This window comes from Roseomonas sp. WA12 (genome assembly GCF_054165765.1).
In genome coordinates this window covers 1930784-1985359 of sequence record NZ_CM135108.1, presented here as the reverse complement: position 1 = coordinate 1985359, position 54576 = coordinate 1930784, and the positions used below count along the sequence as shown (strand labels likewise).

The following is a 54576-nucleotide window of genomic DNA, read 5'->3' as shown; positions in this document are numbered from 1 at the left end:
CGGCCGCGCTGTTGCTGGATGCCGTGCGGCTGCGTCAGCTCGTGCTGAACCTGCTCTCCAATGCTGTGAAGTTCACGCCGCCTGGCGGGCAGGTGACGCTCCGAACACTGCTTCAGCCGGACGAGGCGGGGCAGCGACTGCGGCTCGAGGTGCTCGACACCGGGCCAGGCGTGCCGGCCGATCAGCGCGGCAACGTATTCCACGACTTCGTGCGGCTGGAACGGTCGGGCGGGGATACACCGCCGGCGGACGGCTTCGGGCTCGGGCTCGCGATTTCGACCGGTATTGTCGAGGCGATGGGCGGGCGGATCGGTGTGGACGACAATCCCCAGGCCATTGCTGCAGGGCGCACCGGGGCGCGCTTCTGGGTGGAGCTGCCCGTCGAGGCGGCGGAGCTGCCGGCCCTCCCGGCTCCTGCGTCGGCCGTCGTGCCGGGGCGCGAGGTACGGCTGAAGGTGCTGGTGGTAGACGACGTGCCGACGAACCGGCTGGTCGCCCGCGCCCTGCTGGAGCGTGCCGGGCACCGGGCCGAGCTGGTTGCGGGCGGAGCCGAGGCGTTGGGAGCGGTTTCCACCGCCGCGCGCGCCGGGGAGCCCTTCGATCTCGTGCTCATGGACTTGGCCATGCCGGGGATGGACGGGCTCGAGGCCACGCGGCGGCTGCGGGCGCTGCCGGAGGGCGAAGGGCGGAATGTCGCCGTGGTGGCGCTGACCGCTGGCGTGTTCGACAGTGACAACGCCGCCTGCCGCGAGGCGGGAATGACGGGCTATCTGCCCAAGCCGGTGACCCGCGAGGCTCTGCTGACCGAACTGGCCCGGGTCGTGCCCTACAAAACGGCCGCGCCGGCGGCGGGCTAGGGCTAGAAGCCCTCGGCCGCCACCTCCTCCGCACGGCGCCATAGGCGGAGGAAGTTGCCGGCCCAGAGGGCGGCCAGCGCCTCGCGGTCATAGCCGCGCCGGTGCAGGGCCTCGGTAAGGCCGCCGGTCTCGCCGGCATGCATCCAGCCCGTCACGCCGCCGCCGCCGTCGAAGTCCGAGGACAGGCCGACATGGGCGAGGCCGATGCGGCGGACGGCGTGGTCCACATGGTCGGCGATGTCCTCCACGCTGGCGGCGGTTCGGCCGTCCGGGCCGGGGTCCCGCAGGAAGGCGGGGACGGCGGTGATCTGGATCAGGCCGTCGGAATCGCGCAGGGCGTCCAGCTGCTCGTCGTCCAGATTGCGGGGGTGCTGGCGGAGCGCGGCGCAGCAGGCATGGGTGGCGACGATGGGGGCGCGGGAGCACTCGACCGCCTGCATCATCGAGGCCTTGGAGGCGTGGGAGACGTCCACCAGCATGCCCAGGCGGTTCATCTCCTCGATCGCCTGGCGGCCGAGGGCGGAGAGGCCGCCGTGGAGGGTGGCGGGTTCCGGGCGGTCCCGGCGGGGGCGGGCGGCGTCCGCGAGGTCGTTATGCCCATCATGGGTGAGGGTGAGATAGATAGCGCCCAACCCGCGCCAGAGGGCGAGGCGGGAGAGGTCGTGGCCCATGGCGTTGCCGTTCTCGACCGCCATCAGCACCGCGGTGGCGCGGGCGGCATGGGCGGCCTCGAGTTCGGCGACGCGGGTGACGAGGCGGCGGCCCTCGCCATGGGTGGTGTCGCGGATGTGGCGGAGCATGGCTTCGGCGCGGGCGCCGGCCTCGGCATGGTCCTCCGGCGTGCGCGGGCCCTGGGGGGTGTAGGCGATGAAGACCACCGCCTTCAGTCCGCCGGCCTTCATGCGGGCGAAGTCGACGTTGCGCGCGGTGGTGCCGCGCGGATCGATCATGTCAGGCCAGGGGATGTCGACATGGGTATCGAGGGTGAGGGTCTCGGCGTGGATCTCGGCGTGCATGGGTCTGGTTTTCAGTTCGTGCGGGCGTCGGCAATGCGGGCGATGAGTTGGGGCAGGGCTTCCGGGTGCAGCCAGCGGAAGACGGCGACGAGCCGGGTGGCGGGCTCGATCCAGATCGTGTTGCCGCCGGCGCCGACGGCGAAGAGGCTGGCGCGGTCCGCCTTGGGGTAGCGGCCGGAGCGGTTGAGCCACCAGAGCAGGCCGTAGTCGGGGTGCAGTGCGACTGGCTCGCCCGAGGCGGCGACCCAGCCCTCGGGAAGGATGCGGCGGCCATTCCAGACGCCGTCGTTCAGCATGAGGAGGCCGAGGCGGGCTTGGTCCTCGGCGTGGGTGACGATGCCGCCACCCCAGTGGCCGCCGCCGGGGACGGAGGTGACGGGTTCGCCAGCCACGTCCACGGTGGAGGTGCGGTAGCCCTCCCAACGCCAGTCCTGCGATGCACCGATCGGATCCATGACGCGAGCGCGCCAGACCTCGGGCAGGGCCTGCCCGAAGGTGCGGAGCAGGGCGAGGGAGAGGACGTTCACGCGGACGTCGTTGTATTCCCAGTGCTGCCCGGGGGCGGCCAGCGGGCGCGCCCAGCCCTTGGGCTTGCCGGTGCCCTCGCTGGCGAGGTCGCGGCCGCGGTCGATCCTGTCAGCTTTGCCGAAAAGGGTGCCCTCCCACTCGCTGGTCTGCTGCAGGAGCATGCGCCAGGTGATGGCCGAATTGCGCGGGCCGTCGAAGGCGGGGTCGTCCACGGTGGCGGCGACCGGGGCGTCGAGATTGGAGATCAGGCCATCGCCATGGGCGATGCCGGCGAGGAGCGAGAGGCAGGACTTGGCGACCGAGAAGGTCATGTCGGCCTGGCGGGTATTGCCCCAGCGGGCGGCGACCACGCCGTCCCGCAGGATCAGGCCGTTGGGGGCGCCGCGGCTGGCCACGGGGCCGAGCACCTCGTTGTCCGGGGCGGGCTCGAAATGGCCGCCTTCCAGATGGGCGAGGAGGTCTCGCGGAAAGGGTGTTTCGCGGGATTGCGCGAAGTCCACGGCCTCGGCGAGGCGGGCCGGGTCGAAGCCCAGCGCCTCGGGCGCTGCTTCGGGGAAGGGGGTCGGGGCGGGGGCGGGGAAGCTCATCGCGGCGCAAGGTGGACCGGCGCGGGCCGAAGGGCAAAGGAGGGCTTCCAGCGGCCGTGAAGAGGGGGTGGAATTCGAGGCCGCGCCTTGGTGTCGAGAGGCTGAATCACCATATCACGACCATGACACAGACCCCCCAAAACCCGGGCTCAGGCACCCAGGTCGCGCTTCTCGGCGGCGGCTGCTTCTGGTGCCTCGATGCCGTCTACCGCAACCTCCAGGGCGTGACCGAGGTGGTGTCCGGCTATGCCGGCGGCCATGTCGCCAACCCCTCCTACGAGCAGGTCTGCGGCAAGGCGACCGGCCATGCCGAGGTGGTGCGCGTGGCCTTCGATCCGTCCGTCGTGTCCTATGAGGACCTGCTGCGGATCTTCTTCACCATCCACGACCCGACCACCAAGGATCGCCAGGGCGCAGATGTCGGCCCGCAGTATCGCAGTGTGATCTACTTCGACGGGCCCGAGCAGGAGGCGACCGCAAAGGCCGTTATCGCCGAGGTGGAGCGCGAGGGACTGTATCCCGCGCCCGTTGTGACGGAGCTGGCGCCGGCGCCGCGGTTCTGGGCTGGCGAGGCCGAGCACCAGGACTACTTCGCGCGCAATCCCTGGTCTGGCTACTGCCGCGCCGTGGTAGCGCCGAAGGTGGCCAAGTTCCGTAAGGGCTTCGCCCATCGCCTGAAGGAGCGCGCGGCATGAGCGACCCCAAGACTGCGGAGGGCCCGACCGTGGAGCGCAGCGATGAGCAGTGGCGGGAGAGCCTTTCGCCCGACGCCTATCGCGTGCTGCGCCATCACGGCACGGAGCGGGCGGGGACCAGCCCGCTCAACGTCGAGAAGCGGGATGGGGTGTTCCATTGCGCCGGCTGCCAGTCGCCGCTGTTCACCAGCGACACGAAGTATGAGAGCGGCTCGGGCTGGCCTTCCTTCTGGAAGCCGATCGAGGGCGCGGTGCGGACGGTGACGGACCGCAGCCACGGCATGACCCGCACGGAGGTGACCTGCGCGACCTGCGGCGGGCATCTCGGCCATGTCTTCCCGGACGGGCCGCGGCCGACGGGGCTGCGCTACTGCATGAACGGCGTGGCGATGGACTTCCACCCGACGAACGAGGACGGCAACGCCCTCGAATAGGGTCGCGGAAGGGGCTCGGGGCAGGCGGCGGCGTTTCGTTGGCGCCGCTGCCGCGTGAGAGAGGGGTGGCGCGGCGGCGCGCAACGCCTTAACCCGCCTATCCCATGACTCGACGGTCCCCCTGGAGCCTGCCATGCGCCGTCTCGCCTTCGCGCTGACCCTTCTCGCGGCGGGCCTCCTGCCCGGAGGCGCGGGCGCGGATGTCGTCTTCGTCATCAACTCGATGGATCCAGGGATCCAGGTGGTGGATGCGGCGACGAGGGCCGAGCTGCGCCAGATTCCTGTGCTGCGCGAGCCGCATCACCTTGCCCTGTCCCCGGCGCGGGACGTGCTGCTGGTGGGGGATTCCGGCGGCAACGAGATCCTGTTCCTCGACCCCGCGACGGGCGAGGTGAAGAAGCGCGAGCGGATCGCGAATCCCTACAATCTGGAATTCAGCCCGGACGGGAAGCTGCTGGTCGTGACCGGACTGCGGCGGGACCAGGTGGACATCTACGACTGGGATGCGCCGACGATGGGGCTCACCCTCGTCGGGCGGGTGAAGCCGGGCGACATGCCCAGCCACATCGCCTACCGGCCGGACAGCAAGTTCGCCTATGTCACCGTGCAGGGCAGCCGGGCTCTGGCGGCGATCGACCTCGAGACGAAGCAGATCGCCTGGAGCCTGCAGGTCGGGCGGGAGCCGGCCGGGATCATCTGGCACAACGGCAAGCTGCTGGTGGGCATCATGGGCTCTGACCATGTGGCGGTGGTGGACCCCGAGGCGCGGAAGGTCGAGCGCATCATCCGGGTGGGGCGCGGGGCGCATGCGCTGTTTCCCTCGCCGGGCGGTGGGCCGATCTACGTCACCAGCCGGGTGGACAGCCGGATCACGGCGCTGGACCCGGTGACGCTCGACATCATGCGGACCTATGAGGTGCCGGGCGGGCCGGACTGTGTCTCCTTCGACGCGCATGGGCGGCTGTGGACGACGCTGCGCTGGACGCGGCAGCTCGGGCTGCTGGACCCGGAGACGGGCGAGGTGGTGACCTCGCCGGTGGGGCGGTCTCCCCATGGCATCTTCTTCCGCAACCGCGATCTGGTGCAGGCCCGCAACGAGGCGCCGGCCGCGCCAGCGGGGCGCTGAGCCGTGGCGCGGGGGATGCCGCGCCGGGCGGTTCTCGGCGGGCTGGGAGCGGTGCTCGCGGCACCTGCGGTGACGCCTGGGGTCGTGACCCCGGCCCGGGCGCAGGGATGCCGGGGGATGCTGTATCTCACCATCGATACGGGCTGGTCGCGGGAGGCGGAGGAGATTGCCGCCGTCCTGCGGCGCCGGCAGGTTCGTGCGACGCTGTTCGTGGCGGATGAGCCGAGCTTCCGGGGTGACCGCACGTTGTCCACCGGCTGGGCGGAGTTCTGGCGGGCACGGGCGGCGGAGGGGCACGCCTTTGCCAGCCATACCTGGCGGCACTGGTACTTCACGGGCGATGCAGGGGCAGGGCGGGTGCGCTACGCGTCTCGCCGGTCCGGCGAGGGGTCGGAGCTGCTGGACACGGCCGGGCTCTGTGCCGAGTTGGAGCGGCCGATCCAGGCGCTGCGGGCGATGGTGCCTGAGGCGCGGGTTCTACCATTGTGGCGGGCGCCGGGTGGGCGGACGACGCCCGGTGCGTTGGCCATGGCGCGGCAGTGCGGGCTGACGCATCAGGGCTGGACGGCGAACGGCTTTCTCGGGGACGAGCTGGATTCCGTAGCGCATCCGAACCGGTCGCTGCTGGCCCGCAACCTGGCCAATATCCGCGACGGCGAGGTGCTGGTGATGCACTGGGGCGTGCGCAGCCGGCGCGAGCCCTTCGCGGGCATTCTGGAGCCGCTGATCGCCGGGCTGCAGGAGCGCGGCTACTGCTTCGACATCCTGCCCGAGGGGGGAAGGACCTGATGTTCGACAGCCTGTTCCGTCTCTACGACTCCTTCACCGGCTGGCTGTTCCAGGTGGCGGTGCAGCCGCTGCTCTATGCGGCCGGGATGATGGAGTGGGCGGACGACGCCTTCTCCTGGATGGACTTCTTCGTCTTCGGCGTGGTGCAGGTGCTGGTGGTCTATGCGGTGTGCCGGCCGCTCGAGGCGTGGAGGCCGGTGGAGCGCTGGGACGACCGGCGGGTGGTGCGGACCGATGTCGCCTACACCTTGCTCGCGCGGCTCGGGCTTCTGCCGCTGCTGGCCTTCGCCATCCTGTCCGGGGTGCAGGCGCAGATCGCGGGCTGGATCGCCGATATGGGCTGGGTGGCGCCGACGCTGGAGACGCTGTTTCCTGCGCTGGAGACGAGGCCGCTGCTGGCCTTCGCGCTCTATGTCCTCATCCTCGACTTCGGCGAGTACTGGCGGCACCGGCTGCAGCACACCATTCCCTGGTGGTGGGCGCTGCATTCCATCCACCACGCCCAGGAGAAGATGACGTTCTGGACGGATGACCGGAACCACGTGATCGACGACATGATCGCGGCCCTGTGGTTCGGCGGGCTCGCGCTTCTGATCGGCGTGCCGCCCGGGCAGTTCCCGCTGATCGTGCTGATCCTGCGCGTGGCGGAGAGCTTTTCCCACGCCAATGTCCGGCTCTCCTTCGGCAGGGTTGGGGAGCGGCTGCTGGTTTCGCCCCGCTTCCACCGGCTGCATCACGGCGTGCTCTCGGCGGGGGAGGAGGGGCGGAACTTCGCGGTGCTCTTCCCGATCTGGGACATGGTGTTCCGCACCGGCGACTTCCGGCGGGACGTGTTCCCGCGCACGGGGGACCCGGAGGCCTCGGCGGCGCTGGTGCAGGGCGGCTGGTGGCGGCAGCAGGTGGAGGGGACGCGGCGGCTGTTCGCCGCGCTGCGCGGCCGGCCCGCCCGATAGGGCCAGGCCCCGCCGCGAGGGGATCGGCGGCGGGTACTGACCGTGGAGGGGACAGCGAGCGGGGGAGGCGCGCCGTCCTGGTGCCGTCCGGCCGCGGCGGGGGATGCCGGTGCCGCAGGGGCCTTCCACAGGGCGGAGTCTAGGTCCGTGCCGGGTGCCGCGGCCATGAGGCGGTGCCTATGGCTGCGATCGGCGGCGCGGCGGGAGGCGAACAGGTCGTGACCGCGGCGGCGCCTAGCCGGCGAGGCGCGCGGCCTCGGGCGCGAGGCGGCGCAGCTCGGGCAGGACCCGTTCGCCGAAGCGTTCCAGCGCGGCGAGGACGCGCGGGGCGGGTAGGCCGGTGAAGCCCATATAGAGGCTCCAATGGCTGGGTGAGAGGGTGTGGAAGTCCTCCGCCAGGCGATCGGCCACCAGCTCGGCAGGGCCGATCGGGGCGTTCTCCAGCAGCCAGTCGAGGCTCGGCTCTCCCTCGAAGGGGATGGAACGCATGAAGGCGCCGTCGCGCGCCGGTTCCTCCTCGCGAAGCGACAGGGTGGTGCGAATGAAGCGGAGCATGCCCTCGGCGGCCTGGCGGCGCTCGGCCTCGTCCTCGGTGACGAAGACGTAGCGCTGGACGGCCAGCCGCAGCGCGGAGTCGGGCAGGCCGCCGGCCCGCAGCGCCGCGAGCAGCTTGTCCCGCATCGGGCGCGCGGCGGCGGCGCGGCGGTGGCCCTGGCTGATGAAGAGGGAACCACCGGCTCGCGCCGCGCGCTGCAGCAGCCGCGGCTCGCCGCCCGCGAGGAAGACGGGGGGCATGGTGCCGGGGAAGGCGGCGATGGGCGCGTCAGGGATGGTGAAGTGCCGGCCCTGGTGGCCGATGCGGCCGGTGGTGAGGCCGCGCTCAATGATGTCCCAGCCCTCCTCCAGGATCGCGGTGCGCTCGGCCATGGGCAGGCCGTAGGTGCGGAACTCGTGCGGCTGGTGGCCGGTGCCGAGGCCGAGCTGGACGCGGCCGCCGGTGAGGGCCTGGAGCATCCCCAGTTCCTGAACCACGCGCAGGGGGTGGTGGAGCGGCAGCACGACGACGGCCGCGCCGAGGCGCAGGCGGGTGGTCACCGCGGCGCAATGCGCCACCATCATCAGCGGTGACGGGCAGACGGAGTGGCTGGTGAAGTGGTGTTCGGCGAACCAGGCGCCGTCGAAGCCGAGCTGTTCGGCCATGCGCACCTTCTCGACCGTCATGCCGAGGATCGCGGCCGGTGTCTCGTCGGCGCGGTTCTGGGACATGAGGTTGAAAAGGGCGATGTCCATGCGTCGGGTCTCCGGGCGTGCGGTCGGGGTCGGGCGGCGGGTCTGGAGCAGAAACGAGGCCTTGCGGGCGCGGTGCGGCCCGGACGGCACCCGTCAGTTGGGGCGGGCGGAGCCCTGGGCGAGAGCCATGGTCAGCTCCATGCGCTCGACCTCCCAGACGGCGGCGACCTCGGCGATGATCGCCCGCATGCGGTCGCGCCGCGCGGGGGTGCCGGGGGGAAATTCCGCCACGATGGGATCGGCCTCGAAGGCGGCCTGGGCGGCGGCGACGGCGCCTGCCATTGCGGTCTGCTCGCTCATTCCGGCCTTATCGCACGGGGCGGGGCTAAGGGGCAGGGTTGGGCGTGACGGCGCGGGCGGCCCGCGTGGTATGCCGGCTGGCATGCGGAATTACCTCTCGGTCTTCCCTGTCGCATCGCGCGGACGCGCCGGGCCGGAGCTGGGCAGGTCGCCCGCTATCCCGCGCCGGCGCGCGATCGCCGGGGTGCTGGCAGCGCCGATGCTGGCCTGGATAAGGCCGGCGGACGGAGCGGAGTCCTGGGCACTTCTGCGCGCGGGCGGGGTGGTGGCGCTGATCCGGCACGCGCGGGCGCCAGGTGTTGGCGATCCACCCGGCTTCGACCTGGCCCGGTGCGAGACGCAGCGAAACCTGTCGGAGGAAGGGCGGGCGCAGGCGCGGCGACTGGGCGAGCAATTCCGCGCCGAGCGGGTGCCGGTGGGGCGCGTGATCTCCTCGGGCTGGTGCCGGGCGCTGGACACGGGACGTCTGGCCTTCGGCGACGCGGTGGCGAGGGAGCCAGCGCTCGACTCCTTCTTCGAGGACCGGGCTGAGGGGCCGCGGCAGAGTGCGGCGATGCTCGCGCTGGCGGAGAGCTGGCAGGGCCGGGCGGACTGCCTGATCTGCATCACCCACCAAGTGAACGTGACGGCGCTGACGGGGGTGGTTCCGGCGGAGGGAGAGATCGTCGTGGCCGCGACCCGGAAGGGGCGGTTCGAGGTGCTTGGCCGCATGGTGGTGCGCTAACGCGGGCGGCCGACCTCGCGAGTCAGGTCCGCCTCGATCTCGCGCAGGCCAGCCCGGGGCGGGAGAGGGACGTGGGCTCCCGTGCCGTTGCAGGGGACCAGCATGCGCCGGGCGATTCCGGTCGGGCGCTTCAGGCCGGAATTGCGGTGCTGGTAGGAGCCGGAGATTTCGACATCGATCCGCTCTCCGTCGCTGCCTACGGCGATGACGCGGCCTAGTCGCCCGCCTTGCCGGCCAGGGCCTCGCCGCGACCGGAGGCCTGCAACAGTCCGAGGTCGCCGGGTTCGTAGCTGGACACATAGGTCTGCCCATCAGCGCTGTAGCTGACGTCTATTGCTGTCTCCTGCTCGCGCGGGGATTGGAGCGGAGAGAGCATCAAGGGGCGTTTGCCGCAGCGTGTTCTTGCACGACGGGTGTGTCGGTGCGCCGCCAGTCAGGCCGTGGCGGCGCAGCGCATATAGCGCGCGCGATGGAGGGCGGCGGAGCCGTAGGCGTTGGCGGTCACCATCGCTTTTCGGAGAAAGAGGCCGATGTCGTACTCGTCCGTGTAGCCGATGGCTCCGTGCAGCTGCACAGCCTCGCGCGTGATGCGCAGCGCGGCGTCGGCCGCGCGGGCCTTGGCGCGGGAGACAAGGGCGCGGCGGGTGTCGGCCGAGGCGCCGGCATCGATATCGGCAGCGGCTCCCTCTATGCTCGCGCGGGTCAGGGCAAGCTGGATCTTGAGGTCCGCCGCGCGGTGCTGCAGCGCCTGGAAGCTCCCGAGTGCGCGGCCGAACTGTTGGCGGGCGCGGAGGTATTCGAGAGTCCTCTCGAAGCAGCGCTCCATCAGACCGAGAAGATAGGCGGCCGTGGAAAGGGCAGCCTCGTCGAGGGCAAGGGCCATCGCTTCCCCGATATCGGCGGCCATCCCGCGCGTGCCGGCGAGTTTGGGGGCCAGGGTGCCAACATGCCCGCCATCCTGGGTTTTCAGGATCTCCGGGGTGGCGCCCTCCAGCACGTGCAGGGCGAGGCCGGCGCCTTCTCGCATGGGCAGGAGGAAGGTTTGCGCGCCCGCGGCCATGGGAATGAACAAGCGGGGGGTGGCGGGATCGCCCGGTGCGTCCAGGCTGTCCGCGGCTTGTTGCCAGGCGGTGAGCACCAGCCCTTCGCCGGCGAGCAGGGCGGGAAGGAGGGTTGTGTCGCCTGCGGCAGCGAGGAGGCGGGCGGAGAGGGCGGCGGCGATGAGCGGTTCCGGCACCAGGGCCCGGCCGAGTTCCTCCTGCAAGGCACAGGCTTCGGACATGCCAAGGCCGATGCCGCCGGACTCCTCGGGCAGGCGCAGGCCGATCCAGCCCATCTCGCCCATGGAGGCGAGGGTAGCGGGATCATAGCCAAGCATGGTGAAGCGGAGTGCGCGCGCGCGGGTGAGGCCGCCAGCTGGCGGGACCACCGCGGCCGCGCTGTCGCGGATCATGCGGAGGGATTCGGCGCTGTCCTCCCCCATTACCGTGGGCGTGCTGGTGGACATGCGGGCCTCAGTCGATCTTCACGTTGGCGAGGCGGATGATCTCGCCCCATTTCGTTGTCTCGGCGCGAACGAAAGCGGCGAGCTGCTCGGGCGTGCCGCCGGCGACGATGCCGCCCTGGTCGGCCAGGCTGCGGCGCGTGTCGGCGTCGCGCAGCGCGGCCGACGCAGCGGCGTGCAGGATGGCGATGCGCTCGGGTGGCGTGCCGGCCGGGGCGAAAAGGGCGTACCAGGTCTCCGAGATGACGTCCGGCACGCCGGCCTGCGCCATGGTGGGGAGGTCGGGCAGCGCCGCGAGCCGCTCGTTGGCGGTGACGGCAAGGGCGGGAAGTGCGCCGCTGCGGATATGAGAGATGACCACGGGCACGTCGGCCAGGATGAGGTCGATGGTGCCGCCGAGCAGGTCCGTGATGGCGGGCGCTGCTCCGCGGTAGGGGACGTGGACGATGTCGATGCCCGTGCGCAGGCGGAACAGCTCGCCGGCAAGATGCAGGGAGCTGCCATTCCCGGCTGAGCCGTAGGTGAGCTTGCCGGGCTGGCGCTTGGCGAGCGCCACGAGCTCCGCCACCGACTTCACGCCGAGCCTGGGGCTGACCACCAGGATCTGCGGAACGGAAAGGACATGCGTGACGGGCGCCAGGTCCTTAGCCACGTCATAGGCCATGCGGGGCATCAGCTGGGGCAGGACGACGAGGGCGCCGGTGGAGGCGAGGACGGTGGTCAGGCCATCCGGCCTGCTGCGGGCGGCGGCTTCCACGCCGACCATGCCGCCGGCGCCTGAGCGGCTGTCCACGACCACGGGCTGGCGGAGCTCGCGGCCCATCACCTGGCCTATGATGCGCGCAATGATGTCGGCCGGGCCGCCGGCGGCGAAGGGGACGATCATGCGGACGGGCTGGTCCGGGAAGGCGGGCTGGGCCAGGGCGGGAAGGGTGTGCAGCGCCGAAGTGGCGGCGAGCAGGGCGAGGCTTTGGCGACGGGTGAGCACCAGGGTTCCTCCTTGGCCCGCTCAGGGCGGGAATCTATCTTATAGGTCAGTTGACTGACCTTTATGCGAATGTCGGCGGCGCGTCCATCGCGAGGGTGATCAGGGCGTCCACGGCGACAAGGCCGGAGGTGCCCGCGATGAGCGGGTTGATGTCCAGTTCCACGATGCGCGGGGTAGCGGCCAGAAGTGCGGCGGTGCGACAGAGGATCTCCGCCAGGGCGTCGATGTTGATCCCGGGTGCACCGCGGAAGCCGGCGAGCAGGGGGAAGCCGCGCAGGCTGCGCAGCATGCGCTGGGCCTGGGCACGGCCGATTGGCGCGGGGGCAAGGGCCATGTCGCCCAGGAGTTCCACCATCGTGCCGCCCAGCCCAACGGCGACCACGGGGCCGAAGAGCGGGTCGCGGTGACCGCCGATGATGAGCTCAACTCCGCGTGGCAGCATGGGCTGGACGAGGAGGCCGTCGAGGCGCGGTGGCGGGTGCCGGGCGGCAAGCTGGGCGAGCATGGCGTCGCAGGCGGCTCCGAGGGCGGCGGGGTCGCGCAGGTCCAGCCGGACGGCGCCGGCTTCAGTCTTGTGGGGAAAGTCTGGGCTCTCGGCCTTCAGTGCCACGGGGTAGCCGAGTGTCTCGGCAGCGTGGAGGGCGGCTTCGGCGTCCTGCACCAGGCGTTCCGGGACGACCGGAACGCCGATGGTGGCCAGGAGAGCCTTGGCGGGGGATTCGGTGAGGAGAGGGCCGGGCGCGGCATTCAGCAGCGCAGAGGCATGGGCGAGGGTGGCGGCGTCCAGTTCCACCGGCGGATCAGGGGGACGCGCAGCCTGTGCGGCGCGGTCCCGCCAGGCGGCGAGGGCGGCAAAGCAGCGGTCCATCGATGAGAAGAGGGCAGCGCCAGGGACGGATTGGGCTGTGACTGCCGCGGCATTCTCCCGCCATTCCGCAAGCCAGGGGACGCATAGGAAGCGGCCTCCGCGCGCCGCGATCTCGGCCATGACGGGAATGCGGTCGGCCGAGAAGGCGTAGGCGTGGGTGTTGGGGTAGAGGAGGGCACCGAAGGCGGGATCGGCTGCCAGGGCTGTGGTGCAGGCAACCAGTGCCTCGGCGTCGTTCAGGACCTGGGCGGTGAGATCGCAGGGGTTGGTGGCGGCGCCGTATTCGGGGATGCGTGCGGCGAGGATGGCGGCGGCGTGCTCCCCCGGCTGGGGAAGCGGGACGACGTGGCGCTCGGCGGCGTCGGCGGCGAGGATGCCGGCCCCGCCAGAGGTGGAGACCACGGCGACGCCGGGGCTGCGTGGGGCGGGCGGCGCTTTTGCGAAGAAAGCAGCGGTCTCGATTACGGCGCCGAAGTCGTCCAGCTGGATGACGCCGGCTTCGCGCAGCGCGGCGCGCCAGACGGCCTGGCCGCCTGCGACGGCCCCGGTATGGGAGAGGGCGGCGGCCGCACCCTGGGCGCCGGTGGCCATCTTGTGCAGCAGCAGAGGCTTGCCGGCGCGGGCAGCGAGCGCGGCGGCATGGACAAGGCGGCGGGGGTCGGCGAGGCCTTCGATGACACAGGCGATGGCGGTGCAGCTGGGTTCCTCAGCGAGAAAGGCGAGGAGGTCGGCGGCGTCCAGCCCGGCCGCGTTGCCGGCGGTGAGGACATGGCTAATCGCGATGCCGCGCTCGACGGCCTGGGCCAGGGCGTAGCCGAGGGCGCCGGACTGGCTGACGATGCCGATGGCGGGTCCTTCGGGCGGAAGCGACCGGGGACCGGCGGAGAAGGTGACGCCGGCGCGCAGGGCGAAGCTGGTAAAGCCCAGGCAGTTGGGGCCGAGGAGGAGCATCGGCCCGGCGGCTTCGACCAGGGCTGCCTGCTCGGCCGCGCGGTCGGGTAGGCCGGTTTCGGCGTAGCCGGCGGCGAAGACCACGGCGCCGCCCGCGTCCATCGCGGCCGCCTGGCGGAGGACGGCAGCGGCGCCCTCGCGCGGAGTGGCGATGGCGATGCAGTCGGGAATGCCGGGGAGGGCGTCCAGGGATGCGAAGCAGGGACGGCCGGCAAGGGTGGCATGGCGGGGATTCACGGGCCAGACGGTGCCCGTGAATCCGGCGAGGTTCTCCAGCACGCGAGCCCCGAAGGCGCCCGGGCGTTCACTCGCGCCGACAACTGCGATCCTGGCCGGGTTCAGGAAGCGGCGGAGAGCGGCGGCTGGCGCGAGGGGACGGGTCATGGCGCCGTGGGCGGGTCGGCGCCCAGCCATTCGGCGAAAACCTCATTCGTGTGCTCGCCGAGTTGAGGCGGGACGCGGGCGTAGGTGACGGGGGTGTCGGAGAACCGGACGGGGTTGGCGACGAAGGGCATGGTGCCGGCGCGGGGATGCGGCATCTCCTGCCACATGCCGCGGTGGTTGAGCTGCGGATCGTCCTTGGCCGCGCCGAAGTCGTTCAGCGGGCCGGAAGAGATGCCGGCGGCGTTGAGGGTGTCCATCCACTCGGCGGCGCCGCGTGCCAGCAGGGCGGATTGCAGTAGGGGGAGCAGCGCGGGCTTGTTGGCCATGCGGTCGCGGTTGGTGGTGAAGCGCGGGTCGGCGGGAAGGTCGGGGATGCCGAGGGCTGCGCAGAACTGCGCGAACTGGCGGTCGTTGCCGACGGCGACCATGAGGGGGCGGTCGGCGGTGTCGAAGGCCTGCCAGGGGGTGTTGATCTGGGAGGCGGTGCCGGCGCGGACGGGCATCTTCCCGGAGACCAGGTGGTTCATGGCGATGTGGGAGTGGGCGGCGAGCTGGGCGTCGAGCAGGGCGAGGTCGATGTGCTGGCCGCGGCCGGAGACGGTGTCGCGGTGGTGGAGCGCGGCGAGGATGGCGATCGTGGCGTAGAATCCGGCGTTGATGTCGGAGACGCTGTAGCCGACGAGATTGGGGCCGGCGCCGGGCTGGCCGTCTGGCACGCCGGTGACGCTCATCAGGCCGCTCATCGCCTGGAAGATGGGATCGTAGCCGGGGAGGGCGGCGTAGGGGCCGTCCTGGCCGAAGCCGGTGATTGAGCAGTAGATCAGGCGGGGGTTGAGTGCGGCGAGGGAGGCGTGGTCGAGGCCGTAGCGGGCGAGGCCGCCGGCCTTAAAGTTCTCGATGAAGACGTCGGCCTTCGTGGCGAGGGCCCGGAGGGTGGACTGGCCTTCGGGGGTCGAGATGTCGAGCGCGACGGAGCGCTTGCCGCGGTTCATGGCGAGGAATGAGGAGGTCTCGCCGGTCTCAACGCCCTCCGCGTCCTTCTGCGGGAAGCCCATGCGGCGCACGTCGTCGCCGCCGCGGGGGTGTTCGACCTTCACAACCTCCGCGCCGAAGTCGGCCAGGATCTGCGCGGCCCAGGGGCCGGCGAAGACGCGGGTCATGTCCAGCACGCGGATACGCGGCAGGGCGCCGCTCATGCAGGAAGATCCAGCACGCTGCGGGCGAGGATGTTGCGCAGGATCTCGGAGGAGCCGCCGAAGATGGTGGAGGGGCGGGCGAGAAGGAAGGAGCCGGCGGGGTGCAGGCCGTCCTCCAAGGGGTCGAGCAGGCCGGCATGGCTGCCCGATATCTCCAGCATGGCGTCGGTGATGCGCTGGAAGAGTTCGCTCTGCACGATCTTGAGGATGGAGACGTCGGCGCCGATGGGCTCGCCGCGCTTGAGGCGTTCGACATGGGATTCGTAGAGGGCTTTGAGGTCGGCGAGTTCCATGCTGAAGCGCGCGAAGCTGTCGAGGAAGGCGGGGTCCTGGTCCTTGCCGACGGCGATCGCCAGAGCCTTCAGGCGCGCCAGGCCGGCGGAGGAGAGCTTGGGCGAGCCGATGGCGATGCGCTCGAAGCCGAGCAGGGCCTTGGCGTAGCTCCAGCCCTTGTCCACCTCGCCCACCACCATGTCCTTGGGCACGCGGACATCGTCGAAGAAGACCTCGCAGAACTCGTCGTGCAGGTCGAGATTGATGATGGGGCGGACGGTGACGCCGGGGCTGTCCATTGGGAGCAGGAGGAAGGAGATGCCCTCCTGCTTCTTGCCTGTCTTGTTGGTACGGGCGAGGACGAAGATCCAGTTCGCGTCGTTGGCCAGGGTGATCCAGGTCTTCTGGCCGTTCAGCACCCAGTGGTCGCCGTGGTCGGCCGCATCGAGACGGATGGCGGCAAGATCGGAGCCGGCGTTCGGTTCGGAATAGCCCTGGCACCAGATGTCCTCGCCGGAGAGGATGCGGGGCAGGAAGCGGCGCTTCTGCTCCTCGCTGGCGTAGCGGATGAGCATGGGGCCGAGCATGATCAGGCCCATGTCGTTCACCCGGGCGGCGCCGTAGCGCTCCATCTCCTCGAGCATGATGAGCTGGCGCGCAGCATCCAGGCCCATGCCGCCGTATTCGCGCGGCCAGCCCGGGGCGAGCCAGCCCTTGCGCGAGAGGGCAAGGTACCAGGGCTTGTTCTCGTGCCAGTGCAGGCGGCGCGTAGGGTGCCGGGTCTCGAGCGGGTAGTTCGCCTCGATCCATTCGCGGACATGCAGGCGGAAGGCATCCTCGTCGAGGGCGGCGAGGTCGTCGTGCGAGAGGTCCTGCACGATCAGCGGCCCTGGAAGACCGGCTTGCGCTTCTCGGCGAAGGCGCGCTGGGCCTCGCGCGTGTCCTCGGTGCGGGCGAGGGCCACGGTCTGGCTCTGCTCGTAGCGGTAGCCGTCGCGGAGCGGCATCTCCTCGGTGAGATTGAAGGAGCGCTTGGCGGCCTGGACCGCGAGCGGGGCCTTGGAGGCGATCTGGCGGGCGATTTCGGTCGCCTCCTCGACCAGCCGCTCGCGCGGGACGCAGAGGGAGGCGGCGTTCATGCGCAGCAGCTCGGGGCCGGTGATGCGCTTGGCGGTGAGGATCAAGAGGCGGGCGTCGGACTGGCCGAAGAAGCGCATGACGTGGCGGACGCCGCCGGCGAGGCCGACATCGACCTCGGTCATGGAGAGGAAGGCTTCCTCAGCCACCACCAGGATGTCGCAGCAGAGCGCGAGGACGCAGCCGGCGCCGATGGCGGCGCCGTTCACGGCGGCGACGATGGGCTTGCCGCATTCCATCACGGCGTCGAAGGAGGCGCGGACGAGGCGGTTGTGGCGGGGGTAGGCGCCGGGTTCGTCCGCGAGATTCGGGCGTTCGCGCAAGTCTGCCCCGGCGGAGAAGGCGCGGCCCTCGCCGGTGAGGACGATGGCGCGGACATCGGCGGTGTCGTGCAGCACGTCGAAGACGCGGACGATCTCCTCGCGGAAGCGCCGGTCCTGCGCGTTCACGGGGGGCGCGGTGATGGTGACGGTGGCGACGTGGTCGGCGAGCTCGACGCGGAAGCGCTCGATGTCTTCAAGACCGGGGATCATGGCGGGCCTTCCTTACTCGGCGGCGCGGGCGGCGGTGCGGGCGGGCAGGAGCGGCGCGAGGCCAGACTCAGGTGGCGCGAGCACGGGGGCGATGCCGTCGGGCAGCGGGATCTCGTGCGCGTTCAGCGTCATCGAAACCATGGTGTAGTAGCCGATGACGGCGGTGAGCTCGACGACGCCGCGCGCGCCCCAGCGGTCGCGCACGGCGGCGTAGAGGGCCGACGGAACCTGGCCGGAGAGCTGCAACTCGCGGGCGTAGTCGTAGATTTCCGCTTCGTCCTCCTTCTCGAAGACGGGCGGCTCGCTGCGGAGGATCGCGTCGATGGCGGGCTGTGGAATGCCGGCCTCGGCGGCCGCGCGCGCATGGACCCACCACTCCACCTGGCTGGACCAGCGGCGGCCAGTGACGATGATGGCGAGCTCGTTCAGGCGCTTGGGCAGGAGGGTGCCGAAGCGCAGGAACTCGCCCAGCGCGGACCAGCGCGCGGCAAGGTCGGGACTGTGGATGACGGCGCGCAGCGGGCCGATCACCTGGCCGCGCGGGCCGGCGAGGACGGAGTCGTAGACCGCCCTCTGCTCGGGGTTCAGCTCGTCCGGGCCGGGGAGGGGAATGCGGGCCATGGCGCGGCTCCTCAGATGGCGTTGCGGGCGGCGAGGTCCGCGACGGCGGCGTCGTCCAGGCCGAGTTCCGCCAGGACCTCGCCGGTGTGCTGGCCGAGGGTCGGGGGCGCGCGATCGAAGGCCAGGGGGGCCTCGGCGAAACGGAGCGGGCTGACCACCTGCGGGACGGTGCCGGCGACGGGGTGCGGCAGGTGGCGCAGCATCTCGCGGTGGCGGATCTGCGGGTCCTCGAAGACTTCGGGAATGGTGTTGATCGGGGCGCAGGGAACCCCGGCGACGTCCAGCATCGCCATCAGCGCCTCGCGCCCGTGTTCGCGGAAGCGGGCGGTGAGGAGGGGCGTGAGCTCGGGGTTGTTGCGGACGCGGGCGGCGTTGGTGGAGAAGCGCTCGTCATCGGCCCATTCGGGGCTGCCGATCGCCTCGCAGAGCTTGCGGAACTGGCCGTCATTGCCGACGGCGAGGACGAAGTGGCCGTCGGCGCAGGGGAAGACGTCCTGCGGCTGGATGTTGGGGTGGCGGTTGCCGCCGCGCTTCGGGGGGCGGCCGGAGAGCAGCCAGTTGGTCGCCTGGTTGGCGAGGAAGGCGGCCTGCACGTCGAGCATGGCGAGGTCGATCGTCTCGCCGACGCCGGTCTCGTTGCGATTGGCCAGGGCGGCGAGGACAGCGGTGGCTGCGTACATGCCGGTCATCAGATCCACGATGGGGACGCCGACCTTTTGCGGGCCGCCGCCCGGGGCATCGTCGCGCTCTCCGGTGACGGACATGAGGCCGCCCATGGCCTGGATGGCGAAGTCGTAGGCGGCCTGGTCGGCACGGGGGCCGTCCTGGCCGAAGCCGGTGACGGAGCAGTAGATCAGGCGCGGGTTGATTGCGCGGAGCGAGGCGGCGTCGAGGCCGTAGCGGGAGAGAGCGCCGGCCTTGAAGTTTTCCAGCACGATGTCGGCGCTCTCGGCAAGGCGGCGGATGACGGCCTGGCCTTCGGGCTTCGCCATGTCGATGGTGACGGAGCGCTTGCCGCGGTTGACGGCGAGGAAGTAGCCGGCGTCCTTCGTGGGATTGCCCTCGCTGTCCTTGAGGAAGGGCGGGCCCCAGCTGCGGGTGTCGTCGCCGGCGCCGGGGCGTTCAACCTTGATCACGTCGGCGCCGAGATCGGCAAGGATCTGCGTGGCCCAGGGCGCGGCCATGATGCGGCTGAGATCGAGCACGCGGACATGGGAGAGCGGGCCCTGGCGCGGCTTTGCGTCAGTCATCGACGGCTTCCGTCGCGCGGACGGAGGGGCGGGCGGAGAAGTCGGCGTGCCAGGCGGCGATGGTGGGGCGGTTCTCGCGCCAGGCGAGGTCGGCGAAGCGGAAGTCGAGATAGGAGAGGGCGCAGCCGATGCCGATATGGCCGATGTCGAAGGGCACGGCGGTAAGGGTGGGGGCCTCGCGCTCCAGCCGGTCGAGCGTGGCCTGGGTTTTCGTGGCGAAGCTGTCCAGCCATTCGGCCATGCGGGCGGCTTCGGGCTTCTCGCGCTCATTGCGCCAGAGGATGAGGAGATCGAGCAGGCCGTTGCCCAGGGCGTGGCGGGTGAGAGCGTCCCACCGCATGCTGTTGCGCGGGAAGAGGCGGCCGCCGCCGGCGAGGTGATCCAGGTATTCGACGATGGTGAGGCTGTCGAAGAGAACGCGGCCGTCATCGAGGACGAGGGTGGGGATCTTGCTGAGGGGGTTGTCGGGCAGCAGGTCGTGGTTGGGCGCGCCGAGGCGGACCACGGTGCGGACCGTGCGGATGCGGTCTGTCAGGCTCAGTTCGTGGGCGGCGATCATCACCTTGCGCACGAAGGGGGAGCGCGGGGACCAGTGCAGCTTCATGCGGCGCGCTGCCGGATGCGGGTCTGAGAGGGCATGGCGTTCCCGATCATTCGTTATGCCGGTTATATGGCCTTTATGGCGGCCGGTCCGGGCGGTGTCCAGCCCGGAGCCGCTACTTCAGCTTGATGTCGATGCGGACGACATCGCCGCGATAAATGCCGTCGGCCACGAGGACGAGCGTGCCGTGCTCGTCTACGGCGGCGCGATGAACATGGGCGACGGGCGCGTTGAGGGCCAGCTTGAGCGCATTCGCGCTCTCGACGTCGGCGACCCCGATGGTCAGCGTCTGGCGCGCATCGGCGACGCGCACACCTTTAAGCCCGGCCACCAACCGCAGCGCGGTCTTCGTGCTCAGGTCTTCCGGCGTGACCAGGGGCGAGAGGCGGGAGTCGAGATAGACGTCGGCCAGCAGAAAGGGCTGGCCGTCGCGCCAGTGGCGGCGCCGAATATGGCGGTACAGGGGCGCGGGCTCGCCGATGCTGTCGGGGATGGTGGCGCCGGGCAGGCCGTCCGTGTCGGAGAGGATCTCGATCTCGGCGCCCTCGCGCGAGCGGAGCAGGCCATTCCAGTCGGCTTCCACGTCGCACCACAGACGGTTCGCCATGGTCTTGCGGACGAAGGTGCCCTTGGCGCGGAAGCGCTCAATGAGACCGTCGATCTCGAGCTGGTCGAGCGCTTGGCGAATGGTTGCGCGGGCAACGCTGCACTCGGCGGCCAGGTCGTCCACCGTCGGGATCTGCTGACCGAGCTTCCAGGTGCCGCCCTCGATCCGGCGACGGAAGAGGGTGGCGAGCTGGATGTAGCGCGGCACGGCGCTGCGGCTGAGGTCGGGCTTGCCCGGCGACTGGTGCATGACGCCTTGTGCCACAGCCGAGGGCGGCGGGGCGAGGGCGGGGTTAGGCGGCGGCATCGAAGAAGGGCTGGCCGTCCCGGAAGGCGGCGATGTCGCGCAGCATGCGGGCGATGATCGCTGTGCGTGTCTCCGCCGTGAGCGAGGCGTAGTGCGGGGTGAGGACGGCGTTCTCCAGCGCGAGGAAGCGGGGATCGAGGGCGGGTTCGGTGGCGAAGACATCGAGGCCGGCGGCGGCGATACGGCGGGATTCCAGGGCTTCGAGCAGCGCCGGCTCGTCCACGACGGAGCCGCGGGCGATGTTGACCAGGATGCCGCGGGGGCCGAGGGCGGCGAGGGTTTCGGCCTTCACCATGTGCTGGGTCTCGGTGCCGCCGGGGGTGGCGAGGATGAGGACGTCGGCCCATTCGGCGAGGGCGGTGATGTCGGGGTGGTAGGGCCAAGGGGCCTCGGGCTTCGGGCGCGGGCCGGTCCAGGCCACCTCCATGCCGATGCCGGCGGCGCGGCGGGCAATGGCTGCGCCGATGCGGCCGAGGCCGACGATGCCGGCGCGCTTCCGGTGCAGGCTGGTGCCGGGCTCCATGCGGGCGCCCATCCAGCGGCCGGCGCGCACGAAGCGGTCGGCTTCCGCGATGCGGCGGGCGGCGGCGTAGAGCAGGCCGATGGCGAAGTCGGCCACGTCCTCCGTCAGCTCGTCCGGGGTGTGGGAGACGGCGATGCTCCCGCGCTTCGCGGCGGCGAGGTCGATGCGGTCCAGGCCGACACCCATGGAGGTGATGAGGCGGAGGCCGGGGAGGGAGGCCATGGCAGCGGCATCGGCGCCGACCATGCCTGTTGTGACGGCGATGCGGGCGCCGTCTGCCTCGGGCGTGTTGCGCTCGGCGAGAGTGTACTCGGCCGAGAGGGCGTCGCGCAGGTCTTTGGGCAGGGTCGCCAGGGTGACGATCGTCTCGCGCGTCATGCCATCTCTCCTGCGCCGTCCCGGGACCGGGCCAGTTCGTCCATGATGGCGGGAAGGCGTGCTTCCGCCGCTTCGCTGAGGCTGCCGTAAAGGCTGTTGCCACGGGCGTCGATGCCGACGGTAACGGGACCGAGGCCTTCCACCCGCAGCGTGACGAGGCGGTAGTGGGAAACGAGGTCGTTCCAGTGGACGGAGACGACCTCGCGGATCGCGTCGGACAGCAGCGGCGCGCCGCCGCCGACGAAGGAGAGATAGACGCAGCCGGTCTCGCGCATCGCCTCGACGCAACCCGCATCCAGGCCGCCTTTTCCGCCCACGGCACGGAGGCCGAAATGGCGGATGAGGCCGGGCATGAGCGGGTTGAAGCGGGTGCTCGTCGTGGGGTTCATGTAGAGCACCTCAAACCGGCCGTCCGGCAGCTCCCGCGAGTAGGAGCCGAGATGGAAGAGGCCGGCCTCGTGCAGGTCCTGCGGGGGCTCGCGCGTGCCCTGCGTGACTTCCACCAGGCGGTGATGCGTGGGCAGGCCGGCGGTGATGACGATCTCGCCGTCCAGCAGCACCATGTCGCCGGCGCGCAGCGACAGCGCATCCTCCCGCGACAGGGGCAGGCGGATGCGGCGGATCTCCTCCTCGTCCATGGCAGGCATCCTATTCGATCCGTTCCAACCGTCCGTCGCCGTAGAGGCGGGCGCGGGTGCGGCGGTTGATCCAGCAGTTGAAGGCGACGGCGACGGGCGTGAAGCCATGCCCGGCGGCGTATTCGACGTGGACGCCGAGGGCGGTGGTGTCGCCGCCCGTGCCCATGGGGCCGAAGCCGGTGGCGTTCACCGCCTTGAGCAGCCGTTCCTCCATCGCCGCCAGCGTCGGGTCCGGGTTGACGGTGCCGTACTGCCGCAGGGTCGCGCGGGCGGCGAGCTTGGCGCAGTAGTCGAAGCTGCCGCCGATGCCGACGCCGATGTTCACGGGCGGGCAGTGCTGCGACCCGGCCTTGAGCACGCATTGCATGACATAGGCCTCGATCTGCTCGAGGGTCGGGAAGGTGAAGATCTCCATCGCGGCCCAGCGGCCGGAGCCGAGCGCCTTGGGCTGGCAGGTGATGTCCACATGGTCGGCGCCGTCGATCAGGTCCCAGGTGACCAGCGGCATCTCCTTGCCGCGGTAGCTGCGCTCGTTGGTCAGCGGGTTGGTGACGTGCTTGAGGAGGGGCGGGTTGGTGGTGGCCACCAGCTCGTCGAAGCCGTCCGAGACGGCGCGCTTGATGTCGCCTTCCAGCCGCACGCCCGTGCCGATAGCGATGGTGTAGGTGGGCACGCCGGAATCGGAGCAGACGAGGCGGTCCTGCGTTTCGGCCATCTCGGCGCTGCGAAGGAGGATGCCGAGGGTCTTGCGCGCGACCTCGTTCGTCTCGGTCTCTCGCGCGCGGCGTAGCGCGTCGAGCGTGTCGTCGGGCACCTTGCGAAGGGACCATTCGTAGAGCTGCGCCGTGGCGCGCTTCATCATGTCGTAGGTGATGGGCACAGTGGGGATCTGCCTTGCCTGCGCTAGTCCTCGAAGAAGGGGGTTTCCTCCTCCGGGCTCCCGCGCAGATGGATGTCGAAGCGGAAAACGCGAATCCCGTCCGACCCCGTCTCGGGGATGGCGACGAGGCGGGGGCGGCGCGGTTCGGGAACGAGGGTCAGCATGGGGTCGGCCGCGTTCGCCTCGGCGAAGTCGGGGAAGAACACGGTGGTGAGCACGCGGCGCATGAGGCCGGCGCCCATGACGGTCAGGTTGATGTGCGGTGCGCGCGGGCCTGCGGCATCGGCGTAGGTGCCGGGCAGGACGGTGCGGAACTCGTAATAGCCGTCCGCATCGGTCCAGGCGCGGCCCCAGCCGAGGAAGTCGGGGTCGGCAAGGTGCTGCTCGGGATCGGCAGGGTGGTTGAAGCGGCCCTCGGCATCGGCCTGCCAGGCCTCGAGGATCATGTTCAGGCAGGGGTGCCCGCCCTCCTTCGTCACCCGGCCGCGCAGCAGCAACGGCTCGCCGCGCGTGCTGGGTGCGGCTTCCGTATCGATGCGGGTGAGGTCGTTGTCGCCGTCGCTGAAGAAGGTGCGGGGGAAGAAGGGGCCGATCGTGTGCTGGGAGCTGGGCAGGAGGGTGGTCATCGGCTCAGGCTTCGGGCGTCGCGTGGCGGCCGCGCAGGACGATGTCGTGGGTGAAGGCGATCCAGCCGTCGCCGACCTGGGCGGGATGGGTCTGCTGCGCGATGAGCCGGGCGCGGGCGGCGGGATCGGGGATCGAGAGGAGAATGCGGTCCCACTCGTTCATCGGGTCACCGGGGAAGTACATCTGCGTGACCAGCCGCGAGAGGGAGGAGGGGCCGAGGACGGAGAAGTGGACATGGGGCGGGCGCCACCAGGTGTCCTTCACCGGCACGGGATAGGCGCCGGGCTTGATGGTGAAGAAGGCGTAGCGGCCGTCCTCATCCGTGCGCACGCGGCCGTTGCCGACGAAGTTGGGATCGAGCGGCGCGTCGCGCTGATCGATCGGGTGGTAGTAGCGGCCGGCGGCGTTGGCCTGCCAGAGCTCGACGACGGCGCCGCGCACGGGGCGGCCGTCCTCGTCGAGGATGCGGCCGGACATGTGCATGAGCTGGCCTTGGGCGATCTTCCCCGGCGCGAGGACGGCGAGGTTGCTCTCGTCGCAGGGCAGCTTGCGCCAGAGGTCGATCGGGCCCGTCGCCTCGGTGCGGGTCACCGGGCGGCGGATCAGGGGCTGGGCCGGAGTGTGGGTCCAGGTGTTCGGGTAGCCCTCGATCGGGACGGCGGGCTCAATCCCCGGGGGGAAGGGCTCGTACCGGTTGGGAAGCGGGGGCGGGGGAAAGTTGGTGTCCATAGGCATCACTCGTCCGGCTTGAAGCCGGAGGCGGCGACGATGGGGCCCCATACCGCGGTTTCGCGGGCGATGCGCTCGCGGAAGGCGGCGGGGTCCATCACCTGGGGCAGGATGTCGATGCGGGTGAGCGACTCCCGGATCTCGGGGGTCGCGGCGGCGGTGGCGATCGCGGCATGCAGGGCGGCGACGGTGGCCGGGGCTGCGCCGGCGGGCAGGACGGCGCCGTACCACTCCTCATGCACGAGGTCGGGGTAGCCGGCCTCGGCGAAGGTAGGCACCTCGGTCAGACGCGGCAGGCGCTCGGGCGAGGAGATGGCCAGCAGGCGGGCCTCGCCGGCACGGTGGAAGGCGGTGAGCTCGCCGAGCGGCAGAATGACGGCCTGCACGGTGCCGGCCAGCAGGTCCGCCGCGGCCGGGGCGGAGCCGCGATAGGGGATGTGGTTCATCGACATGCCCGAGAGGCGCGAGAGCTCCGAGCCGATGAAGTGCGGCATGGAGCCGGGGACGGGCGAGGCCCAGTCCACGGTCGGGCGCGTCCTTCCCCAGGCGACGAACTCCTGCAGCGTCTTCGCGGGATGGCGCGCCGCGACGGCGAGGCCGAAGGGGAAGATGCAGACGGGCGAGACGGGGGTGAAATCCTTCAGCGGGTCGTAGCGCAGGCTGCGGGCGTAAAGATGCGGGTAGATGGTCAGCATCGAGGCCGGGGTGATGACGAAGGCGGTGCCGTCAGGCGCGAGGGGCTTCAGGGTTTCCAGGGCGAGGCGGCCACCGGCGCCGGGGCGATTGTCCACGACCATCTGGCCGGCGCCGGTGGCGCGCAGGCGTTCGACATACATGCGGGTGACGCTGTCGGCCGTGCCGCCGGGCGGGAAGCCGACGATGGCGCGGCCGGTACGGGCGGGCTGCGCGAGGGCGGGCAGGCCGGTTGCGGCGGCGGCGGCCCCGAGCAGCGTCAGCGCCGAGCGGCGCGCGATTGCCTCGGACATGATGATGGTCTTCTCCCGGTCGTCTCGTGCTGGCGGCCTGCCGGATGGTCCATGGGCCACTTCTAAGCGAACCCTCTCACGGCCCGCATAAAAGTCAATAGCCTGACCTTTTGACATCCGGGTTTCTCGCTGGCATCGTCTTCGGCAAGCAAGAGCGATGGCGGAGGATGCCCATGCGGCGCCGGACAGCGATGGGCCTGCCGATGGCGATCCTTTCGCCTGGGATAGCGGGAGCGGCGGTGGTGGAGCGGAGACGTTTGGAGCGCGGGTCGGCCGTTGTCGAGGTGCTGGCGGAGGGTCAGGGGCCCTGCATCGTCCTGCTGCCCTCGCTCGGCCGCGGGCAGGAGGATTTCGACGACCTGGCGCCGCGGCTGGCCGCGGCGGGCTTCCGGGTGCTGCGGCCGGAGCCGCGGGGCATCGGGGGATCGAGCCCGCTGGCGCCGGGTGCGACACTGCACGACATGGCGGCAGATGTCGCAGCCGCCATCGAGGCCGAGGGCGTGGCGCCGGTGATCGTCGCGGGGCATGCGGCGGGGAACTGGGTGGCGCGGGTGCTGTCGCATGACCGGCCGGAACTGGTGCGGGCGGTGGCGCTGCTGGCGGCGGTGACGGGGACGGAGGTGGACCCGGAGATCCGCCGCTCGATCACGGCGAGCTTCACGCTCTCGCTCTCGGATGAGGAGCGGCTCGGGCATCTCCGGCGCGCGTATTTCGCGAGGGGCAATGACGCGCGGGTGTGGTTGCCGGGGTGGCATCCGGAGGTGTCGATGGCGCAGCGCGCGGCGGCGGCGGCCACCGCCGACAAGGGCTGGCTGCGCGCGGCGGAGCGGCATCCGCTGCTGTATGTGGCGGCGGCAGAGGACGCGATCGCGGCGCCGCCCTCGCTGGAGGAACTGCGGGCGTCGCTCGGGCCGGCCGTGACGCGGGTGGTCGTCGAGGGCGCCGGGCATGCGCTTGTGCCGGAGCGGCCGGCGGAGGTGGCGGCGGCTCTGGTCGATTTCGCGCGCGGGCTGCGGTGATGCGGCGGCGTCCGCTGCTCGGCGCGGGGCTGGCCTTGCCGGCGCTGCCGGCGGCTGCGGAGTTTCCCGGGCGCAGCATCCGGCTGATCGTGCCCTATCCGCCCGGCGGCATCACGGACCTGGTGGCGCGCAAGGTGGCGGAGGGGCTGGGTGGGCTGTGGGAACGGCCTGTGGTGGTGGACAACAGGCCGGGCGCGAGCGGGAACATAGGGGCGGCGCTGGCAGCCCGTGCGGCGCCGGATGGCAACACGCTGTATGTCGGCTTCGCGGGCACGCATGCGATGAATGTCAGCCTCTACCGCAACCTGGAATACGATCCGGTGCGGGACTTCACGGCGATTTCGTTGCTGATCGAATCGCCGCTTGCGCTGACGGTGCATCCTTCGGTGCCGGCGCGGAACCTCGCGGAGTTGACGGCTTTTGCGAAGGCCAATCCGGGGAAGCTCGCCTTCGGGTCCTCGGGCAATGGCGGCGCGTCGCACCGGTCGCTCGAGATGTACAAGGCGATGGCGGGGGTGGACATCCTGCACGTCCCCTATCGCGGCGCAGCGCAGTCGAACACGGATCTCCTGGGCGGGAAGATCCAGGGGATGTTCGACACGCTGATCACCGCCGGGCCGAATATTCGCGCCGGCGGCGTGCGCGCGCTGGCCGTGACGGGCCGGGGGCGCGCGGCGCTGCTGCCGGAGGTGCCAACGATGGCGGAGGCGGGGCTGGGCGGCTACGTGTTCCTGACCTGGCTTGGGCTGCTCGCGCCGGCAGGGTTGCCGGATGAGGTTCGTGCGCGAATGAACCGCGACGTGCGGACGGTGCTGGCTGATGGCGCGATGCGGGCGTGGTGCGAGCGGAACGGGCTGGAGCCGGCGCCGTCCTCGCCGGACGAGTTCGTACGCTACATGGCCGAGGAGACCACCCGCTTCGCCGCCTTCGTGCGCGAGACGGGCATGACGCTGGACTGAGCGAGAGGATGAGGGCTTGACCACAGAGACGCAGAGCGTGCGGGCGAACGGGTTGCTGTTCAGGTGCCGGCTGGATGGACCGGAAGGCGCGCCCTGGATGGTGTTCAGCAACTCGCTCGTCACCGATCTGACGGTGTGGGACGAGCAGGTGGCCGCCTTCTCCGGACGCTACCGGATCCTGCGCTACGACCAGCGCGGGCATGGCGGCACGGAGGTTCCGGCGGCAACGACAGATCTCGATGAGCTGACGGAGGATGCGGCCGCGTTGATGCGCGCCTTCGGCATCCAGGGCGCGGTCTTCGCCGGCGTGTCGATGGGGGCGGCGACGGCGCTCTGCCTGGCGGCGCGCCATCCGGAACTGGTTTCGGCTGTCATCGCCTCGGACGGACAGGCGGGCACGGCGGCGGGTGGCGCGCAGGGCTGGCAGGAGCGGATGGACTTCGCGCGGGCGAACGGGATGGAGGCCTTCGCGGAGGCGACGGTGAAGCGCTGGTTCTCGCCGGCCACCATTGCCGCCGGGAACCCCGCGATCCCGCGCGTGCGGGCCATGGTGGCGGCCACGCCAGAGGCCGGTTTCATCGCCTGCGCGACGGCGCTGCAGGCCTATGACATCCGCGCCGAGCTGCCGGGGCTGCGCCAGCCCGTGCTGCTGATCGCGGGCGAGATGGATGGCGCGATGCCGAAGACGATGCGGGGGATGGCCGAGGTGATCCCGGATGCGCGGTTCGTCGAGATACCCGGTGCCGGCCATATCCCGTGCCTGGAGGCTCCGGGGCCGTTCAACGCGGCGGTGGAGGCGTTCCTGGCGGAGATCCGGCCGCCGGGCTGAGCCGGCGTTCAGCCCTTCCCGTCGCCGGTCCAGCCCTCGCCGCCCGGCGGACGCTGGAGCATGGGGCGATGGATGATCTCGCCGAGGGTTGAGTAGAAGGGGCCCCCGAGGCGCGCGATGGGGCGCATCTTCGCGCTGTCCACGCGCGAGCCGTCGTAGATTTCGGGCGAGAGGTGGAAGGCGACGACCTCGCCGACATAGAGCGTGTTCACGCCGCGGCCGAGCGGGATGATCTGGTCCAGCCGGCATTCCATCTGCACGGGGGAGGCGGCAATCCGTGGAGCGCGGACATGGCGGCTGGGCAGGAGGCCGATGCCGAGCGCCTCGGCCTCGCTGATATGGGGCGGGTAGTCCTGGGCGGAGCCGTGCATGGCTTCCATCGTCGCCTCTGTCGCGACGTTGACGACGAATTCGCCCGACGACCGGATGTTGCGGGCGGTGTCCTTCATCGCGCCGTCGCTGGCGCGGGCTGCGATGTTGACGGCGAGCATGGGCGGGCTGGTGGCGACGTAGTTGTAGGAAGAGAAGGGCGCGGCGTTCACGCGGCCTTCTTCATCCACCGTGGTGATCCAGGCGACGGGGCGCGGCACGACGCAGCCGACGAGGAGGCGGTAGGCGGCGGCGGTGTCGAGGCCTTCGCCATCGATGAAGTGGAAGCTGTCGGTCATGTCACGGGGCTCCGGCGGGTTGGCCCATCCGGGCGCGGCGTTCGGCGAATTCGCGGGCGAGCAGCGGGATGGAGCCGCCGGCCTGCCAGATCTGCGCCATACGAGGGGAAAAGGGGCGCGATTGCAGGTGCTGGCCGGCGGCGGTGCGGATGGCGCCGGTGGCGGGATCGGCTTCCAGCGTCTCGCCGTCCTGCACGGCGGCGGTGATGCCGGGGCAGGTCATGATCGGCAGGCCGACGTTGAGGGCGCGGCGGATGATGCCGGATTCGCAGGATTCGACGATCACGGCGGCGATGCCGGATGCCTTGATGGCGACGCTGACCTCGACATGGTTGTGATGGCCGAAATTGGTGCCGCCGACGACGATGTCGCCGGGGCGGACCTGTGCCGGGAATTCGGGGCGGAGGCGGCGGAAGCACATGGCACGCAGGGCACCCTCGTCGAAGGCTTTGCCGAAGCCCTCGCGGATGATCGAGAACTCGATGATGCCGTCGTCGCCGCTGATGTTGTCGCCGAACTTCCAGACGCGGCCGCGGAGGGTGGTGTCGCTCATCCCGCGAGCTCCGGTGCGGCTGCGAGCAACTCGCGCGGGTCGATGATGCGGCCGGCGACGGCGGCGGCGGCGACCGCGTAGGGGCCGGCGAGGTAGACATCGGCGAGCCGGCTGCCGTTGCGGCCCTGGTAGTTGAACTGCTGGGTGGAGATCAGGACTTCGTTGTCGTTCAGCTGGCCTTGGTATCCCCAGCAGGTGGTGCAACCCGGGGCGAGGACGGTGGCGCCGGCATCGGAAAAGACTTCCAGCAGGCCTTCGCGGGCGGCGGCGGAATAGACCTCGCGGCTGCCGGGGGTAATGTAGAGGGTGACGTGGCGGGCGACCTGGCGGCCGCGCAGGATCTCGGCGGTCGCGCGCATGTCGTCCAGCCGGTTGCCGGCGCAGGAGCCGATCGTGGCCTGGTCGATGCGCTGGCCGCTCACCTCGGCGACGGGAACGCCGCCGTGGAGGTCGGGCGGGCGGGTGACCATGGGGGCGATGGCGGAGAGATCGTAGGTGGCTTCCAGCGCGTAGTCGGCATCCGGATCGGCCACCACCACCTGCCAGGGGCGTCCCTTGGCGCGCGGCTCGATATAGGCGAGCGCGGTGTCGTCCACCGGCATGACGCCGGTATAGGCGCCGCTATGGAAGAGGGAGGCGAGGATCGTCTGCCGGTCGTCCATCGAGAGGGTGGCGATGGCAGGGCCGGTGAACTCCACACAGCAGCCCAGCAGGCGGTCAGTCGCGCCAAAGTCGCGGATGATGGTCTGGATCAGGTCGCGCGCCGTCACGCCGAAGGGGAGGGCGCCAGTGAGAGTGAGGCGGGCGGAGGGCGGGACGGCCAGCCAGTTCTGGTCCTCGATAAGCGACACGATCACCTCGGTCGAGATCGGGATGTTGAGCGCGCCGACGGCGCCGAGGCTGGCGATGTTGCCCTCATCGGAGAAGATGAGCATGCCCGGGCGCGCCAAGCCGCGCTCCACCATCACCAGGTGGCGCAGGCCGCTGCCGGGGCCGAAGAAGTTTTCGATACCCTGGGCCTCGCACCAGTCGCGCAGGGTTCGGTGGGTTTCGAAGTGGTGCGATCCCATGGCGGCGGAGGTGGAGTGGTCGATGACCATCACCGCCTTATCCGGACGGGGGATGCGGTCCACGCCGATGCGCTCGAGGTTGCGCTGGTGGCCGGGCCAGAACAGTTCCTGGCACACGGTGTGGTCGGCGGAGACGGTGATGTACTCGCCCACCTCCACGGCATCGCGCCCGAGGGCGCGGGCGAGGATCTTCTGCGCGACGGTCTGTCCGGGCATGATGCGGGTCCTCAGCCGGGACGCGTTCCGGCGGCGCGGGAGACCTCGGCCCAGCGGGCGATCTCGCGGCGGATATGGTCCATCAGCGCCTCGGGCGTGCCGGGGGCGGCATTGGCGCCCTGGGATGCGAAGATGCGGCGCACCTCCGGGTCGCCCAGTGCCTCTGTCACGGCGCGGCGCAGGAGGGCCAGGCGCTCGGGCGGGACGGCGGCGGGGGCGAGGACGCAGTACCAGTTTTCCAGCTCGATCTCCGGCACGCCGGCCTCGGCGAGGGTGGGGAGGTCCGGCATGGCGGGGAGGCGGTTGCGGGTAGTAACGGCGAGCGCGCGGAGCTGGCCGGACTGGATGAAGGGCATGAGCGCCGGGCCTTCACCGATCATCATCTGGATCTGGCCGGAGACGAGGTCCGTGGTGGCGGGCGCAGCGCCGCGATAGGGGACGTGGACGATGTCGATGCCGGTGCGCAAGCGCAGCAGCTCGCCCGCAAGATGCGGGCCGGTGCCGTTGCCGCCGGAGCCGTAGGAGAGTTTGCCGGGGTTGGCCTTTGCATGGGCCACCAGCTCCTGCACGCTCCGCGCGGGCAGGCCGGGGTGGACCGCCAGGATCTCGGGAACCGCGGCCATCATGGAAATGGCCGCAAAGTCCTTCAACGGATCGTAGGGCATCTGCGGCATGAGGCTGAGCGCGCCGGCCAGGGAGCCGGTGCCGCCGATGCCGATGGTGTAGCCATCGGGCGCCGCCTTCGCGACGACCTCCATGCCCAGCACGCCGCCGGCGCCACCGCGGCTCTCCACCACCACGGGCTGGCCGAGACGTTCGGTGATGGCGCGGCCCATGGCGCGGCTGAAGGCGTCGGCCGGGCCGCCCGGTGCGTAGGGGAGGACGAGGCGGATGGGGCGGTTGGGGAAGGTCTCGGCCTGCGCCAGGGCGGTGCCGGGCAAGGCGAGGGCGAGGAGGCCCAGCCGGGCAAGTTGTCTGCGGCGCATCCGTTCCCTCCGGTAGCGGCCCGTTGGCCGGGCTCGGAGGTGAGTCCTAGGCGAGGTTCGGGGGAAAAGACAATAGGTCGTAAGATAGGCCTTTCTGCCGATTACTGGGGAGGTTGCACGGTCGGGGTTGCGCTTCTCGGCCTAGCGGAGATCGCCTAAAGGTTGAGGGAAGATATTGGCCACGGCGCTGTAGCGATCCCCGGCCTGGGACAGGTCCGTCCCGTTCCGATCGGGGCCGTGCTGCGCTGGTGCGTTCAAGAGGAGCTGGACAGGATGCGAGCCTTGAACTGGATCGAGCGGGGGTCCGCACTGTGACGTTACATGCCGCCGCCCTGGCTGGTCTGCGTGTGGTGGAGGTTTCGGCCTTCATCGCGGCGCCGATCGGCGGGATGACCTTGGCGCAGCTGGGCGCGGAGGTGATCCGGATCGACCCCATCGGCGGCAACATCGACCTTCGCCGCTGGCCGCTCGCGCCCGGGGGGACCAGCCTTTACTGGACGGCCTTGAACAAGGCCAAGCGGTCGGTGTCCCTCGCGCTGAACAAGCCGGAGGGGCAGGAGATCGCGCGCGCGCTGATCTGCGCGCCGGGCGAGGACTCAGGCATCCTGCTGACCAACCTGCCTGCCAGCGGCTGGATGAGCCATGCCGCGCTGTCCGCGCACCGGACGGACCTCATCATGCTGCGGCTGACCGGAAATTCGGATGGCACCGGCGCGGTAGACTACACGGTAAACAGTGCCAGCGGGTTCCCGATGGCGACCGGCACGGGAGAGGAGCCGGTGAACCATGTGTTGCCCGCCTGGGACATCGCGGCGGGGCTGTACCTTTCCACCGGGCTGCTGGCCGCCGAGCGCATCCGGCGGCGCGAGGGGCGCGGACAGGAGGTGGTGCTGGCGCTCTCGGACGTGATGCTCGCCTCGGTGGCGAATCTTGGCTACGTGGCCGACGTGCAGGTGAATGGCGCGGTGCGGCCGCCGATGGGCAACGAGCTGTACGGCGCCTTCGGGCGGGACTTCGCGACGTCGGACGGACGGCGGGTGATGGTGGTGGCCATCTCCAACCGGCAGTGGCGCGCGATCGGCACCGTGACGGGGCTGGCGGAGCGGCTGGCGATGATCGGGCCGATGCTGGATGTGGATCTGAACGACGAGGGTGGGCGCTTCGAGGCGCGGCACGCGATCGCGGCCGTGCTCGCGCCATGGTTCGCGCGGCACAGCTTGGCGGAGGTGGCGGCGCGCTTTGAGGGCAGCGGGATCCTCTGGGGGCCGTACCAGGATTTCGGGCAGCTCGTGCGGGAGGATCCGCGCATGTCGACAGCCAATCCTATGTTCGCGGAGATCGAGCAGCCGGGCGTCGGTCGCGTGCTGGCGCCTGGCGTGCCGCTCGCCTTTTCCGGCGCGGCGCGGCCTGAGACGAGGCCGGCGCCGCGGTTGGGCGAGGATAGCGACGCGGTGCTGGCGGAGGTGCTGGGCCTCTCGGCCGCGGCCATCGGAAAGCTGCACGATGCCGGCATCGTCGCCGGCTCTGAGGGACGCTGACCATGAATGCCGTGACGAACGAGATCGCACTGGCCGATTACGACGCTGCCCTGGGGGCGGTGGAGCGCCTTTTCGAGGCGGGGCGGCGGGCCGTGGCGGCGATGGTCGCCCCGGACGGGCGGCCAGACCCTGCGCTGCTGGACCGGCACCAGTTCGCGGTGCACGGGCTGGCCTGGCAGGCGGCGTATCTGGAGGCGCTGCGCCAGACGCTGCGCTGGGCGCGCGGGCTGTCGGACGCTGGCACGCTGGGCAGCGCGGAGCGGGCGATGCTGCGGCTGGGCTTCGCGGAGTACTGCGGGCAGTTCTCGGGCGGCATCCCGATGAGCCAGACCGAGGTGCTGCGGCCCTCGGATATGGGCATCCCGGCGGCGGCGGTGGCGCGCTACCTCGCAGAGCCGATCCTGTCTCGGCTGTCGGATCCACCGGGGCTGGAGACAGCGCGACTGGTGCTTGCAGAGGCCGTGGCGGCAGGGGATTACGGCGCGATTGGTCTCGACGACGAGGCACTGGAAGCGACGCGCACGGAGTTCCTGCGCTTCACCTCTGCCGAGGTGACGCCGCATGCCCAGGGCTGGCATCAGCGTGACGAGCTGATCCCGATCGCGCTGGTTGGCAAGCTGGCCGAGATGGGCGTCTTCGGACTGACGATTCCGGAGGAGTATGGCGGGCTCGGGCTGGGGAAGGTGGCGATGTGCCTCGTCTCCGAGGCGCTGAGTTCCGGCTATATCGGGGTTGGGTCGCTCGGCACGCGCTCCGAGATCGCGGCGGAGCTGATCCGGCTGGGGGGCACGGAGGAGCAGCGCGCGCGTTGGCTACCACGCCTGTCCTCCGGCGAGACGCTGCCGACGGCGGTGTTCACCGAGCCCGATACCGGGTCTGATCTCGGTAGCCTGCGGACGCGGGCGGTGCGCGAGGGTGATGTGTACAAGGTTTATGGCGCGAAGACCTGGATCACCCATGGCGCGCGCTCGGATCTGATGACGCTGCTGGTGCGGACGGGGCCGCTGGGGTCGGGCTATCGCGGGCTCTCGATGCTGCTGGCGGAGAAGCCGCGCGGGACGGATGGCGAGCCGTTCCCAGCACCGGGCATGAGCGGGGCGGAGATCCATGTCCTCGGCTATCGTGGGATGAAGGAGTACGAGATCGGCTTCGACGGCTTCGAGGTGCCGGTGTCCTCCCTGCTCGGCGGGGTGGAGGGTCAGGGCTTCAAGCAGTTGATGGAGACCTTCGAGAGCGCGCGCATCCAGACCGCGGCACGCGCACTGGGCGTGGCGCAGAACGCGATGGAACTCGGAGTCGCCTATGCGACGACGCGCAAGCAGTTCGGGCGCGCGATCCTCGACTTCCCGCGCGTTCACGCGAAGCTCGCCTGGATGGCCGCGGAGACGATGATGGCGCGTCAGCTCACCCTGTTTGCCGCGCGCACCAAGGACTCCGGCCAGCGCTGCGACATGGAGGCAGGGATGGCGAAGCTGCTGGCCGCGCGTGTCGCCTGGTCGAACGCCGACAGTGCGCTGCAGATTCACGGCGGCAACGGCTATGCAATTGAGTACCCGATCTCCCGCGTGCTGTGCGACGCGCGCATCTTGTCCATCTTCGAGGGTGCAGCGGAAATCCAGGCCCAGGTCATCGCGCGCGGGTTGCTGGGGCGTGTGAACTAGCCCTGGGGTGCGGTTCATCCGCACCGGGTTCGGGCGGGTGGGGCGCTTTTCAAAAATTCACGGCAATTCACTCGCCCTGGGCGGCCGCTGCTCTGACTCTCCCACGCGAGGCGCCAAGGGGCGCTTCTGCCGAGGAGTGTGGCCATGTCCCCGACTGCCAGCCGTCTGTCACCCTGGCAGCTCCGTAAGGTTCTGGGCCATATCGACGGCAGGCTGGCCGATGACATCACAGTCGCTGAACTGGCCGGGCTACTGGGGCTGAGCGGCGGCTATTTCTCGCGGGCTTTCCGCGCCAGCCTGGGAATGCCGCCGCACGCCTTCATCCTCCATCGCCGTCTGGCGCGTGCGATGGCGATGATGCGGGCCTCCTCGCGCGGGCTGTCGGCCATCGCGCAGGATTGCGGCTTCTGCGACCAGCCGCATCTGACGAAGTGCTTTCGACGCGCGATCGGCACCAGCCCGGCGGCGTGGCGGCGGGCGCAGGATGTGGGCTGGCGCGATGCGCCGACTTTCGAAGGGCCTGCCTTCGATATGTCCGCCGCGCCGGCCCGCGCCGTTCGCAGCGGGGATGTTCAGACGGGGGGCGGTTACGGGGCGTCGGTCTGACGGGCGTCCTGGGCCAGGGTCAGCCCATCCGCGCGGGGAGTGTAGGTGACGCCCTGGCGCATGGCCCAGACACTGGTCTGGTGGAACAAGGGGAGGAGCGCGACGTCCTCGCTCAGGGCTTGGCGCGCCGCCTCCCGCCACAGTCCGTGCCTGCGATCCGGGTCGAGGGTGGCGAGGGCCTCGTCGATCGTCGCGTCCAGCCGAGGCGCGGCGTAGCCCGTGCCATTCATCGAGCCCCGACCGCGTGCGGCATCCCGCGTGGCGAGGAGGGCGGTGAAGAAGCTGTTCGGCTCACCCGGGCCGAGCAGCCAGCCCGAGAGCGCGGCGGTAAAGCGCCCCGCGTTGTGCCGGCGGAAGAAGGCGGCCGAGGGCATCGCTTCCACCTCCGTCTCGATGCCCACCTGCCGCCACATTTGGGCCACGGCCTGGAGGAGCTGCTCGTCATTGACGAAGCGGTTGGTGGTGCCGATCAAGCCGAGCCGTAGCCCCGTGCCCATCCCTGCTTCCTCCAGCAGCCGCCGGGCCGCAGCGCGGTCGACCGGAGCGGGCTGCAGGTCCGGGTCGGCCGTGGGGCGGCCGGATGGTGTGATCTGCGCCGTCGGGACCGCCTCGCCTTCCATGACCTGGGAGACGAGCGCCTGACGGTCCAGGGCCAGGGAGAGGGCCTGGCGAATGCGTGGGTCGCGCAGCGGGTTGGGGCGGCCCGGGGTGGCCTCGGGCGCGTGGTTAAGGGCGAGGTACATCACCCGCGTCCCGGGCTGCCGCGCCAGGCGTAGCGCGGGCTGGCGCGCCATGCGCACGGCGTCGCGCGGTGGGACGGCGTCGATCAAGTCGAGTTCCCCGGCGAGCAGCGCGACCACGCGGGCGCTGTCCTGCGTCATGATCCGCAGGCTGACGCGGTCCCAGGCGGGCGGGGGGCGCTGGGCGGCGCCCCACCAGCCCGGGTGGCGGTCGAACTCGGCGCGTTCCCCAGCCCTGTAGGCGCGCAGGCGGAAGGGGCCGCTGCCGATGGACGCGGCACCGCTGTCGAACTCGGCAGGGGAGGCGGTCTGCGCGATGCGGGCGGGGACCACCAGGATCGTCGTCAGCCCGTTAGGGAGAAGCGGCGCCGGGCCGACCGAGTGAAGCCGGAGCAGCCCGGGATGCACGATTTCAACCCGCTCCAGCCCCGAGAGGAAGGGAGTGTAGCGCCCGGGACTGTTGGGGATGGTCATCGCGCGGTGCAGGCTGGCCGCGGCGTCGGCGGCGGTGACGGGTGTACCGTCCGAGAAGCGGGCGGCAGGGTCCATCTCCAACTCCCAGCCGTTCCCCTCGGGGAGCAGCGCCCAGCTGCGGGCGAGCAGGGGTTGCAGCCTCCCGTCCGGGCTCCACTGCAGCAGGGTTTCGAAGACGTGGCGCTGCAGGCCGGTATTCGCGGAATCGGCCTGGAAATGCGGGTCCATCGTCGTGGGTACGGCACCCATGCCGATGCGCAGCTCCACGGCTCGGGCGGGGTCGGGAGCGGTGAGGAGGAGGGTGAGCGCCAGCAGAGGCAGGCGCCGCCGGTGCAGGCGTGGGATCATCGCGCGGGCATGTAGCGCATGTCAGGCCGGGCCCAAAACCGGCGCGCCGTGCGGTTGAGGCCGGCCCCGCGAGGTGCGGGGGCCGATGCCCGGAATGTCAGGCGCCGTAGCCGCCGTCGATCGTCAGCACCGTTCCCGTGATGAAAGAGGCTTCTGGGCTGGCGAGGAACAGAATGCCGGCCGCGACCTCCTCTGGAGTACCGAAGCGGGCGAGGGCGGTCCCGCGCTGCTGGGGCGGGGCGAAGGGGCCGTCGGCGGGGTTGCTGCCCGTGTCGATCGGGCCGGCCTGCACGACGTTGACCGTGATACCCAGCGGGCCGAGGTCGCGCGCTGCGCCCTTGGTGAAGCCGATCACCGCTGCGCGGGAGGCCGCGTAGTCCGCCAGCCCCGCACCGCCGACATGTTCGGCCACGGCGCAGCCCATGGTGATGATCCGTCCGCCCCGGCGCATCAGCGGGGCCGCGACACGGATGGCCGTGAAGATGCCGCCGATGTTCACGGCCGCCTGCGCCGCCAGCTCCGAGATATCCGTATCCGGGTCGTCCACCGAACCGGTGACGAAGCGGGCGGCGTTGTTGACCAGGATGTCGAGTGCGCCAAAGTCGGCGCGCACGCCGCGGATCAGGCGGTGGATGTCGTCCGTGCGTGCCTGGTCGGCGCGGTAGGCGATGGCCCGGCCGCCGTCCTGCTCGATCTCGCGCACCACATCGGCCGCGCGCGCCGTGTCCTGGCGATAACCGACAGCCACGGCGGCGCCGGCATGTGCCAGGGCGACTGCCGTGGCGCGCCCGATGCCGCGCGAGGCGCCTGTGACGAGTGCGACCTTGCCGATCAAGCTGAAGCTCATGCCGCCATTCCTGTGCCCGGTTCCGTCCTGTGCGGGTCCGGAGCATGGCGGGAGCCGGCGGGGGCGGCTTGGCCGAAGCTGCGCTTACGGGCGGTGTCGCCCCTTACTGCGTGGCCTGCTCGCGCCCGGTGGCAAGGAGGGCGCGGGCGGCGCGGAGGTCGGGCGTGTCCAGCGCGGCGGGAAAGTGCGTGAGAAGGGCTGCAAGCCGCGCGCGGCATTCCTCATCGCGGCGTAGACGAGCGAGGCTGGTGGCGAGGCGAAGGGACCAGGCGCGGGCGGTTTGCGCTTCGGCTTGCTCAAGCGCCGCCCGGAACTCAGCCTCGGCTTCCGGGGCGTGGGCGGCGTCGAGCGCGACAAGGCACTCGCCGCGTAGGCGAGCGTATTCCGGCTCGAACCACCGCTCGTCGGAGGCGCGGGCATCGGCCAGCGCCGCCTCGGCCACCGGCAGGGCTTCCTCCGGGCGGCCGAGGCGCAGCAGCGTTGCGATGATGCCGGCATGCAGGACGGGCAGGCGCTTGTTGAAGGAGCTGGGCGACATGGCGGCCTGCTGCTCGCGCAGGAGCGCCAGTCCCTCCTCTGGCTGGTCGCCGGCCATCATCTCCAGCGCCAGGAAGCTCCGGCCGCGGAGGACCCATCCGTGGTTCGAGGGCCAGCCCTCGAGGATGGCGGTGCGGGCGGCGGCTGCGCGCTTCAGGTCTCCGCTGAGCAGGGCGAGGGGGCCGGCCATCACGCCGAGGGCGAAGAACTGGCTGAACGGGTGTTCGAGCGCCTTCGCCTCAGCCACCGTCTCATCACCGAGGATGAGGGCGGCCTCCGTCTCCCCTTGCAGCCAGAGGATGGTGGCCAGCGTACTCTTCGAGAGGATGCGCTGGTCGAAGAAGTTCAGCTTGGTCTGGTGCGGCTGCAGGGCGCGGCGGGGATAGCGGGCGAGCATCGATTCCGTCAGCCGCCGCGCTTCCGCCTGCTCGCCGCGCATATGCTGGATGTAGCCGACCAGGCGGTCGCCCACGGGGCCATCATCGGGCTGGCCTTCTGCCCAGGCCAGGGCGCGGAAGCGGTTGGCGTAGTCCAGCGCCTCGCGGTAGTCGCGCCGCATCGCGCCCACCGTGAGCCCGTTCAGCGCGCGTAGCCGGTGTTCCGTGTCTCCGAGACGTTCGGCGAAAATGAGGGTGTTGACCCAGGCCGATTCCAGCGTGCCGTCAAGATTGACGGTGACCGTGCCGAGGGCAGCGTAGAGGCGCATTCCGAGGCGCGGGTCCCGCTCCGCCATCCCCTGGAAAGCAGCAATCGCCGCCTCCAGCCGGCGCCCGGCCTCGCCAATCATGCCGAGGGCCGACCAGAGGGGTACGCCGGACAGGGTTAGCGCGATGCCGGTCTCGGGCTCGCGGCCGGGGCCGAGGGCCCAATCGATGGCGCCGCGGAGATTGTCGAGATCCGGGGCGAGGCGGGCGCGGGCCTCGGCGACCGGCAGCGCGGCCCAGAGCGCCTCCGCCTCCCGGAACACGGCCGCGAAGTGCCGGGCGTGGCGCCGGGCAATGGCGGCGAACTCACCGGCCTCCTCCATCTTGTCGAGGAGGTAGAGGCGAGTGGTATCGAGGCAGCGATAGGCCATCTCGCCCGCCCGCGGCTGTGGGGCGAGGAAGGACTTGTCCAGGAGGCGGGCGACACGGTCGACGATGGCGACGGCCTCGGTCCCGTCCGGCTGGGCGTCGTCGCCACCGACGGCGACGGCGGCATCCAGCGTGAAGCAGCCCTGGAAAATCGCGAGGCGGCGCAGCAGCCGCTGCTCCTCGGACGGCAGCAGCCCGTGGCTCCAGTCCAGCGTGGCGCGCAGGGTCTGGTGGCGGGGGAGGGCGGTGCGGCGGCCCTGCATCAGCAGCCGGAAGCGATCGTCCAGCCGCTCGGCCAGGGCGCGCAGGCCGAGTTGGGCGGCGCGGGTCGCGGCCAATTCGATGGCGAGGGGAATGCCATCCAGCTGGCGGCAGATCTGGGCTGCCAGCGCTACCTCCTCCTCGGTGTCCGGCAGGGCGGCGCCTGCCGCCTGAAGCCGCTCGGCGAGGAGCGCGACGGCGGGGAAGCGGAGAGCGGCCTCGACCGTGATGGCCTGCCCGGCGGGCGGGGACTCCATGGAGGGAAGGCGATAGCTCCATTCCCCCTCGGCGCGCAGCGGCTCGCGGCTGGTCGCCAGGAGCTGCACTGCGGGGGTGGTGCGCAGGATCCTCTCTGCCAATTCGGCTGCGGCGCCGATCACGGGCTCGCAGCTGTCGAGGAGGACGAGGCGGGAGCCCTGGGTTGGGCCTCCCCCCTCCAGCGCGGCCAGGACCTGTGCGGAGACGAGTGTTCCGTCCGTCATTGCGCCGAGGTCGAGGAAACGGGGGGGCTCGGCGGACTCCGCGGCGATGTGGCGGGCAACCGCAAGGGCAACGGTTGTCTTGCCGATGCCGCCGGCACCGATGATGCTGACGAAGCGGTGCTGCCGCAGCCGGTCAGTGAGCATCTCGATCTCGGCCTCGCGTCCCAGCACGGGCTGCAGGCGCATGGGAAGCGCGGAGGCGGCTGGCGACACCGGCGGGGGTGCCCGGTCCGACAGGGCTGCGGCGGGGGCAGCGATAGGGGTGACGAGGCTGTAGCCGCGTCCCGGGACGGTCAGCACATGGTCTGGACGCGAATCCGCGCCCGGCTCGCCATCGCCCAGCGCTTTGCGAAGAAGGGCGACCTGGGCGCGGAGGTTGGACTCTTCGACCTGGCGCCCGGGCCAGACGGCGGCGAGAAGTGCGTCGCGGTCCAGGACCTCGCCCGGGCGCTGGGCCAGGGCGATCAAGAGATCGAGCGCGCGCTGGCCGATGGACACCGGCTCGCCGTCGCGCAGCAGCTGCTTGCGTCTGGGGCGTAGCGTAAAGGCGCCGAAGCGGATGTCGTCGGCGGCGTCCAAGGCTCCTCCGGGGGCGGGATCGCGCTGCAGGCTGAGGGGAGCGGTATAGGGCGTCGCTCGCGCCGCTTGCAAACGCGCTGCGTGGCCGGCGCGGATTTGGTCAGTCGCGGCCAAGAAGGCGGCAATGCCGGCCTGATAGGACGGGCCCTATCAATGCCTGTCCCGCGCCGCCGGGCCTTCACGATCGGCGAAGCACCATGGTCGGACGCGGGATGGGCACGGACCTGCCAAGGCGGAGGCTTCTGCTGCGCGGAATCGCAGCCGAGACCACAGGGCCCGCCATGCCCAGGCCCCGACCCATGTCACTAATCCTGCGGAGAACACCGCCATGCCCATGATCACCACGAGCGACGGCGCTTCGATCTACTACAAGGATTGGGGGCCGAAGGAGGCCCAGCCGATCATGTTCCATCATGGCTGGCCACTTTCCGCCGACGACTGGGACACGCAGATGCTGTTCTTCGTACAGAACGGCTTTCGGGTGATCGCGCATGACCGGCGCGGACACGGGCGCTCCGGCCAGGTGAGCGAGGGGCACGACATGGACCACTATGCGGCGGATGCCGCGGCCGTGGTCGAGCATCTCGACCTGCGCGGAGCCGTGCATATCGGCCATTCCACTGGCGGCGGCGAGGTGGCGCGCTACGTGGCGCGGCATGGCGAGCCGAGCGGGCGCGTGGCCAAGGCCGTGCTGGTCTCGGCCGTGCCGCCACTGATGCTGAGGACCGACACCAACCCGGAGGGGCTTCCGCTCGAGGTGTTCGACGGCTTCCGCAAAGGCGTGGCCGAGAACCGCGCGCAGCTGTACCGAGACGTCGCGGCCGGGCCGTTCTACGGCTTCAACCGGCCGGACGCGAAGGTCTTCCCGGGCGTGGTCGACAACTGGTGGCGGCAGGGGATGATGGGCGGCGCGAAGGCCCATTACGACGGGATCAAGGCTTTCTCCGAGACAGACCAGACGGAGGATCTCAAGGCCATCGCGGTGCCCACGCTCGTGCTGCACGGCGATGATGACCAGATCGTGCCGATCGTCGCTTCCGCGCCGAAGTCGGCCAAGCTGCTCCGGAACGGGACATTGAAGATTCACCCGGGATTGCCGCACGGCATGCTGACCACCCATGCCGACCTCATCAATCCGGATCTACTCGCCTTCGTCCGAAGCTGAGCGTCACGCGCCGACTTCCGTATCTGCATCGGGAGCCTGCGCAATTCTGTGAGCGAATGGGTTCTAGTCTAGCGGGAGGAGTTCTAGCAGTGGTGCATTGCATGCGCGATCCGAGCAGGATGCCGTCGGGGCATGACACCGCGCGGGGCGGCGCGTGATGCCGGGGCTGACCCGCCGGGGGCTCACGGGTGGCACCGCTGCGCTCGGCCTCGCCGCTCTCGAACGGAGCCCTGCCATGGCCCAATCCGCCGCGCCCGACCTCATCCTGCACAACGGCGCGATCACCACGCTGGACCGGGGTAACCCGGCGCCGGAGGCGGTGGCGATCACCGGCGGCCGGTTCTCCGCCGTAGGAGAGGCGCGCACCATCCTGCCCACCGCCGGGCCGGGCACGCGTGTGATTGACCTCCAGGGCAAGCGGCTGATTCCCGGGCTGATCGACAACCATATCCACGTTATCCGCGGCGGGCTGAATTTCAACATGGAGCTGCGCTGGGACGGCGTGCGCAGCCTTGCCACTGCGATGGAGATGCTGCGCCGCCAGGTGGCGATCACGCCGCCGCCGCAGTGGGTGCGGATTGTCGGCGGCTTTACCGAGCATCAGTTTACCGAGAAACGGCTGCCAACGCTGGATGAAATTAACGCGGTCGCGCCCGACACGCCGGTTTTCATCCTGCACCTGTATGACCGCGCGCTGCTGAACGGCGCGGCCCTGCGCGCGGCGGGCTACACCAGGGACACGCCGAACCCGCCGGGCGGGGAGATTCAGCGCGCGCCCGACGGAACGCCGACCGGCCTCCTGCTGGCACGGCCGAACGCCACCATTCTGTATGCGACACTCGCCAAGGGGCCGTCGCTGCCCTTCGACTATCAGCTCAACTCCACGAGGCACTTCCTGCGCGACCTGAACCGGCTGGGCGTGACGGGGGCGATCGACGCAGGCGGCGGCTATCAGAACTATCCCGACGATTACGGCGTGATTCAGAAGCTGGCCAGGGATGGCGAGCTGACGGTGCGCATCGCCTACAACCTGTTCACGCAGAAGCCGAAAGCGGAGCGGGACGACTTCCTGCGGTGGACGAGCACCGCCAAGTATCAGCAGGGCGACGATTACTTCCGCCTCAACGGCGCGGGCGAGATGCTGGTCTTCTCGGCGGCCGACTTCGAGGACTTTCGGGTGGAGCGCCCGGAGATGCCCGCGGAGATGGAACCGGAGCTGGAGGCGGTGGTGCGCATCCTTGTGCAGAACCGCTGGCCCTGGCGCCTGCATGCGACCTACGACCAGACGATCTCGCGCGCCCTCGATGTGTTCGAGAAGGTGAATGCCGAGATGCCGATCGGTGATCTGCACTGGATTTTCGACCATGCCGAGACGGTGACCGAGCGATCGCTGGACCGAATCGCGCGGCTCGGCGGCGGCGTGGCAGTGCAGCATCGCATGGCCTATCAGGGCGAGTACTTCGTCGAGCGCTATGGAAACCGCGCGGCGGAGGCGACGCCGCCCGTGGCGAAGATGCTGGAGATGGGGGTGAAGGTCTCGGCCGGCACGGACGCCACCCGTGTCGCCTCCTACAATCCCTGGGTCGCGATCTACTGGCTCGTCACGGGCAAGACCGTGGGCGGTCTGCGCATGACGCCCGAACGGAACACGATCGACCGCGAGACGGCGCTGCGGATGATGACGGAGAAGGTCGCCTGGTTCTCCAACGAGGAGGGCAAGAAAGGATTGATCGCCGTGGGCCAGCTCGCGGATCTTGCGGTGCTGGATCGCGACCTGTTCGGTATCCCCGGGGATGAGATCCAGGATATCACCTCGGTGCTGACGGTCGTGGGCGGCCGGATCGTCCATGGCGCGGCGGAGTTCGCGGCGCTCTCGCCGCCGATGCCGCCGGCCATGCCCGATTGGTCGCCGGTGCGGCGGTTTGGCGGGTACCAGGGCCGGCGGGCGGAGAAGCCGGGCGCGGCGGGAGCCTTTGCCCGCGCTGCCGGCGGATGCTGCGATGCGGCCTGCGGTGTGCATGGGCACGACCACGCCCGTGCCTGGGCGGCGCATGCCCCGGCGCGGGATGATAAGGGGTTCTGGGGCGCGCTCGGCTGCTCCTGCTGGGCCTTCTGAGCGAGGCCTGACCAGCCGGCAGGGGTTCGGCGAGCCAGTTGGGCAGCCGCCCGGGTTTGTTAGGAGGGACCTTCGGGCTGGGACAGGGTAGGCTTGTGTGCGAGAGGGCGATGCTGCGCCGCGGCTGCGCATCGGTGCTGGCTGGTCGGCGCAGTGGCGGTGACTGGCGGAGCGCTGTGGCAGCAGTAATCTTACCGTCGCGGTACGGAGCATCACGGGGAGCGCGCAGGGTGCAAGGCAGTCCGAGGTTGAGGTTCCCTGCAGATAGCCTGCTTGTGGCCATGCTCGGGGAGCGGGCGCCCACGGACGTCCGGCGCGCGGCGCAGCGGCTGCGGGCGGAGGGCGCGCCGGCCCTGGCCGTCGATGAGGACATTGCAGTCCTGGCGCGCGGACTGGCGCTCTCCGAGGTGTCGCGCTCGCCGGCTGTGCTGGAGGCGCTGCCGCCTCTGTTCTGGCTGGAGGCGCGACGCGGAGAAGGCGGCGGGACCGGTGGATGGGTGGTGGAGAGGAAGCACGGTGGGCTCGGCGCCCGCGGCTTCGGCATCCCGGCCGGGGTCGAGGCCGTTCCCGAAGCGGAGGGAACGGTGGCGGTAGTCTACGGCGCGAACGCGCCGGACGAGGGCGAGGAGGCTCGCACCGTCAGGGGCTTGGTGGCTGCAGTCAGCCTGCCCGAGATGCTCTCGCAGATGGGGGAGAGTTCTCCCGTGATGCTGATGCCGGCGGAGGCGGCCGACGGGGACGCGCGCTTGCTTCGGGGGCTCAGGCTTTCCGTGGCGATCTCACCAGAGTCTGCGCCGAGCTGAGCTGCCTCGCCGCTGTCGTGGCCCGGAGCCAGGCCCGGGCAAGTTGACGGGTCGATATCGCCCGGCCACCCTTCCCCATGCGGGCGAACGCGCCGCCGGGATGGCAACGACCATCCGCGCCAATGGGCGCCGGTACGAACTCGTTGCCTGGGGAAACGATGGTGGACACGGAACTCTCAGAGACTCACCGCGCGTTGCGCGAGGCGGCGCGTCGCTTCGCGGAGGCGCGCATCGCACCCCTCGCAACAGCGCTCGACGAGGAGGAGAGATTTCCTGCGGACTTATACACTGAGCTCGCTTCGCTCGGCCTGTTCGGCATCACCGTGCCGGAGGCTTTGGGCGGTGCGGGCGGCGACGTGCTGTCCTACGCGCTGGTCATGGAGGAAATGTCGCGCGGCTATGCCTCCGTTGCCGATCAGGTCGGGTTGGTTGAGTTGCTCGGCACCTTGCTCACGCAGCACGGCACGGCGGCGCAGCAGGAGCAATACTTGCGACCACTGCTCCGGGCGGAGCGGCGCTGTGCCTATGCGCTGACAGAGGCCGAGGCCGGATCGGATCTCGGCGGGCTGAAGACCACGGCGCGGCGGGACGGGGACGGCTGGGTGCTGGATGGCGCCAAGCTGTGGATCCACAACGCGCCCGTGGCTGACTTCGCCGCCGTGCTCGCGCGCACTGATCCTGGGGCGGGGCATCGCGGGATGTCGATCTTTCTGGTCGATCTCGATCGTCCCGGTGTCACGCGAGACCGCAAGGAGCATAAAATGGGGCAACGCGCCTCGCCGCTGGGCGGGCTGCGCTTCGATGGCGTGCGACTTCCAAGCGATGCGGTGCTGGGGCCAGAGGGTCGCGGCTTTCACATGATGATGTCGGTGCTGGACAAGGGGCGGGTCGGCATTGCGGCGCTGGCCGTCGGCATTCTCGCGGCGGCGCTGGAGGATAGCATCGGCTACGCGAAGCAGAGGCGCCAGTTTGGGCAGGCGATCGCCGATTTTCAGGCGGTGCAGTGGATGATCGCCGATATGGCGAAGGACGCGCATGCCGCGCGGTTGATGGTGCATCATGCGGCGCGTGTGCTGGATTCAGGCGGGCGCGCGACACTGGAGGCGAGCATGGCGAAGTGCTTCGCCTCCGACGCCGCCGTGGCGCGCACGGCCGACGCGGTGCAGATCCATGGCGGCAGCGGCTATATCCGCGGCGTCCGGGTGGAGCGGTTGTTCCGCGATGCCAAGATCACGCAGATCTACGAGGGGACGAACCAGGTGCAACGCATGATCATGGCGCGGGCGCTGCTCGCATGAGCGGGCGTCCGGCAGCGCTTGTGACGGGCGCGCGGCGCGGCATCGGGCGGGCGACCTGCGCGGCGTTGGCGGCGCGCGGCTTCGATGTTGTCGGTGCCGACTTGCTGGAGGAGGGCGTGATGGACACGGCCGCGGCGGTGGAGGAGGCCGGAGGGCGCTTCGTTTTCCGGAAGGCCGATGTCGGCCTTCTGGACGGGCATGCGGCGCTGCTGGACGCGGCCTGGAAGGCATTCGGCGGGCTGGAGTGCCTGGTGAACAATGCCGGGGTGGGTGCGATGCGGCGGGGCGACCTGCTTGAGGTGACGCCGGAGTCCTGGGATCGAGCCTTCGGGGTGAATGTGCGGGCTGCTTTCTTCCTCGCCCAAGGCGTGGCTCGGCGGATGCTCGCTTCGGGGGCGCGGGGCGCGGTGGCGAGGGGAGCGCGCAGCATCGTCTTCGTTTCCTCGGCAAACGCGACCCTTGCCTCGCCGGAGCGTGGGGAGTACGCGGCCTCCAAGGCGGCGGTCTCGATGGTGTCGCGCGTTTTCGCGTTGCGGCTCGCCGAGGAAGGAATTGCGGTGCACGAGATCCGCCCTGGCGTGATCCGGACCGACATGACGGCGCCCGTGGCGGCGGCCTATGACGCGCGGATCGCGGCCGGTCTGTCGCCGATCCGCCGGTGGGGCGAGGCGGAGGATGTGGGGCGGACCATCGCCCTGCTGGCGGCGGGAGACCTTCCCTTCACGACCGGCGATGCCTTCCACGTTGATGGCGGGCTGCATCTGGCGCGCCTGTGAGGTCCGTCCCGGGCCGTCCATTCCCTCGAGGGGATATCAGCCGGCCCAGCCCTCGATGCCGAGATAGGCAGCGGCAAGGCGGGCCTGACCCTCGTGCATGGCGCGCCCCGTGACCGTGGCGCATCCGGCCGCACGGGCACCGGCAATGATGGGCGTCACCTCGGGGTTGGGGATGACATCGGCCACCACCTGATGAGGTCGCAGCTGCGACGTGTCGAATGGAAGGGGATCACCGGTTCGGAGTCCGAGCGGGGTGGCGTTCACGACGATGTCCGAGCCCCCAACGTCCAGCGCGCCCTCGGTTACGGAGAGGGCGGGATAGGAGTTGGAGAGTGTTTCGGCGAGCGCGGCGGCGCGGCCAGGCGTGGTGTCGTGCAATGCAAGCCTGGCTGCGCCGGCGCGGGCCAGGGCATGGGCGATGGCGCGGCCAGCGGCCCCGCAGCCGACCTGCAGGATGGCTGCCCCGCGCACGGGATGTCCGGCCCGTTCCAGCCCATCGCGGAAGCCCTCGCCATCGAACATTTCGCCTTCCCAGCCACCTTCCGGACGGCGTCGGACGGTGTTGACGGTTCCGGTGCGTTGGGCTGTTGGGCCGAGCGCGTCGAGCAGTGGGACCACCGCCTCCTTGTGGGGCATGGTCACCACCAGCCCGTCCAGGTTGCGGAGGCGGGTCAGGCCAGCCCAGGCAGTGGGCAGCTCGCCCGCCGGCACCTCGAAGGGGACGAACACAAAATCCATGCCCAGCCGCTCGAAGGCTTGGTTGAACAGGGCGGGGGAGCGGAGGGGTGCGACCGGGTCGCCGAGGATGGCCATGATGCGGGTGCGGCCGGTGATCGTCATGCGCGGTGTCCTGAGGTGACGGGCTGGGCGTGGACCCGTGCCCGGATGAGGACGAGGCTTCTCTGCCGAGCCGTGCCTCGCCGATCGCTTCCCCAGTGCAGCTTCCTGCTTCACAGGCGCAACAACTGCGACCTATCGTGGCAGAGCACGGGTGCATCCCGCGCCTAAAACGATCCGGCGGAACTGTCGGACGCCTCTGAGGAATTGTCCATGACCGTGATGTCCCTCTCCCGGCGCGACCTCGCGCGGCTGCTCGGCGCTTCCGCAGCTGTTCTTCCGTTCCTGCCCGGCGGGCAGGCGCTGGCGCAGTCGCGGCGGGACACGCTCGTGCTCGGCATCGACATCAGCGACACCATCACCCTCGATCCCGTCCGGCAGGCGCAGTACACGCCGCCCCTGACCCTGGCCGCCTGCTACGACAGCCTGATGACGCTGGACGCGAATGATCTCGTGAACCCGAAGCCATCGCTTGCCACGAAATGGGAGCGGCGCCCGGGCGGGGACGGCTGGCGCTTCACGCTTCGGCAGGGCGTGAAGTTCGCCTCCGGCGCGACGATGACGGCCGAGGACGTGAAGTTCACCTTCGACCGGCTGATCAACATGAAGGATCAGACGCAGCAGTACATCAAGGCAGTGGACCGGGTGGAGGTGGTGGACGCCAACACGGTCGACTTCGTCCTGAATTCGCCGAACGCGCCCGTGCTTTCCATCCTGTGCAACCCGGGCTGCGCGATTGTCGAGAAGGCGGTGGTGCTACAGCATGGTGGTGTGCAGGGCGTGGAGGCGAAGGATCAGGACAAGGCGACGGACTGGCTGAACGGCAACTCCGCCGGCACGGGCCCTTACCGGCTGGTGCGCTGGGAGCGGAACGGGCAGATCCAGCTACAGCGCAACCCGAATCACTGGCGGGGGGCGCCGGCCTTCGAGCGCGTGGTGATCCGGCATCTTTCGGATAGCGCGGCGCAGCTTCTGGCTGTACGGCGCGGCGACGTGCATGCCGCCTTCAACCTGATCCCCGAGCAGATCGCGACGCTACGGTCCGACCCGAATGTGCGGGTAGACCGGCTGCCGAGCCTCGACCACGTGTATATGGCGCTGACGCAGAATCCGGCGGCAAACCCGGCACTGGCGAAGAAGGAGGTGCGGCACGCGATCGGCCATGCCATCGACTATGACAGCATCCTGACTAACCTTCTCGGCGGTGCGGCGCTGCGGGCGGCGCACTTCCTGCCGATCGGGGTGAACGGCAGCACCGAGGCCGTTGCGCGTCAGGTCGGCTTCAAGCAGGACCTGGACAAAGCGAGGCAGCTTCTCCAGGCCGCCGGGCTGGCCGATGGGTTCGAGATGGAGATTGCCTACGGACAGGCGGCGGTCGCCGGCATTTCCTATCAGGTGCTCGGGCAAAAGCTGCAATCGGATCTGGCGCGCGTCGGCATCCGGGTGCGGCTGAATCCGATGGATCAGGTCAACCTGCGAACGGTTTACACGCAGGGTCGGATGGCTGGCGGGCTGCTCACCTTCTGGAACCCGCCAGCCGTTTCCAATGACCTGTGGGCGAGTGCGGTGGTGGAGCGCGTGGCGAGGCGCGTGGGCTGGGATGTGCCGGCCGATATGACGGAGCTGACCCGCCGGGCTGCCGAAGAGCAGGACCTGGCGAAGGCCGCAGAGCTCTGGGTGGAGTGGCAGCGGCGGGCGGTGGACCAGGCCAATCACTTCGTTCTGTTCCAGCCGATCTACCAGATCGCCGTGCGGAACACGGTGAAGGACTTCCCTCTCACGGCGGCGGGCTGGCAGCTCGATACGGGGAAGGTGACGCTGGTCTGAGGCCAGGGCGGGGAGGGGATGCCTCCCCGTTTCGTCTCAGCGCCGCAGGCGCGCGATGCGGTGCGCCGCCTCCGCATTCACGGCACCGTCGGGCAGCTGTCCGGCGGCAAGGGAGGCGATCTGCCTCACCGTGTCCATCGCCTGGTGCTCTGCGGCCTCGGGCGTCAGCCCGGCTAGATGGGGCGTGGCGATCACATCCTGGCGGCGCGCGAGGTGGGGGGAGGGCATTTGGTCCGGCGCGCGGCCTACATCCATCGCGGCGCCCCCGATGTGGCCGGAATCCAGGGCCGCTTCCAACGCCGTCTCGTCTACCAGTTCGCCGCGGGACAGGTTGATGAAGAAGGCGCCGCGACGCATGGCGGCGAAGGCCTTGGCGTCCATGAGGTTTGCCGTCTCCGGTGAGGCAATGGCGAGGCAGACGACGAAGTCGGTCGCCAGGGCCTCGCCGAAGCCTGCGGCTTGCACGCCCTCTTCCTCGGGCGGCGCGTAGGGGTCGTAGGCGAGGACGCGCATGCCCAACGCGAGGGCGGTGCTGGCCATCCGCCGGGCAATGCGACCGTAGCCGATCAGGCCCATTGAGGCGGCCGAGAGCTGCACGCCGGTGGTGGGGGCGGGGATCTCACCTCGGTGATAGGCACTGGCGGCGCGGGTGACGCCGCGCGCGAGGTCCACCATCATGCCGATGCCCAGCTCGGCCACAGAATCGGTGAAGCCGGGCGTCGCGCGGGTGACGAGGATGCCGTTGGCCGAGGCGGCTGCCACGTCGATGGTGCTGATATCCACTGCGCAGCGCAGAAACGCCACGAGATCGGGCGATGCGATGAAGGTGGTGGCGGTGCCGGGGCTGCCGCGATAGGCGATAATGGCCTGGCATCCCGCGGCGGCCTGGGCCAGCTCCTCGTCCCGCAACTCGCGGTCGGTGGTGTTGCGGACCACCTCGGCGTGCTCCTGCAGGGCAGCCAGGGCGCGGTCCCCGAAATAACCAGGGAAAGTTTCGGTGGAATGGGAGAGGAAAACCTTCATCGGGCGAACTCCGCGGGGCGCTTCTCATTGAAGGCGCGAATGCCCTCCAGGTGGTCCCCTGCGGAGAAGCAGAGCACGTTCATCTCGTTCTCATAAGCCAGGCCGGCCGAGAGCGGCGTTTCCAGCGCCATCCGCATTGCGGCCTTCACCGACTGCACCGCCACAGGCGAAAGGGCAGCAAGCCGTGCGGCGACCGCCCGCGCCCGGTCCAGCAGGGCGGATTGCGGGACTACCTCCTCCACAATGCCCAAGCGCAGCGCTTCGGCCGCATCGATCGGGTCGCCAAGCATGAGCAGGCGAGCCGCCCGGCCCTGGCCGATGAGACGGGGCAGGAGCTGCGAGGCGCCACCGCCGCCCACCCAGCCGCGCTGCACTTCGGGGAAGCCGAGGCGCATCGTCTCCGAGGCGATGCGGAGGTCGGCCGAAAGCGCGGATTCCGCACCGCCGCCAAGTGTCCAGCCCTGCAGGGCGGCCACCACGGACTTGCGGATGTTTCGGATGGCGGTGGCGTATTCCACGCGGTTGCGGAAGTGCCAGGCTGAGGGATAGGCGGCCAGGGCGTTCAGGTCGCTGCCGGCGCAGAAGGCGCGCTCGCCCTCGCCCCGGAGGAGGATGGCGCGGACGGTATCGTCCTCATCCACCGCGCGGGCATGGTCCAGCAGGCTCCGGGCCATCGCGGGTGTCATCGCATTGTGCTTGGCTGGGCGGTCCAGCACCAGCTCGCCCACCCCGTCCGCGACGGTCAAGCGCACGTCTCCGTCCATCACGCATCCTCCTGTCTTGATCGTATCTGTCCCGCAGGCGCAGAGTGAGCGCAACAAGGAGGAATGTCCGCGTGCCGCGATACATCGCGACGCGACTGCTTGCGGCCGCCATCATGGCGCTGCTGGCGAGCTTGGTCGTGTTCCTCATCTCCGCTCTGGTGCCGGGCGACCCGGTGCTGGCACAGCTGGGTGACATCCTGGCGAGCAACCCTGCCACCGTGGCGGAATGGCGGGCCAAATGGGGCCTCGATCTGCCGCTATGGCAGCGTTACGGTATCTTTTTGAACGGGCTGGCGCATGGCGATCTCGGCGTCTCCATCGCGACGCGGCGGCCGGTGCTGGAGGATATCGCCCAGTACGCGCCGGCCACGCTGGAATTGGCGACGATCTCCTTCCTGCTCACGCTCGTCGTCGGCATTCCCCTGGGGATTGCCGCGGCAGTCTGGCGGGACAGTTGGGTGGATACGCTTGCGCGCGCGATCTCGCTGCTCGGTGTTTCGGCGCCAACCTTCTGGCTCGCCTTTATTATGCTGGCCATCTTCTATGGCGGGCTGGAATGGGCGCCGGGGCCGGGGAGGATGGACCCGATTGCCTTTCCGCCCGAGGGGCCGACAGGGTTGTTTCTGGTGGACACCTTGGTGCAGCGGGACTGGGAGGGATTCTGGGACAGTGCGGCGCATCTGGTGTTGCCCTCGATCGTGCTGGCGGCAGCGACCATCGGGTTGATCACGCGAACGACGCGTGCGGCGATGCTGGACAGCTTGGGGCAGGATTACGTGCGCGTGTCGCGGGCCAAGGGACTTCGGGAGCGGGCGATCGTTCTGCGCCATGCGCTGCCGAATGCATTGGTGCCAGTAGTGACGCTTGGCGGCTTGGCCTTCGCCAACCTTCTGGCGGGCGCTGTGATGACCGAGACTGTTTTCGCCTGGCCGGGTCTGGGCCGTTACACCTTCCGTTCCGCAGCAGCGCTGGATTTTCCGGCGATCATGGGCATCACCCTCGTCGTGTCTGCGACCTACCTGCTCGTCAATCTGCTGGTGGACCTCTCCTATGCGGCGCTCGATCCGAGGGTGCGGCGGTGAGCGCGAGCACGGTTCCCCCACTCGTCGCCGCGCCGACGATGCCGGTTCAGCGGCCTCGCTGGCGCCGGCGATTGCGCCGGTACGGGCCGGCCTGGCTGGGCGGGGCGGTTGTCCTGCTCTGGATCCTGGTCGCGCTGCTGGCGCCGTGGATCTCTCCCTATCCGCCGGACGCGCAGGATGTGGTGAACCGGTTGCAGCCGCCGGGTGCGGCGCACTGGCTGGGCACCGATGTGCTAGGGCGCGACGTGTTCTCACGGCTGCTGCACGGTGCGCGGCTTTCCTTGCTGGCGGGGTTTACCGTCGTGCTGCTGGGAGCGGCGATCGGCACCACGGTCGGGATCGTCGCGGCCTGGGCGCGCGGGTTCTGGGACGAGGCACTGATGCGGCTGACGGATCTGGTTTTGTGCTTTCCACCGATCATCCTCGCCCTGGCCATTGCGGCGGCCCTGGGCATCGGAACGCAGAACACCATTCTCGCGATGCTGGTGGTTTGGTGGCCGAAGTTTGCGCGGTTGGGGCGGGCGCTCGCGCTGGTGCAGCGCGGGCAGGAATATGTGGAGGCGGCGACGGTGCTCGGGCTGAAGCCCCGCCGCATCCTCTCCCGGCACATCCTGCCGAACACCATGGGGCCGCTCGCGGTGCTGGTGACGCTCGACCTGGGGAACGCGATCCTCACCTTCGCGGGGCTCTCCTTTCTCGGCCTGGGCGTCGTGCCGCCGACGCCGGAATGGGGCTCCATGGTCGCGGAGGGGCGTGAGCTGGTGGAGCAGTGGTGGATCGCGGCCTTTCCGGGCTTCGCCATCCTGACTGTCGTGGTGGGTTTTAACTTCTGTGGCGATGGGCTGCGGGACTGGCTCGACCCAAGGGCGAGGTCGCGCTGATGGACGGTTCTCTGCAGATCCGGGATGGCTCGGCCGCCACCGCCGTGCCGGTACTCGAGGTCGAGGACCTTCGCACGGTGTTTCTCACCGACGCCGGCGCGGTGCGCGCGGTGGATGGGGTCTCCTTCTCCGTCGGGCCCGGAGAGACGCTGGGGATTGTCGGTGAGAGCGGGTCGGGCAAGAGCGTGACGGCGCTGTCGCTCATGCGGCTGCTGGAGGAGCCGGCGCGCATCATCGGCGGTGCCGTTCGGTTCCAGGGCCGTGACGTGCTCACGATGAGCGGGGCGGAGCTTCGCGACTGGCGCGGTGACAGGGCGGCGATGGTGTTCCAGGACCCGATGACCGGGCTGAACCCGGTGATCCGCATCCTGCGCCAGGTGACGGAGCACATGGTCTCCCACGGCCGGCAGACGCCGGCAAAGGCGCGGGTGCGTGCGGTGGAGCTGCTGCGCCGGATGGGGGTGGTGGCGCCAGAGCGCGCGGCGGCTTCCTTTCCGCACCAGTTCTCGGGCGGCATGCGGCAGCGCGTGATGCTGGCGATCGGCGTGGCGAATGATCCCGTACTGCTGATCGCGGACGAGCCTACCACCGCGCTCGATGTGACGATCCAGGCGCAGATCCTGGATCTGCTGCGCAACCTGAATGCCGAGTTCGGGACGGCGGTTGTCCTGATCAGCCATGATCTCGGAGTGATCGGGACGGTCTGCCGCCGCGTTGCCGTGATGTATGCGGGGGAGGTGGTGGAGGAGGCCGAAACCGAGGCTGTTCTCACCGATCCGCGCCATCCCTATTCCTGGGCCCTGGTCAATGCGGTGCCGCGGCTGGACAGCCCGGCGGGCGCACGGCTCACGAGCATCGAGGGGGCGCCGCCGGATGCGCTCAATCCGCCGCCCGCCTGCCGGTTCGTGGCACGCTGCCCCTTTGCCGTCTCGCGTTGCGGCCAGGAGCATCCACCGCTGATGGAAGTGGCGCCCGGCCGTCGGGCGCGTTGCTGGGTGACGGCGGATGGCCGGCCGCTTCCACCACCGCCTGTCGCGGCCGAGGCAGCCGCGCGGGAACCGGAGACGGAGGCACCGCCGCTGCTGGAGGTGACTGGGCTGGTGAAGCACTTTGCCGGCGCCCGCAGTTCGTTCTTCGGTCCGCGCGCGGTGGTGCATGCGGTGAACGGCGTGGACCTGCGGCTGGCTCGCGGCGAGAGCCTGGGGATCGTGGGGGAGAGCGGCTGTGGCAAGTCGACCCTCGCGCGATTGGTCACGCGGCTGCACGAGCCGACGGCGGGC

The 54576-nt window shown here is 70.4% G+C and carries 54 protein-coding genes (2 of these 54 only partly in view); 23 read left to right on the top strand and 31 right to left on the bottom strand.

Going from position 1 to position 54576, the window contains the following annotated elements; translation table 11 throughout:
- Positions 1-857, top strand: the end of a protein-coding gene (locus ACVBD7_RS09380) for a PAS-domain containing protein (protein ID WP_458097217.1). The gene continues 1726 nt to the left of window position 1, outside the view; the window shows 857 of its 2583 coding nt (coding positions 1727-2583); its start codon lies beyond the left edge, outside the window; it ends in the stop codon at positions 855-857.
- Positions 858-859: 2 nt separating this feature from the next.
- On the opposite strand, the gene ACVBD7_RS09375 is transcribed toward ACVBD7_RS09380, so the two are convergent.
- The gene (locus ACVBD7_RS09375; protein WP_458097216.1) at positions 860-1873 is read right to left on the bottom strand and encodes a dipeptidase; all 1014 of its coding nucleotides are present in this window, start codon (positions 1871-1873) and stop codon (positions 860-862) included.
- A gap of 11 nt (positions 1874-1884) precedes the next feature.
- A complete protein-coding gene (locus ACVBD7_RS09370) occupies positions 1885-2988 on the bottom strand; it encodes a serine hydrolase domain-containing protein (protein WP_458097215.1) in 1104 nt (367 codons plus the stop codon).
- A 122-nt stretch (positions 2989-3110) separates the two neighbouring features.
- Between ACVBD7_RS09370 and msrA the strand changes: the two genes are divergently transcribed.
- The 5 genes from msrA (at position 3111) to ACVBD7_RS09345 (ending at position 6985) form a co-directional block, all read left to right on the top strand.
- The gene (gene msrA, locus ACVBD7_RS09365; RefSeq protein WP_458097214.1) at positions 3111-3683 is read left to right on the top strand and encodes a peptide-methionine (S)-S-oxide reductase MsrA; all 573 of its coding nucleotides are present in this window, start codon (positions 3111-3113) and stop codon (positions 3681-3683) included.
- Positions 3680-4117, top strand: a complete 438-nt coding sequence (msrB, locus tag ACVBD7_RS09360) for a peptide-methionine (R)-S-oxide reductase MsrB (protein WP_458097213.1) — start codon at positions 3680-3682, stop codon at positions 4115-4117. The genes msrA and msrB overlap by 4 nt, the downstream gene beginning before the upstream one ends.
- A gap of 133 nt (positions 4118-4250) precedes the next feature.
- Positions 4251-5243: a YncE family protein gene (locus ACVBD7_RS09355; RefSeq protein WP_458097212.1), complete on the top strand. Its 993-nt coding sequence runs from the start codon at positions 4251-4253 to the stop codon at positions 5241-5243.
- Positions 5244-5360: 117 nt separating this feature from the next.
- Positions 5361-6032, top strand: a complete 672-nt coding sequence (locus ACVBD7_RS09350) for a polysaccharide deacetylase family protein (RefSeq protein WP_458097211.1) — start codon at positions 5361-5363, stop codon at positions 6030-6032.
- Positions 6032-6985, top strand: coding sequence for a sterol desaturase family protein (locus ACVBD7_RS09345; protein WP_458097210.1), 954 nt, complete (start codon positions 6032-6034; stop codon positions 6983-6985). Before ACVBD7_RS09350 ends, ACVBD7_RS09345 begins: the two co-directional genes overlap by 1 nt.
- A gap of 234 nt (positions 6986-7219) precedes the next feature.
- On the opposite strand, the gene ACVBD7_RS09340 is transcribed toward ACVBD7_RS09345, so the two are convergent.
- Both ACVBD7_RS09340 and ACVBD7_RS09335 read right to left on the bottom strand, forming a co-directional pair.
- Positions 7220-8275: an LLM class flavin-dependent oxidoreductase gene (locus tag ACVBD7_RS09340; RefSeq protein ID WP_458097209.1), complete on the bottom strand. Its 1056-nt coding sequence runs from the start codon at positions 8273-8275 to the stop codon at positions 7220-7222.
- A gap of 93 nt (positions 8276-8368) precedes the next feature.
- Positions 8369-8575 carry a hypothetical protein gene (locus ACVBD7_RS09335; protein ID WP_458097208.1) on the bottom strand — a complete coding sequence of 69 codons (207 nt, stop codon included), beginning with the start codon at positions 8573-8575 and terminating at the stop codon, positions 8369-8371.
- An 82-nt stretch (positions 8576-8657) separates the two neighbouring features.
- On the opposite strand from ACVBD7_RS09335, the gene ACVBD7_RS09330 reads away from it, so the two are divergent.
- Both ACVBD7_RS09330 and ACVBD7_RS09325 read left to right on the top strand, forming a co-directional pair.
- The gene (locus tag ACVBD7_RS09330) at positions 8658-9299 is read left to right on the top strand and encodes a histidine phosphatase family protein (protein ID WP_458097207.1); all 642 of its coding nucleotides are present in this window, start codon (positions 8658-8660) and stop codon (positions 9297-9299) included.
- A 71-nt stretch (positions 9300-9370) separates the two neighbouring features.
- A complete protein-coding gene (locus ACVBD7_RS09325; RefSeq protein WP_458097206.1) occupies positions 9371-9517 on the top strand; it encodes a hypothetical protein in 147 nt (48 codons plus the stop codon).
- Here the strand turns inward: ACVBD7_RS09325 and ACVBD7_RS09320 are convergent.
- From ACVBD7_RS09320 to ACVBD7_RS09240, 17 genes are all read right to left on the bottom strand, one after another.
- Positions 9514-9675 carry a hypothetical protein gene (locus ACVBD7_RS09320; RefSeq protein ID WP_458097205.1) on the bottom strand — a complete coding sequence of 54 codons (162 nt, stop codon included), beginning with the start codon at positions 9673-9675 and terminating at the stop codon, positions 9514-9516. The genes ACVBD7_RS09325 and ACVBD7_RS09320 overlap by 4 nt on opposite strands.
- Positions 9676-9732: 57 nt before the next feature.
- Entirely contained in the window at positions 9733-10806 is a 1074-nt protein-coding gene (locus ACVBD7_RS09315; RefSeq protein WP_458097204.1) for an acyl-CoA dehydrogenase family protein, read from the bottom strand.
- A 7-nt stretch (positions 10807-10813) separates the two neighbouring features.
- A complete protein-coding gene (locus tag ACVBD7_RS09310; RefSeq protein WP_458097203.1) occupies positions 10814-11791 on the bottom strand; it encodes a Bug family tripartite tricarboxylate transporter substrate binding protein in 978 nt (325 codons plus the stop codon).
- Positions 11792-11852: 61 nt separating this feature from the next.
- Positions 11853-13994, bottom strand: coding sequence for an acetate--CoA ligase family protein (locus ACVBD7_RS09305; protein ID WP_458097202.1), 2142 nt, complete (start codon positions 13992-13994; stop codon positions 11853-11855).
- Positions 13991-15190 carry a CaiB/BaiF CoA transferase family protein gene (locus tag ACVBD7_RS09300; protein WP_458097201.1) on the bottom strand — a complete coding sequence of 400 codons (1200 nt, stop codon included), beginning with the start codon at positions 15188-15190 and terminating at the stop codon, positions 13991-13993. Before ACVBD7_RS09300 ends, ACVBD7_RS09305 begins: the two co-directional genes overlap by 4 nt.
- The gene (locus ACVBD7_RS09295) at positions 15187-16341 is read right to left on the bottom strand and encodes an acyl-CoA dehydrogenase family protein (protein ID WP_458097200.1); all 1155 of its coding nucleotides are present in this window, start codon (positions 16339-16341) and stop codon (positions 15187-15189) included. Before ACVBD7_RS09295 ends, ACVBD7_RS09300 begins: the two co-directional genes overlap by 4 nt.
- 2 nt (positions 16342-16343) lie before the next feature.
- Entirely contained in the window at positions 16344-17132 is a 789-nt protein-coding gene (locus tag ACVBD7_RS09290; RefSeq protein WP_458097199.1) for an enoyl-CoA hydratase/isomerase family protein, read from the bottom strand.
- A gap of 12 nt (positions 17133-17144) precedes the next feature.
- Positions 17145-17753: a carboxymuconolactone decarboxylase family protein gene (locus ACVBD7_RS09285; protein WP_458097198.1), complete on the bottom strand. Its 609-nt coding sequence runs from the start codon at positions 17751-17753 to the stop codon at positions 17145-17147.
- An 11-nt stretch (positions 17754-17764) separates the two neighbouring features.
- Positions 17765-19003: a CaiB/BaiF CoA transferase family protein gene (locus tag ACVBD7_RS09280; RefSeq protein ID WP_458097197.1), complete on the bottom strand. Its 1239-nt coding sequence runs from the start codon at positions 19001-19003 to the stop codon at positions 17765-17767.
- Positions 18996-19607 (bottom strand): glutathione S-transferase family protein, encoded by a 612-nt coding sequence (locus ACVBD7_RS09275; RefSeq protein ID WP_458097196.1) that lies wholly within the window; start codon positions 19605-19607, stop codon positions 18996-18998. The genes ACVBD7_RS09280 and ACVBD7_RS09275 overlap by 8 nt, the downstream gene beginning before the upstream one ends.
- A gap of 112 nt (positions 19608-19719) precedes the next feature.
- Positions 19720-20460, bottom strand: a complete 741-nt coding sequence (locus ACVBD7_RS09270) for a GntR family transcriptional regulator (RefSeq protein ID WP_458097195.1) — start codon at positions 20458-20460, stop codon at positions 19720-19722.
- A 43-nt stretch (positions 20461-20503) separates the two neighbouring features.
- Positions 20504-21418 carry an NAD(P)-dependent oxidoreductase gene (locus ACVBD7_RS09265; RefSeq protein ID WP_458097194.1) on the bottom strand — a complete coding sequence of 305 codons (915 nt, stop codon included), beginning with the start codon at positions 21416-21418 and terminating at the stop codon, positions 20504-20506.
- On the bottom strand, positions 21415-22056 hold the full coding sequence (locus tag ACVBD7_RS09260) for a fumarate hydratase C-terminal domain-containing protein (RefSeq protein WP_458097193.1): 642 nt from the start codon (positions 22054-22056) through the stop codon (positions 21415-21417). The genes ACVBD7_RS09265 and ACVBD7_RS09260 overlap by 4 nt, the downstream gene beginning before the upstream one ends.
- Positions 22057-22066: 10 nt before the next feature.
- Entirely contained in the window at positions 22067-22936 is an 870-nt protein-coding gene (locus ACVBD7_RS09255) for a fumarate hydratase (RefSeq protein ID WP_458097192.1), read from the bottom strand.
- Positions 22937-22959: 23 nt separating this feature from the next.
- Positions 22960-23562 carry a protocatechuate 3,4-dioxygenase subunit alpha gene (pcaG, locus tag ACVBD7_RS09250; RefSeq protein ID WP_458097191.1) on the bottom strand — a complete coding sequence of 201 codons (603 nt, stop codon included), beginning with the start codon at positions 23560-23562 and terminating at the stop codon, positions 22960-22962.
- Positions 23563-23566: 4 nt separating this feature from the next.
- Entirely contained in the window at positions 23567-24298 is a 732-nt protein-coding gene (locus ACVBD7_RS09245) for a dioxygenase family protein (protein ID WP_458097190.1), read from the bottom strand.
- On the bottom strand, positions 24298-25278 hold the full coding sequence (locus tag ACVBD7_RS09240) for a tripartite tricarboxylate transporter substrate-binding protein (RefSeq protein ID WP_458097189.1): 981 nt from the start codon (positions 25276-25278) through the stop codon (positions 24298-24300). Before ACVBD7_RS09240 ends, ACVBD7_RS09245 begins: the two co-directional genes overlap by 1 nt.
- 173 nt (positions 25279-25451) lie before the next feature.
- On the opposite strand from ACVBD7_RS09240, the gene ACVBD7_RS09235 reads away from it, so the two are divergent.
- Genes ACVBD7_RS09235 through ACVBD7_RS09225 form a run of 3 tightly spaced genes read left to right on the top strand, consistent with a single transcriptional unit; the run spans position 25452 to position 28085 of the window.
- Positions 25452-26297 carry an alpha/beta fold hydrolase gene (locus ACVBD7_RS09235; protein WP_458097188.1) on the top strand — a complete coding sequence of 282 codons (846 nt, stop codon included), beginning with the start codon at positions 25452-25454 and terminating at the stop codon, positions 26295-26297.
- Positions 26297-27256 carry a Bug family tripartite tricarboxylate transporter substrate binding protein gene (locus ACVBD7_RS09230; protein ID WP_458097187.1) on the top strand — a complete coding sequence of 320 codons (960 nt, stop codon included), beginning with the start codon at positions 26297-26299 and terminating at the stop codon, positions 27254-27256. Before ACVBD7_RS09235 ends, ACVBD7_RS09230 begins: the two co-directional genes overlap by 1 nt.
- 16 nt (positions 27257-27272) lie before the next feature.
- Positions 27273-28085 (top strand): alpha/beta fold hydrolase, encoded by an 813-nt coding sequence (locus ACVBD7_RS09225; protein ID WP_458097186.1) that lies wholly within the window; start codon positions 27273-27275, stop codon positions 28083-28085.
- 8 nt (positions 28086-28093) lie between these two features.
- On the opposite strand, the gene ACVBD7_RS09220 is transcribed toward ACVBD7_RS09225, so the two are convergent.
- The 4 genes from ACVBD7_RS09220 to ACVBD7_RS09205 are packed head-to-tail and all read right to left on the bottom strand — an operon-like array spanning position 28094 to position 31578.
- On the bottom strand, positions 28094-28753 hold the full coding sequence (locus tag ACVBD7_RS09220) for a flavin reductase family protein (RefSeq protein WP_458097185.1): 660 nt from the start codon (positions 28751-28753) through the stop codon (positions 28094-28096).
- Between the two features lies 1 nt (position 28754).
- Positions 28755-29306 carry a hypothetical protein gene (locus tag ACVBD7_RS09215; protein ID WP_458097184.1) on the bottom strand — a complete coding sequence of 184 codons (552 nt, stop codon included), beginning with the start codon at positions 29304-29306 and terminating at the stop codon, positions 28755-28757.
- Complete coding sequence (locus ACVBD7_RS09210; protein ID WP_458097183.1) at positions 29303-30592, bottom strand: 3-isopropylmalate dehydratase large subunit; 1290 nt, start codon at positions 30590-30592, stop codon at positions 29303-29305. The genes ACVBD7_RS09215 and ACVBD7_RS09210 overlap by 4 nt, the downstream gene beginning before the upstream one ends.
- 11 nt (positions 30593-30603) lie before the next feature.
- Complete coding sequence (locus ACVBD7_RS09205) at positions 30604-31578, bottom strand: Bug family tripartite tricarboxylate transporter substrate binding protein (protein WP_458097182.1); 975 nt, start codon at positions 31576-31578, stop codon at positions 30604-30606.
- 311 nt (positions 31579-31889) lie between these two features.
- On the opposite strand from ACVBD7_RS09205, the gene ACVBD7_RS09200 reads away from it, so the two are divergent.
- From ACVBD7_RS09200 to ACVBD7_RS09190, 3 genes are all read left to right on the top strand, one after another.
- A complete protein-coding gene (locus ACVBD7_RS09200) occupies positions 31890-33116 on the top strand; it encodes a CoA transferase (RefSeq protein ID WP_458097181.1) in 1227 nt (408 codons plus the stop codon).
- 2 nt (positions 33117-33118) lie between these two features.
- Entirely contained in the window at positions 33119-34777 is a 1659-nt protein-coding gene (locus ACVBD7_RS09195) for an acyl-CoA dehydrogenase family protein (protein ID WP_458097180.1), read from the top strand.
- Between the two features lie 144 nt (positions 34778-34921).
- Positions 34922-35383, top strand: coding sequence for a helix-turn-helix domain-containing protein (locus tag ACVBD7_RS09190; protein ID WP_458097179.1), 462 nt, complete (start codon positions 34922-34924; stop codon positions 35381-35383).
- On the opposite strand, the gene ACVBD7_RS09185 is transcribed toward ACVBD7_RS09190, so the two are convergent.
- From ACVBD7_RS09185 to ACVBD7_RS09175, 3 genes are all read right to left on the bottom strand, one after another.
- Positions 35365-36945, bottom strand: a complete 1581-nt coding sequence (locus ACVBD7_RS09185; protein WP_458097178.1) for an ABC transporter substrate-binding protein — start codon at positions 36943-36945, stop codon at positions 35365-35367. The two genes, ACVBD7_RS09190 and ACVBD7_RS09185, sit on opposite strands and share 19 nt — an antisense overlap.
- A gap of 97 nt (positions 36946-37042) precedes the next feature.
- A complete protein-coding gene (locus ACVBD7_RS09180) occupies positions 37043-37792 on the bottom strand; it encodes an SDR family oxidoreductase (protein ID WP_458097177.1) in 750 nt (249 codons plus the stop codon).
- 103 nt (positions 37793-37895) lie between these two features.
- The gene (locus tag ACVBD7_RS09175) at positions 37896-40724 is read right to left on the bottom strand and encodes an ATP-binding protein (RefSeq protein ID WP_458097176.1); all 2829 of its coding nucleotides are present in this window, start codon (positions 40722-40724) and stop codon (positions 37896-37898) included.
- Between the two features lie 328 nt (positions 40725-41052).
- Here ACVBD7_RS09175 and ACVBD7_RS09170 point away from each other — a divergent pair, with 328 nt between their 5' ends.
- The 5 genes from ACVBD7_RS09170 (at position 41053) to ACVBD7_RS09150 (ending at position 46882) form a co-directional block, all read left to right on the top strand.
- Positions 41053-41889: an alpha/beta fold hydrolase gene (locus ACVBD7_RS09170; protein WP_458097175.1), complete on the top strand. Its 837-nt coding sequence runs from the start codon at positions 41053-41055 to the stop codon at positions 41887-41889.
- A gap of 157 nt (positions 41890-42046) precedes the next feature.
- Positions 42047-44005 carry an amidohydrolase gene (locus ACVBD7_RS09165; protein ID WP_458097174.1) on the top strand — a complete coding sequence of 653 codons (1959 nt, stop codon included), beginning with the start codon at positions 42047-42049 and terminating at the stop codon, positions 44003-44005.
- A gap of 248 nt (positions 44006-44253) precedes the next feature.
- Positions 44254-44808, top strand: a complete 555-nt coding sequence (locus ACVBD7_RS09160; protein WP_458097173.1) for a hypothetical protein — start codon at positions 44254-44256, stop codon at positions 44806-44808.
- A gap of 158 nt (positions 44809-44966) precedes the next feature.
- Positions 44967-46106 (top strand): acyl-CoA dehydrogenase family protein, encoded by a 1140-nt coding sequence (locus ACVBD7_RS09155; protein ID WP_458097172.1) that lies wholly within the window; start codon positions 44967-44969, stop codon positions 46104-46106.
- The gene (locus tag ACVBD7_RS09150) at positions 46103-46882 is read left to right on the top strand and encodes a 3-ketoacyl-ACP reductase (protein ID WP_458097171.1); all 780 of its coding nucleotides are present in this window, start codon (positions 46103-46105) and stop codon (positions 46880-46882) included. The genes ACVBD7_RS09155 and ACVBD7_RS09150 overlap by 4 nt, the downstream gene beginning before the upstream one ends.
- A 36-nt stretch (positions 46883-46918) precedes the next feature.
- On the opposite strand, the gene ACVBD7_RS09145 is transcribed toward ACVBD7_RS09150, so the two are convergent.
- Positions 46919-47722: a shikimate dehydrogenase family protein gene (locus tag ACVBD7_RS09145; protein WP_458097170.1), complete on the bottom strand. Its 804-nt coding sequence runs from the start codon at positions 47720-47722 to the stop codon at positions 46919-46921.
- Between the two features lie 210 nt (positions 47723-47932).
- Here ACVBD7_RS09145 and ACVBD7_RS09140 point away from each other — a divergent pair, with 210 nt between their 5' ends.
- Positions 47933-49546, top strand: a complete 1614-nt coding sequence (locus tag ACVBD7_RS09140; protein WP_458097169.1) for an ABC transporter substrate-binding protein — start codon at positions 47933-47935, stop codon at positions 49544-49546.
- A 36-nt stretch (positions 49547-49582) separates the two neighbouring features.
- Here ACVBD7_RS09140 and ACVBD7_RS09135 read toward each other — a convergent pair whose 3' ends face one another.
- A complete protein-coding gene (locus ACVBD7_RS09135; protein WP_458097168.1) occupies positions 49583-50569 on the bottom strand; it encodes an NAD(P)-dependent oxidoreductase in 987 nt (328 codons plus the stop codon).
- Positions 50566-51333: an enoyl-CoA hydratase/isomerase family protein gene (locus ACVBD7_RS09130; protein ID WP_458097167.1), complete on the bottom strand. Its 768-nt coding sequence runs from the start codon at positions 51331-51333 to the stop codon at positions 50566-50568. Before ACVBD7_RS09130 ends, ACVBD7_RS09135 begins: the two co-directional genes overlap by 4 nt.
- Positions 51334-51446: 113 nt before the next feature.
- On the opposite strand from ACVBD7_RS09130, the gene ACVBD7_RS09125 reads away from it, so the two are divergent.
- The 3 genes in view from ACVBD7_RS09125 to ACVBD7_RS09115 are tightly spaced (each overlapping or abutting the next) and all read left to right on the top strand, a layout consistent with a single transcriptional unit that may run on beyond the window.
- Positions 51447-52415 carry an ABC transporter permease gene (locus ACVBD7_RS09125; RefSeq protein WP_458097166.1) on the top strand — a complete coding sequence of 323 codons (969 nt, stop codon included), beginning with the start codon at positions 51447-51449 and terminating at the stop codon, positions 52413-52415.
- Positions 52412-53296, top strand: coding sequence for an ABC transporter permease (locus ACVBD7_RS09120; RefSeq protein ID WP_458097165.1), 885 nt, complete (start codon positions 52412-52414; stop codon positions 53294-53296). Before ACVBD7_RS09125 ends, ACVBD7_RS09120 begins: the two co-directional genes overlap by 4 nt.
- Positions 53296-54576, top strand: partial view of a dipeptide ABC transporter ATP-binding protein gene (locus tag ACVBD7_RS09115; protein WP_458097164.1) — the 5' portion only. It continues 774 nt past the right edge of the window; 1281 of the gene's 2055 nt are visible here — the first part of the coding sequence; the start codon lies at positions 53296-53298; the stop codon falls past the right edge of the window. The genes ACVBD7_RS09120 and ACVBD7_RS09115 overlap by 1 nt, the downstream gene beginning before the upstream one ends.

Bases quoted from the DNA above. Each gene is read 5' to 3' on its own strand.
- ACVBD7_RS09375 (WP_458097216.1), bottom strand. From the start codon at position 1,873: ATGCACGCCGAGATCCACGCCGAGACCCTCACCCTCGATACCCATGTC.
- ACVBD7_RS09370 (WP_458097215.1), bottom strand. From the start codon at position 2,988: ATGAGCTTCCCCGCCCCCGCCCCGACCCCCTTCCCCGAAGCAGCGCCC.
- msrA (WP_458097214.1), top strand. From the start codon at position 3,111: ATGACACAGACCCCCCAAAACCCGGGCTCAGGCACCCAGGTCGCGCTT.
- msrB (WP_458097213.1), top strand. From the start codon at position 3,680: ATGAGCGACCCCAAGACTGCGGAGGGCCCGACCGTGGAGCGCAGCGAT.
- ACVBD7_RS09355 (WP_458097212.1), top strand. From the start codon at position 4,251: ATGCGCCGTCTCGCCTTCGCGCTGACCCTTCTCGCGGCGGGCCTCCTG.
- ACVBD7_RS09350 (WP_458097211.1), top strand. From the start codon at position 5,361: ATGCTGTATCTCACCATCGATACGGGCTGGTCGCGGGAGGCGGAGGAG.
- ACVBD7_RS09345 (WP_458097210.1), top strand. From the start codon at position 6,032: ATGTTCGACAGCCTGTTCCGTCTCTACGACTCCTTCACCGGCTGGCTG.
- ACVBD7_RS09340 (WP_458097209.1), bottom strand. From the start codon at position 8,275: ATGGACATCGCCCTTTTCAACCTCATGTCCCAGAACCGCGCCGACGAG.
- ACVBD7_RS09335 (WP_458097208.1), bottom strand. From the start codon at position 8,575: ATGAGCGAGCAGACCGCAATGGCAGGCGCCGTCGCCGCCGCCCAGGCC.
- ACVBD7_RS09330 (WP_458097207.1), top strand. From the start codon at position 8,658: ATGCGGAATTACCTCTCGGTCTTCCCTGTCGCATCGCGCGGACGCGCC.
- ACVBD7_RS09320 (WP_458097205.1), bottom strand. From the start codon at position 9,675: ATGCTCTCTCCGCTCCAATCCCCGCGCGAGCAGGAGACAGCAATAGAC.
- ACVBD7_RS09315 (WP_458097204.1), bottom strand. From the start codon at position 10,806: ATGTCCACCAGCACGCCCACGGTAATGGGGGAGGACAGCGCCGAATCC.
- ACVBD7_RS09305 (WP_458097202.1), bottom strand. From the start codon at position 13,994: ATGACCCGTCCCCTCGCGCCAGCCGCCGCTCTCCGCCGCTTCCTGAAC.
- ACVBD7_RS09300 (WP_458097201.1), bottom strand. From the start codon at position 15,190: ATGAGCGGCGCCCTGCCGCGTATCCGCGTGCTGGACATGACCCGCGTC.
- ACVBD7_RS09290 (WP_458097199.1), bottom strand. From the start codon at position 17,132: ATGATCCCCGGTCTTGAAGACATCGAGCGCTTCCGCGTCGAGCTCGCC.
- ACVBD7_RS09285 (WP_458097198.1), bottom strand. From the start codon at position 17,753: ATGGCCCGCATTCCCCTCCCCGGCCCGGACGAGCTGAACCCCGAGCAG.
- ACVBD7_RS09280 (WP_458097197.1), bottom strand. From the start codon at position 19,003: ATGACTGACGCAAAGCCGCGCCAGGGCCCGCTCTCCCATGTCCGCGTG.
- ACVBD7_RS09275 (WP_458097196.1), bottom strand. From the start codon at position 19,607: ATGAAGCTGCACTGGTCCCCGCGCTCCCCCTTCGTGCGCAAGGTGATG.
- ACVBD7_RS09270 (WP_458097195.1), bottom strand. From the start codon at position 20,460: ATGCACCAGTCGCCGGGCAAGCCCGACCTCAGCCGCAGCGCCGTGCCG.
- ACVBD7_RS09265 (WP_458097194.1), bottom strand. From the start codon at position 21,418: ATGACGCGCGAGACGATCGTCACCCTGGCGACCCTGCCCAAAGACCTG.
- ACVBD7_RS09260 (WP_458097193.1), bottom strand. From the start codon at position 22,056: ATGGACGAGGAGGAGATCCGCCGCATCCGCCTGCCCCTGTCGCGGGAG.
- pcaG (WP_458097191.1), bottom strand. From the start codon at position 23,562: ATGACCACCCTCCTGCCCAGCTCCCAGCACACGATCGGCCCCTTCTTC.
- ACVBD7_RS09245 (WP_458097190.1), bottom strand. From the start codon at position 24,298: ATGCCTATGGACACCAACTTTCCCCCGCCCCCGCTTCCCAACCGGTAC.
- ACVBD7_RS09240 (WP_458097189.1), bottom strand. From the start codon at position 25,278: ATGTCCGAGGCAATCGCGCGCCGCTCGGCGCTGACGCTGCTCGGGGCC.
- ACVBD7_RS09235 (WP_458097188.1), top strand. From the start codon at position 25,452: ATGCGGCGCCGGACAGCGATGGGCCTGCCGATGGCGATCCTTTCGCCT.
- ACVBD7_RS09230 (WP_458097187.1), top strand. From the start codon at position 26,297: ATGCGGCGGCGTCCGCTGCTCGGCGCGGGGCTGGCCTTGCCGGCGCTG.
- ACVBD7_RS09220 (WP_458097185.1), bottom strand. From the start codon at position 28,753: ATGACCGACAGCTTCCACTTCATCGATGGCGAAGGCCTCGACACCGCC.
- ACVBD7_RS09215 (WP_458097184.1), bottom strand. From the start codon at position 29,306: ATGAGCGACACCACCCTCCGCGGCCGCGTCTGGAAGTTCGGCGACAAC.
- ACVBD7_RS09210 (WP_458097183.1), bottom strand. From the start codon at position 30,592: ATGCCCGGACAGACCGTCGCGCAGAAGATCCTCGCCCGCGCCCTCGGG.
- ACVBD7_RS09205 (WP_458097182.1), bottom strand. From the start codon at position 31,578: ATGCGCCGCAGACAACTTGCCCGGCTGGGCCTCCTCGCCCTCGCCTTG.
- ACVBD7_RS09195 (WP_458097180.1), top strand. From the start codon at position 33,119: ATGAATGCCGTGACGAACGAGATCGCACTGGCCGATTACGACGCTGCC.
- ACVBD7_RS09190 (WP_458097179.1), top strand. From the start codon at position 34,922: ATGTCCCCGACTGCCAGCCGTCTGTCACCCTGGCAGCTCCGTAAGGTT.
- ACVBD7_RS09185 (WP_458097178.1), bottom strand. From the start codon at position 36,945: ATGATCCCACGCCTGCACCGGCGGCGCCTGCCTCTGCTGGCGCTCACC.
- ACVBD7_RS09180 (WP_458097177.1), bottom strand. From the start codon at position 37,792: ATGAGCTTCAGCTTGATCGGCAAGGTCGCACTCGTCACAGGCGCCTCG.
- ACVBD7_RS09170 (WP_458097175.1), top strand. From the start codon at position 41,053: ATGCCCATGATCACCACGAGCGACGGCGCTTCGATCTACTACAAGGAT.
- ACVBD7_RS09165 (WP_458097174.1), top strand. From the start codon at position 42,047: ATGCCGGGGCTGACCCGCCGGGGGCTCACGGGTGGCACCGCTGCGCTC.
- ACVBD7_RS09155 (WP_458097172.1), top strand. From the start codon at position 44,967: ATGGTGGACACGGAACTCTCAGAGACTCACCGCGCGTTGCGCGAGGCG.
- ACVBD7_RS09150 (WP_458097171.1), top strand. From the start codon at position 46,103: ATGAGCGGGCGTCCGGCAGCGCTTGTGACGGGCGCGCGGCGCGGCATC.
- ACVBD7_RS09145 (WP_458097170.1), bottom strand. From the start codon at position 47,722: ATGACGATCACCGGCCGCACCCGCATCATGGCCATCCTCGGCGACCCG.
- ACVBD7_RS09140 (WP_458097169.1), top strand. From the start codon at position 47,933: ATGACCGTGATGTCCCTCTCCCGGCGCGACCTCGCGCGGCTGCTCGGC.
- ACVBD7_RS09135 (WP_458097168.1), bottom strand. From the start codon at position 50,569: ATGAAGGTTTTCCTCTCCCATTCCACCGAAACTTTCCCTGGTTATTTC.
- ACVBD7_RS09130 (WP_458097167.1), bottom strand. From the start codon at position 51,333: ATGGACGGAGACGTGCGCTTGACCGTCGCGGACGGGGTGGGCGAGCTG.
- ACVBD7_RS09125 (WP_458097166.1), top strand. From the start codon at position 51,447: ATGGCGCTGCTGGCGAGCTTGGTCGTGTTCCTCATCTCCGCTCTGGTG.